This is a genomic window from Citrobacter sp. NCU1 (genome assembly GCF_010231475.1).
GTDB lineage: Bacteria > Pseudomonadota > Gammaproteobacteria > Enterobacterales > Enterobacteriaceae > Citrobacter_D.
Window position 1 is genome coordinate 1 of the sequence record NZ_NRDO01000067.1, and the last position, 57,267, is coordinate 57,267.

Here is a 57,267-nt window from a genome sequence, read left to right on the forward strand (position 1 = left end):
CCTGATGATGTTCATCAGGCGTTTTACAGACAAAAAACTGTCAACCTATATCAGGACTAGTCAGTGCGCGCCGCCGCCGCCACCGCCCGCCCCAAAGGGCGGTTTGGCGAACCAGACCAGTCCGAGCAACACCAGAAATATCCCCGCTGACATCCAGAAAATTTCATTGGCTGAAATGATCAGCCCCTGACTGGTTATCTGCTGGGCCAGCCAGCCGGAGGCCTGCTGTTGCGTCATCCCCAGGCCCTGGAGCTGATCGTACATTGCCTGTGCATTGGGGTTATACGGATTCACAGACTCGGTTAATTGTGCATGGTGCATGGACTCGCGGCTGGTCCACATAGTGGTCGTAATTGACGTGCCTATAGAACCTGCCAGCGTTCGCGTAAAGTTCGACAAACTCGACGCCGCCGCCAGACGCTCAGGCGGCAAGCCGGAGAGTGTGATGGTGGTCAGCGGCATAAAGAAGCAGGCCACGGCGAAGCCCTGGATAAACTGCGGCCAGGCCGATGCGCCGAAATCCATACCCGGCTCAAAGGTATATGCGCGCCAGTAAAAGCAGACGGCGTACATAATAAAGCTGAACGTGACCAGCCTGCGCATATCAAGCTTGTGCGCGAAGCGTCCGATAATGGGCGACAGGATCACCGGAATAATCCCCACTGGCGCAGAGGCCAGACCTGCCCACGTCGCGGTATAGCCATACACTTCCTGCAACAGCTGTGGCAGCAACACGATAGCGCCGAAGTAGAGCATATAGGCCAGACTGATACACAGACATCCTATCGTGAAGTTTCGCGACTTAAACAGCGAGAGATCGACAATGGGGTTATCGTCCGTCAGCTCCCAGACAATCAGGAAGCTGATGGCGACCACGGCGACCACGGTCAGAATGATAATCTCCTGCGAGGCAAACCAGTCCAGTTCTTTACCGCGGTCGAGCATAATTTGCAGACTGCCGATCCCGACCACCAGGAGCGCCAGGCCAATGGCGTCAATCCGCCGCTGCTCGGTACGGGTTTCCCGTCCACGCAGGGTTTGCAGCGTCATCAGGACCACCACCACGCCGATAGGCACGTTGATGAAGAAGATCCAGCCCCAGTGATAGTTATCGCTGATATAACCGCCGAGAATCGGGCCGCAAATCGGCGCGACAATGACCGTCATCGACCATAACGCCAGAGCGATGGATCGCTTGGCGGGCGGGTAGTTATTCAGCAACAGGCTCTGAGAAAGCGGAATTAAAGGCCCGGCAACAATCCCCTGTATCACACGAAAGAAGATCAGCATGTTGAGGCTGTTGGAGACGCCGCAGGCCCACGACGCAATGACAAAGGCGACGGTAGACCACATGAACAACTTCACTTCGCCGACGCGTTTCGCCAGCCATCCGGTTAGCGGAATCGAAATGGCGTTTGCCACCCCGAAGGAGGTGATCACCCATGTTCCCTGGCTCAATGACGAGCCAAGGTTCCCGGCGATAGTCGGGATTGCCACGTTAGCAATGGTGGAGTCCAGAACCTGCATAAATGTCGCCATCGACAACGCGATCGTCATAATGACGAGCTGTGCGCCTTCCAGCGGTTTTTGCTGTTGCATCACACGCACCTCAGGATTAACCCGCGTTGGCCTGGACTATCTCTTCGATCAGTTTATTGACCGGAGCGAGGCTGATTTCCCGTGCATCGCTTTCAGAAACTGGCGTTGTGCGCACCTGACTTGCCAACACCTGCCCATCGCGATTTGAGGTATCTACCGTCACTAATGTCGATAAACCAATGCGCAGAGGATGTTGCGCTAATTGCTGCGCATCCAGCTCAATACGGACTGGCAGACGTTGTACGACTTTGATCCAGTTGCCGGTCGCATTTTGTGCAGGGAGCAGCGAGAAGGCGCTGCCTGTTCCCATATCGAGACCGACGACTTTCCCGGTATATTTCACGTCATCGCCGTAAATATCGCTGATGACGGTGGCCGGTTGGCCAATGCGCATATGCGCCAGCTGAGTTTCTTTAAAGTTGGCATCGATCCACAGATTGTTCGCCGGAACGACCGCCATCAGCGGAGTGGTTGGGCTAATTTGTGCGCCAGGTTGAACGGAACGGCGAGAAACATATCCTGTCATCGGGCTGACGATTTTCGTACGTTCCAGCGCCAGCCAGGCATTACGAACTTCCGTCGCCGCTTGTTGCACGGCGGGCTGATCTTCCAGCCGACTACCGAGGATCATCGCCTGATTGGCATTATATTGTTGAATCGCCACGTCCAGTTGCGCCTGGGCGCTGGCGACGGCATCACGCGCGTGTTGCAGCTCTTCGCGGCCAATCAAGTTGGCCTGACCCAGCGGAACACGACGATTAAAGTCACTTTGCGCCTGGGCAAGCGCGGTTTTCTGCACCTCAATGCTCGCCTGCAACTGCTTGCTGTTGATCATTAACTGGTGTGTTTGACGCACGCTGGAGGCTAACGCGGTTTTGGCTTTTTCAAACGCCTGTTTGGCATCGGTCTGATCGAGAGTGACCAGCACATCACCTTTTTTGACAAAGTCAGTATTATCAGCCCAGACTTTCGTCACGCTGCCTGATACCTGCGCCATGATTTGTACCTGGTTCCCTGCCACGTACGCATCATCGGTCTCTTCGGCATAACGCAGTACTAAAAACCAATAAATCCCATATGCCACGGCAATAATAATAAAGAGCAAGGTGAGAAGGATGAGCATACTTTTACGTTTGCCATTCTTCTTAACCGGTTGCTGCGGGGTGTGAGTCTCCGCATTTGCGCTCATGTTGTTCTCCACGATCTTATTTTTTCGCATCGGCTGAGCCGACCTGTTTGTCAGAAAGGCCAGCAGTGTCACGTGCTGGCCTGTCAGTTTTTTCTTTTATAAATCTGGATTTTTGAGCGTGTCGACGCGTTAGCGTAGCGCCTCAAGAACGGCACCATCCTGATCCATCTGATCGAGACGGGTCAGGAGTTTACGCGTGATGTGCTCAAGCTGATCTTTTTCGGCGGTGCTGAGAGATGACCAAAGCTGATGCAGGCAGTTATGCTGAGGTGGGAGAACCTCACGCAAAAAATCGTGCCCTTTTTCAGTCAATTGCAGGTGCAGACAACGACGGTCGTTATCGCTTTCGCGACGTTCGATCCAGCCGCGTTTTTCTAACTCATCCGCGATTCGTGTTGCGTTAGTACGGGACGAACCGAGCGCACAACTCAGTTCCGAAGGCTGAATACTGTGGTTTTCCTGAGACTCCAGCGTAATCAACGCCATAAACAACGTCTCGTTAATCCCTTGAGCTTTCAGCATTTTATTGCGGTTTTCCAGCAACTTGCCTTGCATATGCATGCAAAGACGAGTCAGAAGAATTTCCTGATATGGAAAATCTTCGTAGCGGCTGGCGCGAAATTTTAGCATTTGTTCAATGGGCGTAAACGAACTATCCATTTGGGCATGACCTCATTAATTTCAGCCGATATAGTAACGACAGTGACAAATAAAGTAAATGTATTATTAACGTAAAATGATTTTTACGGGTTATAAAATCGTCAGTTTTTTCTGGGCTAATCCGTAGTCCGGAAAACGCAACGATGTGGGGAACGAGCAAACAATGAATAAACAGTACGGGAGGCAGAAAACCTGACGTAACCCCGGCGGGGAGAAACCCCTGACGGGTGTAATTCAGGCCAAACGCAAAAACGAGCGGGTTACCGCTGATAACTCTCGGCATGCTGTCTTCACATCCCTGAGCGAATGTAGCCGGACTGGGATCAGACAGGAGGGCAGGGCTTTCCATATAATTATGTGATTCGTCACCGATGTAAAATAATCAGGATAAATAATTTTAATAACCTTAACAGACTGGGGGGCACCTTAACACCCTAAGGTGCCCAAACAGCCATAAACGCTTAGTGTCTGCTTAATTTACGGCTTCTTGTCGATGAAAACCTCGCCACCAGACCAGCAGGTTAAGTACGGATACGGTCATACCCGCCAGACAAACGCCTGCCCACCCTGCATGCTGCCAGGCGGAGGCTGAAATCAGCGAACCGGCCGCGCCACCGATAAAATAGCTGGTCATGTAACCTGCCGTCAGGCGGTTACGCGCATCCGGGTGAATGCGATAGATCACCGTTTGATTGGTGATGTGTACGCCCTGAACCGTAAGATCCAGCACCAGAATACCGACAATCAGCGCCAGCACTGAGGTGTGTCCATACCAGATTGCCAGCCAGGAGAGCAGTAACAACAACAGGCTGATCGTGGTCGTGAGATGGGATTTCCCTTTATCGGCAAAACTGCCAGCAGGTCGTGCGCCCAACGCACCGGCGGCGCCTGCCAGACCAAACAGACCAATCATCCCTTCGGAATAGTTAAACGGCGGCGCGGCAAGCAAAAAGGCCATTGACGTCCAGAGGATGCTGAAATTGGCAAAGGTCAGGCATCCTAACAGCGCGCGGGTGCGCAGCAGTTTGTCGTGGAGAAACAGGCTGAAGACGGAGCCTAACAACTGCGGATAGTTGAGATGGGTTTCAGATTTCATCTTCGGCAGGCCACGCCACAGCGCGATAGCCATCAGCGCCATCAGGACAGAGGCGACCCAGAATACGGTTCGCCAGCCGCCGAGATTCGCGAGTAATCCGGCGACGGTCCGCGCCAGTAAAATCCCCAGCAGCAGACCGCTCATGATGGTGCCCACCACCTTCCCGCGCTGATCCGGTGTGGCGAGCGTGGCGGCCAGAGGAACCAAAATTTGGGCGACGACCGAGAATAATCCGGTGAGCGCTGTCCCCAGGATCATCATGGCAAGCGACTGGCTGCTGGCGGTGATCAGCATGCCACCTGCCGCCAGCAGTGTCATCGAGACGATCAACGTCCGGCGTTCAAACATGTCGCCCAGCGGAACCAGTAACAATAACCCAGCGGCATAGCCCAACTGTGCGGCTGTGACGATAAAACCGGCGGAACTGGCCGAAAGTGAGAATGTGCGGGCGATTGTGTCGAGTAGCGGCTGCGCGTAATAGTTGCTGGCGACCGCCAGACCGGTGGCGATAGACATTAAGACAATCAGCGCCGGACTAAGTTGATGAGTAGGGTTATTCATTGTTATCAGTGTGTTTGGATTAAGTGACAACAATCATAACGAATGAAAAAGAATTCAGGTGATGGATCGTGCGGTTCAGGGAAGAGGTGAATGATGCCTGATGGCGTCTTGCCATCAGGCACAACGCTTACATTACTTCTGTGTAGCCAGCGCTTCGTTCACCCAACTGTCAAATTGCTGCTGGTGGGCTTTGATCCAGCCGTCAACATGACCCTGAATGTCTCCTTCGGAAGCCTTACCTTCATGCATCATCGAGTTTTGGGCGTTGATATCCGCAACCGACAGTTTCATAACGGCAAACAGTTTCGCCGCCGCCGGGTTTTTCTCCGCCCAGGCTTTGTTGGCAACGATGTGCATCGTACTCACCGGGAAGCCATAGTTCGCGCCGTTCGGCAGTTTAGTATCGATATTTTTCTGCACGCCAGGCAGAGAGGAAAACGGCACCTGCAACCAGACCACATCTTTACCTGGCTTCAACACGTCGCTCACCCAGTACGGTGTCCAGGTGTAGTAAAGAACCGGCTTGCCTTCTTTATAACGGGCGATGGTATCGGCCATCATCGCCGCATAGTTCCCCTGGTTGTGATCAACGGTTTTCGTCAGTTCATAGGCGCCTAGCTGATGATTAATGGCAGCCTCACAGCCCCAGCCTGGGTTACAGCCGGTTAAATCTGCTTTTCCGTCGTTGTTGCTGTCGAACAGTTTGGCGATTTTCGGGTCTTTCAATTGCGCGATGTTGGTGATGTTGTACTGTTCGGCGGTTTTTTTGTCGATCAGGTAACCCTGTGCGGCACCGGTGACGAATACTCCCTCGCGATAGAACTTCTTGTCTCCGCCTGCAGCAGCGTACATATCATCATGCAGCGGCTGCCAGTTCACGGCAGTAAATGTGGCGTCGCCAGAGGCAATGGAGGTATAGCCTACGTTGTAGTCGACTTCACTCGGTTTGTTGACGGTGTAACCGAGTTTTTCCAGCGCGCGGCTCACCAGCAGAGTCTGGAAGGTCTCTTCGGATATGGTGCTTTGAATTGGCTGTACGGTGACGCCTTTGCCCGGCAGGTCGGCAGCGAAAGTGCTGGTAGAGACAAGGGTGGCAAACGCTGTGGCAAAAAGAAGATGATGTCGCATCGTTGTTCCTTAATGATTGGAGGGACACGGAGGCCCGGCAGGTATCGCGCTACCGGGCAACAGGTGAATTACTTGATGAAAGGGCGGGTAAAAAGCCCAACGGGACCGGTGTGATACCAGCGGCGGTTACCACGGCTGCGCGAGTCGCGTCCTACGGCTTGCGTCAGACGGTCCAGAATAATGGCGAGGATCACAATGCCAGCCCCACCGACAGTGGCCAGTCCCATATCGAGACGACCGATACCGCGCAGAACCATTTGGCCCAGTCCGCCAACGGCAATCATGGAGGCGATAACGACCATGGAGAGGGCAAGCATCAGCGTCTGGTTGACCCCGGCCATAATGGTGGGCATTGCCAGCGGTAGCTGAACTTTGAACAGCATCTGGCGCGGACTAGCGCCAAATGAGCGCGAAGCCTCAATCAGATCCGCCGGGACTTGGTTGATCCCAAGGATGGTCAGACGCACAATCGGCGGCAAGGCAAAGATAATCGTCACCACCACGCCTGGCACGTTCCCGATACCAAACAGCATGACAATCGGCACCAGATAGACGAACGCCGGTGTGGTCTGCATCGCATCCAGCAGCGGACGAACAATTTTCGCCGCCCGTGGACTGCGCGCCAGCCAAATTCCCAGCGGTAACCCGATAATGACGCAGAACAGCAGCGCAGTGAGCACCAGCGCGAGTGTGATCATTGCCTGCGACCAGGCGCCGATCGCGCCAATGGCGAGCAGCGAAATCAACGTCGCGACACCCATGCCGAGGCTCGACATTTGCCAGGCGATCAGAGCAAAAAGAATAATCGCTACCGGCGCAGGCATCCCCAGCAGCAGTTGCTGGAAACCGTTGAGAATGTAATCCACCGGGATACGAATGCCCTGGAAGACGGGACGGAAATGGGAGACAACCCAGTCGATCCCTTCTGTGACCCAGCTATCCAGCGGGATCAGCGTCTTATGGAACGGATCCATAATATTAAAATGTTCCGGCTGGGGCGCTGGCGCGCTGTTCAGCCAGTCTGCCCCGCCGCCGTTGGCGGGCGCGTTGCCCCAGGCGTCAGCGGTTTGCGTGGCGCTCTCTGTCGCCGGCGCGGTATCCCACGGATTGGTTTGATCAGCCATTGTTTGCCCCCTCGCGATCTAAAGCCTGTAGCAGCATGCGTTTAGAAATGATGCCAACATACTGTTGTTCCTCATCGACGACCGGTACTGCACAGGGCGCCTGACCAACATGAGAAAGCAATTCGCTGAGTGGGGTTTGCGCATCCACGGCTAACGGCTGTTCAATTAATGCCGCTTCAATGCTTTGCGCCTGACTTAATGCCAATTTTAAGGAGTCAATCGACACCACGCCGACATACTTATTTCCGCGTTCAATGACGTAGCCAAATTCGCGATCTTCATCTTCTAATAATTTCAGCGCAGAACGTGGACCGAAACCTGGTGTTCTGCGAATTAATCCTACCGGGCTACGGCGGGCAATATCTTTCGCACTGAATACCTGGCTAATATCAACGCCACGGAAGAAGGTACGGACATAATCATTCGCCGGATTATTCAGAATCTCATCCGGTGTCCCGACCTGTACGACTTCGCCATTTTGCATAATGGCAATACGATCGCCAATACGCATCGCTTCATCCAGATCGTGGGAAATAAAGACCACGGTACGCTGATGCTTCGCTTGCAGTTTTACCAGTTCATCCTGCATTTCGGTGCGAATTAACGGATCGAGAGCTGAGAAGGCTTCATCCATTAATAAGATATCAGGATTTATGGCTAATGCGCGGGCGAGGCCGACACGCTGACGCATGCCCCCGGAAAGTTCATCCGGGTAGCCGTGAGCATAATTCTCCAGTCCGACCTGGCGTAACGCATCGAGCGCTTTTTCCCGACGTTCATTCGCAGCAATACCGGCTAATTCCATGCCGAATGCGGTATTGTCCAGCACCGTCATGTGCGGCATTAACGCAAATGACTGGAAGACCATCGCAATCTTTTTTCTGCGCACCTCGCGAAGTTCTGCATCGGATATTTTGGCAATATCGACACCGTCAATCAGAACTTGCCCGCGGGTGGGTTCAATCAGGCGATTGAGAAGGCGTACCATTGTGGATTTACCCGAACCGGATAATCCCATGATGACAAATATCTCGCCTTCTTCAATGGCCAGACTGGCGTCTTTAACGCCAAGCGATAGCCCCGTTTTATCCAGAATCTGCTCTTTCGAAAGTCCTTTTTCAATATATTTGAAAGCTCGCTGTGGATGCTCACCAAATATCTTATAGAGATTTTTAACTTCTAATTTAATTGCCATGCAATAGAATGATTCCTGTTATTTATATATGTCGATATGTTACCTAATGGAAATAGTGACCTTTTTCTACCCTAACATACTGAGAATCTGAGACAACCCTGAATTTGTTAATGATGTTAATGCTATGGAAAGCCATTCTGCGAGATTTCCCATGATATAAGGGCTGAGCGGCAGTGATGGCAGGCTGATATTTTTTGTAAGGAGCATTGAAATGCGCCTGAATTGTCATAATTCAGGCGGGTAAGGTGCAAGATATTGACTGTAGATCACACAATAATAATGGAATGACAAAAATGTGATCTCATTAGAAATATGAGTGCAATTATCAGGGTGATATTTACCTCAATATCTCTTGTCAGAAATTCCAGTCTTCATCTTTGGTTTCTACCGTTTTACCCATGACATAGGATGATCCCGACCCGGAGAAGAAATCATGATTTTCATCACCATTCGGTGACAGCGCAGCAAGAATGGCCGGATTAACGTCGGCCATTTCTGCCGGAAACAAGGTGTCATATCCCAGGTTCATTAAGGCTTTATTGGCGTTGTAGCAAAGAAAGGCGTTGACCTCCTCAACCCAGCCGGTTTCCGCGTACAGTTCTTCCGTATAACGGACTTCGTTGTCATACAACGCCATCAGCAGTTCAAGGGCAAAATCCTTCAGCGATTCACGTTCCGATTCTGCGCATTTCTCCAGCCCTTTCTGGTACTTATAACCAATGTAATAGCCGTGGACCGCTTCATCACGAATAATCAGGCGGATCAGATCGGCGGTGTTGGTCAGCTTGCCGCGGCTGGAAAAGTACATCGGCAGCCAGAAACCGGAGTAAAACAGAAATGACTCCAGAAAGACGCTGGCAATTTTCTTCTTCAGCGGTTCCTCGCGTGTGTAGCAGGTCAGGATAATGTCTGCTTTGCGCTGTAGTGGTTCGTTGCACTCACTCCAGGCATAGGCGGCATCAACGTCTTTGCTCAGACACAGCGTAGAGAAGACGGAGCTGTACGAACGGGCATGTACGGCTTCCATAAAGCTGATATTCGACAGCACCGCTTCTTCATGCGGGGTCAATGAATCTGCCATCAATGAGGGCGCGCCCGCGATATTCTGAATGGTGTCGAGTAAGGTTAAGCCGGTGAAGACGCGAAGGGTCAGTTGCTGTTCAACGGCGCTCAGCGACTGCCAGGACGGCGTATCGTTAGACAACGGCACCTTCTCGGGTAGCCAAAAGTTGCTGGTCAGGCGATTCCACACCTCCAGGTCTTTATCGTCCTGGATCTGGTTCCAGTTGATGGCGCGGATAGGTGATAGTTTCACTTCGTTCTCCTTACAGCGCGCAGGACACGCAGCCTTCAATTTCAGTGCCTTCCAGCGCCCTCTGGCGTAGTCGGATGTAATAGAGCGTCTTGATACCTTTGCGCCAGGCGTAGATCTGCGCTTTGTTGATATCGCGGGTGGTGGCGGTATCGGGGAAAAACAGCGTCAGCGATAACCCTTGATCCACATGTTTTGTGGCTTCGGCATAGGTATCGATAATTTTTTGTGGACCAATCTCATAGGCGTCCTGATACATCTCCAGATTCTCGTTGGTCATAAACGGTGCCGGGTAATAAACGCGACCGGTTTTGCCTTCCTTGCGGATCTCCACTTTCGACACAATGGGATGAATACTGGATGTTGCATGGTTGATGTAGGAGATCGAACCGGTCGGCGGAACCGCCTGTAAATTCTGGTTATAAAGGCCGTAGCGCATCACCGCGTCCTGCAACTGTTGCCACATCTCGCGGGTCGGTAACGTGACACCGGCGCGGGCAAACAGCGCCCGGACTTTTGCGGTTTTTGGCTGCCAGTCGCCTTGCAGATACTGCGCAAAATAGTCGCCGCTGGCATAGCGGGATTGCGTAAACCCGGCGAAGGTTTTACCGCGCTCGCGCGCCAGCAGCATAGAGGTATGCAGCGCATGCCAGGTGACGGTGTAAAAATAGAGATTGGTGAAATCCAGGCCTTCCGGGGAACCATAAGCAATACCTTCCCGCGCCAGATAGCCGTGCAGGTTCATCTGTCCCAGCCCGATGGCGTGCGATGCGTCATTCCCGGCCTCGATCGACGGTACGCTGCGAATATGGCTCATCTCCGAGACCGCCGTCAGAGCGCGGACGGCGATTTCCACGGTGCGGCCAAAATCGGGCGAGTCCATGGTGTGGGCAATGTTCAGCGAACCGAGGTTACAGGAGATATCGTGACCGGTCTTCGCGTAATCCAGGTTTTCGTCATAGGTGGATGCGCTGTTGACCTGCAATATCTCCGAGCACAGATTGCTCATATTAATATGCCCGGCAATGGGACTGGCGCGATTGACCGTGTCTTCATACATGATGTACGGATAGCCGGACTCAAACTGGATTTCAGCAAGGCGCTGGAAAAAGTCGCGGGCGTTAATGGTTTTTTTGCGGATGCGTTCGTCGGCAACCAGCTCATGGTACAGCTCGCTGACCGCAATATCGCCAAACGGTTTACCGTAAATGCGTTCCACGTCATAGGGTGAGAACAGCGCCATTTCGGCGTTCTCTTTGGCTAACTGAAACGTGATATCCGGGATCACCACGCCAGGCGACAACGTTTTGATACGGATTTTTTCGTCGGCATTTTCACGTTTGGTATCGAGAAAACGCAGAATATCCGGGTGATGTGCATGCAACCAGACCGCGCCGGCTCCCTGGCGCGCCCCAAGCTGGTTGGCATAGGAGAACGCATCTTCCAGCATTTTCATTATGGGGATCACACCCGAAGACTGGTTTTCAATACGCTTAATTGGCGCGCCAGCTTCCCGCAAATTAGAGAGCAAAAACGCCACGCCGCCGCCGCGTTTAGACAGCTGAAGCGCCGAGTTTACCGCCCGCCCAATCGACTCCATGTTGTCTTCAATACGCAGCAGGAAACAGGAAACCAGTTCGCCGCGCTGGCGCTTCCCGCCGTTTAAAAAGGTTGGCGTAGCGGGCTGAAAGCGGCCAGAGAGCATTTCCTCTGCGATTTGGATCGCCTGCGTTTCGTTGCCCTGCGCCAGGGTCAACGCCACCATGACGATCCGGTCTTCAACGTCTTCCAGATAGCGTTTACCGTCAAAGGTTTTCAAGGTGTAGCTGGTGTAGAACTTCCATGCCCCGAGGAACGTCTGGAAACGAAAACCGCTGGCGTGCGCCCGTACGAACAGCGACACCACGAACGCGCGGTCATAGCGCTTGAGCACCTGGTCATCGTAATAGCCTTCACGTAACAGATAATCCAGCCGCGCATCCTGGCTGGCAAACGCCACGGAATTGGGCTTCACATGCGTGGTAATGAAGACCTCAATTGCCTGACGGTCTTTGTCGAACTGAATATGGCCCGCTTTGTCATACAGATTCAGCATGGCATTCAGGGCGTGATAATCCGTGGTTGTCGGCGTCACGCGTTCTGTGGTTGTCGTTGCCAAAATGCTTCCACTCCTTTTCGGACGTTGTCGATATCACCTGGCGTTCCCATGAGCTCAAAACGATACAGGCAGGGCACGCCGCATTTTTGTGAAATGACATCTCCGGCGCGGCCATAAGCTTCGCCGAAATTGCGATTACCGGCGGCAATAACACCGCGAATAAATGCCCGATTGTGTTCATCGTTTAAAAAACGGATCACCTGCCGGGGTACCGCACCCGCAGTGCCTCCACCGCCATAAGAGGGCACCACCAGAAGATAAGGTTCGTCTACGCGGATCCGTTTTCGCTCATCAAGCGGGATACGGATGGCGGGCAACCCCAAACGCAGCATAAAGCGGTGCGTGTTTTCGGAGCTGCTGGAAAAGTAAACGAGCGGGTTCATGCGTAGGGTTCAGCGTGCAGACGGTTGATCATGTCGGGGCGGAATCCAGACCAGCTGGTTTCCCCGGCAATGACGACCGGTAACTGGCGAAAACCCTGGGCACGCAGGGTTTCGGCCGCATCAGGAAGCTTGTCTACGTTGACCATCTCAAAATCAAATCCACGGCTTTCCATCGCCCGTTTCGTGGCGTGGCATTGAACACAATTATCTCGAGTGTAAATAGTAATGCGCATGATTCGTATTTCCGTTTAAAGTAAGAGAACGGCGCGAAGAGATGCGTCGGGTTGTGTGTGTTGCGATAAAAAGAATACTAGATGTAGTTTAAAAAAGATTCAACCACACAAGATATGGGAAATTCAGATTGAAAACTCCCCACTGAATCGCTCAGCGGGGAAGGGGCGTTATGGGCGTAAATTGCCGGAGGGTGACGCAAGCATCTTATCCTGCTTACGACAGGCACTCTGTTGTCGACCTGATAAGCGATAACGCCATCAGGCAACAAAAGTTACATCCGCATGCTCACTGCCAGACGGTTAAAGCAGTTCATCAGGCCGATAGCAAAGGTCAGATCGCTTATCTCTCTGGCGCTAAAATGGTCAAGCAGCGGCAGATAAACCTCATCTTCGGCGCGAGTGCCGACAATATCCGTGACAGATTCAGCCCAGGCCAGCGCCGCGCGCTCTTGTTCACTGAAACGGTGACTTACCCGCCAGCCCGCCAGCGCATCCAGTTTGGTTTGCTCAATACCGGATTGACGCAGCGCTTTGCTGTGCATCTCAAGGCAAAACGCACAACCATTGATTTGCGAAATGCGCAGATAAATCAGCTCCATCAGCGTGGTATCCAGCGCACTGTTTTCCAGTGCTTTTTTCGCCTGAACCAGCGCGTGATAGACCTCTGGGCTAAGTTCGTAGTAGGGCTGGCGTAATGTGGTCATGGTGTGTCTCCTCGTTTTAATGAGCGTACGGTAGCACTATAATGGACTGTAAAAGAGAGCCATATTTTTACGTAAAAAGCAGACCATAATGATGCCGCGCTATCAGCAAATCGCCCGTCAGTTAAAAAATGCCATTGAACAAGGCGAACTCAAACCGGGCGCACGGTTGCCTTCCAGTCGCACATGGGCGCAGGAGTTGGGCATATCCCGCGCAACGGTAGAAAATGCGTATGGTGAACTGGTGGCTCAGGGATGGCTGGAGCGACGTGGACAAACCGGAACGTTTGTCAGCGACCATTTGCGTCTGGAGAAACCGCATGTAGCGCCCGCTTTTTTTGCCGGAGAAAGCCAGACACCGCTGCCTTTTCAAATGGGATTACCTGCGCTGGATCTCTTCCCGCGTGAGATATGGGCGCGTGTGATGGGCCGCCGTCTGCGTACCCAAACACGTTTTGACCTGGCGCTGGGCGAGGTTTGTGGTGAAGCCGTGCTGCGCCAGGCAATTGTCGACTATCTGCGGGTTTCACGCAGTATCGAGTGTCAGCCGGAACAGGTGTTTGTGACGTCGGGTTATGCATCTTCAATGATGCTCATCTTGCGGGCGCTGGCACAACCGGGGGACGGCATGTGGGTGGAAGACCCCGGTTTTCCTCTGATTCGCCCGGTTATCGAGCAGGAGCGGGTTGAACGGTTGCCCGTGCCGGTCGATAACGAGGGTCTGGATGTATCGGCGGGGATCCGTTCTTACCCACAGGCGCGTTTTGTCTTGTTAACGCCTGCGCATCAAAGTCCGCTGGGCGTGTCGCTATCATTGACGCGTCGCCATCAACTGCTGGAGTGGGCCGCCAGTTCGCAGGCGTGGATTATCGAGGATGACTATGACAGTGAGTTTCGCTACCAGGGTAAGCCGCTGCCTCCGTTGAAAAGTCTGGATGCGCCGCAGCGTGTGGTGTATGCCGGGACGTTCAGCAAGTCACTCTTTCCTGCGCTGCGTACGGCATGGCTGGTGGTGCCGATGAATCAGGTCGCGCGATTTCGTGAGCAGGCGGCATTCATGGCCTGCAGTGTGCCAGTGTTATGGCAACAGACGCTGGCGGATTTCATTCGCGACGGCCATTTTTGGCGACATTTAAAAAAGATGCGTCAGCACTACGCCGAGCGCCGTCGCTGGATAGAAGAGGCGTTAACGGAACAAGGTTTTCACGTGGTGGCGCAGGAAGGGGGCATCCAGATGGTGATTTCCGTCGAGGGCGATGATGTTGCTCTGGTAGCGAAGGCGAATCACGCCGGGCTGGCGGCTCAGGCATTGAGTCGCTGGCGAATAACAGGGGAAGGGCAGGGGGGATTGCTGCTGTCGTTTACCAATATTACCTCTGCCGCGATGGCAAAACAGGTGGCTCAACAGCTCAGGGTGGCAATAGCGTAGTGAAAGAATGCCGGATAAGACGTTTTGGTGTCATCATCCGGCACACCGACCAGTTAGCGGCGCCGACTCAGTAGCGCGCCGAGAAAAATACCGACCGCTGCTGCGGTGCCTACGCTACACCAGGGTTTATCGCGTACAAAAGTATCCGCACAGCCAATAGCATCCCGGGCTGCCTGCTGGACACGAGTACGGCCATGCATACGTGCGCGGGTTTCTCTTAGCAAGGCTTGCGCTCTGCGTCGGGCATCCTCCGCTTCGTCTTTGGCGTCACTCCCCCAGGACTTAAGCACCTCTTCCAGACTGTCAGCTAATCGACTGGCATCATTATGAATATCCTGTACATCTTCATCGACGTCGTTTCGGTTGGGTCTGTTAAACATATGATCCTCCATTGATTTCGATGTGCTTTTCAGTGTAGACCATAATTTTATCTTCCGACGTTCATCACGCTGTATTCGTTTGTTTATGGACTTTTCTGAAAGCGCTGCTAATGCTGAATCAGGTAAGGTAAGGCCGCGGTAAAAGATGATGAGGAAAATATATGTATTTACGACCTGATGAGGTGGCGCGCGTACTTGAAAAAGTGGGCTTTACCGTCGATGTAGTGACACAAAAAGCGTACGGTTATCGACGTGGCGAAAATTATGTGTACGTGAATCGTGAAGCGCGTATGGGACGAACCGCATTGGTGATTCACCCAACATTAAAAGAAAGAAGTTCTTCACTGGCAGAGCCTGCAACGGATATTAAAACCTGCGATCACTACCAGCAATTTCCACTGTATTTAGCGGGCGAAACACACGAGCATTATGGTATTCCACACGGATTTAGCTCGCGTATTGCGCTGGAACGTTATTTGAATGGATTGTTTGGCGAAGTAAAACTAAGTTCAAACTAATAATGCGACTGGCGGGGCCAGTCGCAAGGGATAACTCAGGCCTTGGCCTGATGGTAACTGCTGACCTTAAACAGGCGACGGCAGTAGTCGAGAAAATAACCGTAGACCGCCCCCATCAACATTGATACCACGATATTTGAACTCACCGCTGCGGTGATCTGATGCCAGTCTGCGCCAACCGTCAGCAAAATAGCGACATAAACCGGCGACTGGAAAGTCACATAAGCCAGAATATCCGCCAGGTTTTTCACCCATCCTGCAGAGCTTGCCTTGCGCGAAACGCGCATGAACAGATCGCGGTACATTCCATAGGGCCATGCAATAAGGATGTTAACCGGAATAGCAACCAGTCTGGATGAAAGTGACTGTTCAAAGGTCATTCCGGAGAGGAATATCTCGATCAACATGTTCACGACAGAACAGTAAACAACCATCGCGAACGTGTCAGCTACAGCATGACGCAAGCGTGACTGCGGTGAGAACATGTTAATGCTCCTTGTCAAAGGGGATTCATCGTCGTCAAATACTGCCTTGTAGTGAGTTAGCGAAGTCATTTCGCTTTTGAATAGAGTATATTGCTATATAATAACAAGCAATTAGCGTAAAATTTTTATTTATTCGCTTTTTGTCGATAAAATGCTCTGTGGTGGTCTGTTTTTTGTACGTTTCGGTATTTTCGGTGTCTCATTGCTTTAAATTGATTTAAAATCAATCACTTATAAATGGTTGTCTTTTTGTTTTTTTTGCGGTCCATTGTGAAATGTGCCAGATTCGACAGAGAATTCGGTAGTGTTGACGGTTTTTGTTTTTCCAGCAGGTTTAATGCTGTGCAAGTTAATTTTGTAGCATAAAATTCCATCCCAATGATATGACTGATTATTCACTTTTTAGTGGTCTCTATTCATCAGGCTTCGGCGGGAGATGAGTGACATACTCCGCCAGTCGCTTATTTTGCGCGGATCGTTTGACACTCCACGGGAAAATATATTTTTTATTTATTCATAATTTACAATCTGGCGCCAATATATTCACTGAGGGTGCATGATAAATAATCATTATAAAGTGATTTTTCATAATATCCTTAAACGTATCAGAGTCTGGAAATATCATTTAATATCGAATACACTCCTCTCTGTAATACTGTTTTTGGCTTTCTGCGTTAAAAGGTTTTTATTATTATGAATGTGATGTTACAGAACTTAAATAATATTCGTACGTTGCGTGCAATGGCTCGCGAATTCTCCATTGACGTTCTTGAAGAAATGCTCGAAAAATTCAGGGTTGTCACTAAAGAAAGACGTGAAGAAGAAGAACAGCAGCAGCGTCAACGTGCAGAGCAGCAAGAGAAAATTAATACTTTTCTGGCGCTGATGAAAGCGGACGGCATTAACCCGGAAGAATTACTGGGAATGCAACCGGTGGCGCCTCGCGTGACGAAAAAACGTCAGCCGCGTCCGGCAAAATACCGTTTTGTTGATTTTAATGGTGAAACGAAAACCTGGACTGGACAGGGGCGTACGCCTAAGCCGATTGCCCAGGCGCTGGCAGCAGGTAAATCTCTGGATGATTTCCTGATTTAATTCTGAAGGTGATATGCCGGATGGCAGCGTTAAGCTGCCTCCGGTTTACCACGAAAACCGGGCTTCGCACTTACATCCTGCCAGATTATTAATGTGTGCGACGGTTCCAGGGCATTTTATCGAGCAGACGCGCCATCCCGCAAAAACCGGTGAATCCGGCCAGCATCAGTCCCGCGCCGACAAAACCGCTCAGCAGGAAGAAACCCTGACTCACCGCGTATCCCAGCACAACCCCGAGTAAAATCAGTCCACCTGCGGCAATCTGCACCTGACGCATCAGCGGCAGCGGCTGCGATGTGTCTCGCGCGACGGGCAACGACGCCGCTTTCCAGCCATCAATGCCCCCTTCCAGCAACCAGACTTTTGCCGGAGCCGCAACCGCCTGCAACCTTGCCACATTGTTTTGTGTGCGCCGCCCCGACTGGCAATGATAGATAACGCACTCGCTACGCAGGTGGTCAGGGAAAGCGCCCTGCTCAAGGGTGTGGAGCGGGACCAGATGGGCGTCAGGGATATGTTCATGCAGATACTCATCGGCATCGCGGATATCAATCAGCATCGCGCCCTGGGCTATCAGCACCTGCGCCTCGCGTGGGGAAATCGTCCCGGTTGTCATCCTGGCTCCTTATGGGCAGTAGAGGGTTTTCAATGTGGCGATCAGTGAACCTACCGCCTTATTTTTAATGAAGTAATGAATACGCTGAGCATCGCGCTGGCTGTCGATCAGTCCCTCTTCGCGCATGCGCGCCAGGTGCTGAGACGTCGCGGAGGGACTGAGTCCCGTCGCCCGCGCCAGTTCGCCCGCACTGGTGCCCGGCGAGCCGCAGAGCATGCACAAAATCAACAGTCGTTTTGGGTTGCTCATCGCTTTTAGCAAGGCGGCGGCCTGTTCGGCGCTGGCCTGGAGTTGTTCGAGTTCAGTCATCATTATTTAAGTGTTATCTAAATTAAGGTAATTCTAAAGTACTGAGCAACAGTATGCCAGCGTCAAGAGCGTAAAAGAGGGTAAAAGAAAAGGGGGACATTGGCAGAGTTGGGTAATCTGACTACGCTTAGAGAGAAAATCTCTTTTTTAAACAATGAGTAATTTTACTTTTTTGGAGTGTGTATGGGTTTCTGGCGAATCGTAATTACCATCCTTCTTCCCCCGCTTGGCGTGCTGCTGGGGAAAGGATTTGGCTGGGCATTTATCCTGAACATCATTTTGACGTTATTGGGCTATATCCCCGGCCTTGTCCATGCTTTCTGGATCCAAACTCGCGACTGATTTTTGCCGGGGGCGCTTCGCTTGCCCGGCCTGGAATTATTCTCAATTTCAAAAAATGACAGCTGTTTGTAGGATTGATAAGCAAAGCGCCATCAGTCAATTTTCCCAGGACGCACGTTGTCAATCACCTGGCAGACCTCAGCTCTGTTCTGGCTGAAGTTTGCCGGACATTGCCTGTTGAATAATCGGGATTGGCGTCAGTAAATGCTGGCGCATTAACTCGCTGGCGCGTTGTGCATCCCGTGCCAGAATCGCCTCGGTCAGCGTCTGGTGCTGGGTATGTTTATCTTCCAGCATTTCGACCGACAGAACCGTTTCACGCAGCCAGATAAACCGGTAGCGCGCGGCAAGATCAAAAAGGCGTTCACGCATTTGCAGCAGATAATGTGAACCGCATCCGGCGACGATGGAGGAATGAAACGCCTGATGACGTTGATCCCACTCATCCAGCATGCCTTCACTGGCATCGCTTGATTCCAGTTTATTCAGCATATGCGCTCTGGCGAGGATCTCGGCTTCCCATGCGTCGTCACCGCGCTCGATAGCCAGTCGCACCAGCATGGCTTCCATATTGGCGCGGGCATCAAAGATATCGAGCAGCTCCTGCCCGGACATGGGCGCCACACGGTAGCCTTTCTGATTGACCACGGTCACCAGCCGTTCCGCCACCAGTTGGGAAAGGGCTTCTCGTAGCGGTCCCACGCCAAGTTCATAACGTGAAGTCAGTAAACTCATGCGCAGTTTTTCATCGGGCTGATAAATACCGCGAATAATGTCATTTTTAAGCCAGTGGTATCCATCGATGGCCGTCGGCTGAGAAGTGGCGGTCATGGGGGCGACTCCTGAATAAAATCACGATCCCGGCTTGCGCCGGGAACAGGTCTAACGTGTATTTTGCAAGGGGGCTTTTTGCCACGATAGCAGCTTTTTCCAGCGTGACATAATCGGAACCGTACAAATGATCCCCAGACCCAAAAGTCCTGTTGATATCACCTCAAGCTGCTGCGCGGGCCTGAATAACATGGCGATCAAGACGAAGGCGATAAAGGCAATCACCAGCCAGGTTAACCACGGATAAAGCCACATTCTCAGTTTAATGTCGCTCCCCTGCGCCAGTAAAATTTTGCGCATCCGCAATTGAGAGACGGCAATGACCAGATACACCAACAGCGCGATGGCACCTGAACTGTCGATCAGGAATTTAAACACTTTTGCCGGAGCATAATAGTTAACCACCACCGTTAAAAACGCCGCGCCGGTTGAGAGCAGCACCGCCACATAAGGCGTCTTGCTACGGTTAGTTTTCCCCATAAACGCAGGCGCATCGCCGCGATGGCTCAGGGAGTAGAGCATCCTGGAAGCCGTATACAGCGCGGAGTTCAGACAACTGGTGACCGACAGTAAAATGACGCAGTCCATAATCAGTTTGGCATACGGAATATGCAGCAGTTCCAGCACCGAACGATACGAACCGACGCTCTTAAGGCCTGGCATGTTCCAGGGGATCAGCGCCACTACCACGAAAATCGAGCACAGATAGAAGATAGAAATACGCCAGATAACCGAGTTAGTCGCCCGCACGATGTGTTTGCCCGGCGTGTCGGACTCCGCAGCGGCGATGGTGACAATTTCCGCCCCCATAAACGAAAACATCGTAATCAGCATGGCGCTCAGTACCGCACCAAAGCCATTTGGCATAAAGCCGCCATGATCCCATAAGCGGGAAATACCGCTCACTTCGGCATACGGATAAAACCCACTGATCGCCACCGCGCCCAGCGCAATGAACGCCAGAATGGCAATAACTTTGCAAAGCGCCAGCCAGAACTCAAATTCGCCGTAGTTTTTGACGCTCAGCAAATTACTGCCCGTCAGAGCGAGTGTGATCACCAGTGAAAACAACCAGATAGGAATTCCCGGGACCCACGAATTCAGGATGATAGCCGCGATATTGGCTTCCAGCGGAATCACCAACACCCAGAACCACCAGTACAACCAGCCAATGGTATACCCCGCCCACGGACCGATAGCTTTATCTGCATAGGTGGAAAAGGACCCGGTATCTGGCGTGGCGACAGCCATTTCAGCCAGCATACGCATGATCATTACCACCAACAGACCCGCGAACAGATAGGCCAGCAGAACGGCTGGCCCGGCTTCAGCAATGGCGACGCTTGAGCCGACAAATAAACTTGCGCCGATAACACCGGCAATAGACAACATGGTGACGTGGCGTGATTTCAGCCCGCCCCCTAAAGCATGTGATTCTGACGATTGCCCCATCTTCTATCCTCTCGAAAGTGTGTCACTTGGGAGAGCACCCCGACATTCCCGCGCCGGGGCACGCGTATTATTGTTGTGTTTACTGCATCGTCATCATTCCGTTAGCAACGAGGTATAGCCTTAGCGTTGTTTAACCTCATCGAAACACTGGGCGATAATCTCCAGCCCCTGGCGGATCTGCGCCTCTTCAATGGTCAGCGGTACCAGAATACGCAGCACGTTGTAGTAAGGGCCGCAGGAGAGCAGGATCAAGCCTTTGTCACGCGCGCGGGCGACGATTTCCGCCGTCAGCTTCGCATCGGGTTTACTGTGATCGCCATTTTCAAACAGTTCGATGGCAATCATGGCGCCCAGTCCGCGAACATCACCGATTTCCGGGTGTGTTTCGGCAATTGACAGCAGTCCTTCACGCAGGGTTTTGCCCAACGTGTTGGCCTTTTGCAGCAGATTTTCCTGCTCGAAGATTTTCAGTACCGCCAGCGCGGCGGCGCAGGCAATCGGGTTACCGGCATACGTGCCGCCCAGACCCCCCGGCGCAACGGCGTCCATCACTTCGGCACGGCCGGTCACGCCAGCCAGCGGGAATCCTCCGGCAATGGATTTGGCAAAGGTTGTAATATCCGGGGCGACGCCCATCTGCTCCATGGCGAACAGCGTGCCGGTACGACCCGCGCCGCTCTGCACTTCATCGGCGATCAGCATGATGCCGTGCTCGTCGCAAATCGCGCGCAGACGTTTCATAAAGGCCGGGGAGGCGGCATAAAAACCCCCTTCGCCCTGGACCGGTTCGATGACGATAGCGGCAATGTCTTCCGGCGCGGCATCGTTTTTGAAGATACGCTGAATGCTGGCAATCGCATCGTCATCGCTAATGCCGTGCAGCGCGCACGGGTACAGCGCGCGATAAACGTGGCCTGGCATCAGTCCCATCCCTGCGGAGTACGGATTCACTTTCCCGGTCAGCGAGAGCGTGTAGTGGGTGCGACCGTGGTAAGCACCGCTAAACGCAATGGTGCCGCTGCGTTTGGTGGCGGCGCGGGCGATTTTCACCGCATTCTCAACCGCTTCTGAACCGGTGGTCACCAACAGGGTCTTCTTGGCAAAATCCCCCGGTACTTTCTGGTTCATGATTTCGCACAGTTCCAGGTACGGCTCATAGGCCAGTACCTGAAAACAGGTGTGCGACAATTTTTTCAGCTGTTCTTCTACCGCCGAGACGATCCCCGGGTGCAGGTGTCCGGTATTCAGCACCGCAATGCCGCCCGCAAAATCAAGAAACTCACGACCTTCAACATCCCAGACGCGGCAGTTTTCTGCACGATCGGCAAAGATGGGGTGAATCTGTCCAACGCCGCGAGGAACGGCGTTACTGCGGCGCTGCATTAACTCTTTATTGGTGCTCATTCATTTTCTCCAGTCTTCAATCAGGTAAGGTTTACTTAAAGGCCGATACACATGTATTTGATTTCTAAATAATCTTCGATACCGTACTTGGAGCCTTCGCGGCCAAGGCCGGAGGCTTTGATCCCCCCAAAGGGAGCGACTTCGTTAGAGATAATGCCGGTGTTGATCCCCACAATGCCGTACTCCAGCGCTTCGCCGACGCGGAATACGCGGCTCAGATCGCGGGCATAGAAATAGGCCGCCAGACCGAACTCGGTGTCGTTGGCTTGATGAATCACGTCCGCTTCATCTTTAAAACGGAACAGTGGGGCGAGCGGGCCGAATGTCTCTTCTTTGGCCACTTTCGCATCACGCGGGACATCCGCCAGAATGGTGGGCTGGAAGAAGTTGCCGCCCAGCGCGTGCGCCTGACCGCCGGTGATCACGCGTGCACCTTTCCCGACGGCATCCGCGATATGTTCTTTCACTTTGGCGACGGCTTTCTCATCAATAAGCGGCCCGGTGGTGACGCCAGCCTGCAAGCCATCGCCAATGTTCAGTTTGTTCACCGCTTGCTGCAGTTTTTCCGCAAAGCGCTCGTAAACGCCGTCCTGCACATACAGACGGTTGGCGCAGACGCAGGTCTGCCCGGCATTACGGAATTTTGAGGCCAGCGCGCCTTCCACCGCTTTATCCAGATCGGCATCGTCAAAGACGATAAACGGCGCGTTGCCGCCAAGCTCCAGAGAGACTTTTTTGATGTCTTTGGCGCACTGTTCCATTAACTGACGGCCAATTTCTGTGGAGCCAGTAAAGGAGAGCTTGCGCACCAGTGGGTTGCTGGTCAGCTCATTGCCGACGGCGCTTGCTGACCCGGTGACGACGTTAAAAACGCCAGCGGGAACTCCGGCGCGATGTGCCAGTTCCGCCAGTGCCAGCGCGGAAAACGGTGTCTGGCTGGCGGGTTTGAGCACCATAGTGCAGCCTGCGGCTAACGCCGGACCGGCCTTGCGGGTGATCATTGCCGAAGGGAAGTTCCACGGCGTAATGGCGGCAGTGACGCCAATCGGTTGTTTGATGACGATCAGACGCTTGTCAGCCTGATGACCGGGAATGGTGTCGCCATAAATACGTTTGCCCTCTTCGGCAAACCATTCAATAAAGGAGGCGGCATAACTGATTTCACCTTTCGCTTCCGCCAGCGGCTTGCCCTGTTCCAGCGTCATCAGGCGCGCCAGGTCGTCCTGGTGTTCCATCATCAGGTTGAACCAGCGACGCAGAATGTTGGCCCGCTCTTTGGCGGTCAGCGCACGCCAGGCGGGGAGGGCGCGGTTGGCGGCTTCAATGGCCTCACGGGTTTCACTGGCCCCCATTTTGGGGACGCTGCCCAGTTGCTGGCCGTTTGCAGGGTTGTTCACTGCGATCACGTCGCCGCGTTGGGCATCGCGCCACTGGCCGTCAATAAAGGCCTGTTGGCGGAACAAGGTTGGATCGTTAAGTTGCATGATGGCTTCCTGTCTCAAGGTGTTAACGGGTAAATGCGGCGTGTAAGGTGTCCACGCTACGTGCCGCACGCAGCGTGCGTCCGGAATGAGGTTGGCTCTCCAGTAGCGTCTGCACTTTGCTGACGATATGGGCGCCAATCGGAATCGCCGACGTCGCCGCAGGAGAAGGGGCGTTACAGGTATGGATAGAACGCGGCGTGGTCACAAACAGAAAGTCGTCGATAAGCTTACCGTCGGGTGAAACCGCCTGCGCCCGTACGCCCGCAGGCCAGGGCTGGAGATCCTGTAATGTCAGGCTCGGGCAGTATTTTTGTACTAGCCGCAGGTAGCCGCTTTTGCACAGCGAGTTTTTCATTTCACTGAGGCCTGAACGCAGATTGTTTTGCAGCACACGACGGATCCCGGATGAGCCGAGGATCTCCAGCGTGTCGCTGAAGGAGAAGTCGCGTTTGCGATAGCCTTCGCGCTTGAAAGCGAGCACGGCATTGGGACCGACCGTGACGCTACCGTCGATCATGCGGGTGAGATGCACGCCCAGAAACGGCATTGCCGGATCGGGGATCGGGTAGATCAAATGATTGACGATGTGATTATGCTCAGGCGCCAGACGGAAATACTCGCCACGGAACGGGCAGATGATAAAACCGGGATCGACCCCCAGCATTTTGACAAGCCGGTCGGCCATCAGCCCGGAGCAGCTAATCAGCGTCGAGGCTTCAAACTCCTGTCCCTGCCGGGTGTGGACAACCACGCCAGCGGCGTGCTCTTTCAGGGCGCTCACCTCGGCGTGATAAACAATGTCGCCGCCTTTCGCCTGGAAGATTTTCGCCATTGCCTCGGTGACTTCCCGGTAGCTGACAATTCCGCTGGAAGGCACAAAAATGCCACCCAGTCCGGTAATGTTCGGCTCGCGTTCGCGTAGCGCCTCGGCGCTGAGCCACTCGCGCTCCAGCCCGTTGGCGGCCGTACGATCCCACAGCGCCCGCATCCGTTCCATTTCCAGTTCGGAGGTGGCGACCAGCATTTTTCCGCATTCGTCGTAGCGAATGCCGTTTTGATCGCAGAAGGCTTTCGTCGCCTTGTTTCCCGCCAGGCAAAACTGCGCTTTCAGGCTGCCAGGGGTGTAGTAAACCCCCGCATGAATCACGCCGCTGTTGTGGCCCGTCTGATGACAGGCCGGTGCGGACTCTTTTTCCAGCACAACAATTCTGGCGTCCGGGTAGACATCAATCAGCTGCATGGCGGTCGACATGCCGATAATGCCGCCGCCAATAATCACAAAATCATACATCCGCTCTGTTCCTCGGGTGGCGCTTATTGGTGCGTCTGGTAGCCGTGAGCGGCGTAGGCGAAATAACCACGCTGGCGCATCAGTTCACGACGTAAATCAGGGTGCGCAGTAAAGCGATCGCGTCCATGCAGCCAGAACAGGTTGTTAATCAGCAAGAATTTGCCAACCGGAACAGGAATGGAAAGGATGTTTTTACTGGTTTCCAGGGCGTCGGAAAGATCGCTAAGCCAGGTGCCTTCTTCAAAATCTTTCGGCTGGACAAACTGGTCGATGTAGCGCATGACCGGGCGGCCCTGCTGGTCAACATCGAACACCGGGTGAAAAACATCCTGACTGACGTTTTTGCTCGGCGGCGCTGCCCAGCGCATCGCACGGCGTGCCAGAGGGTGCGAGAAGTACTCTTCCAGGTGCTCCCAGTCATCAAGATGCAGCAGCAGCGAATTACCGCCTTCCATGTTCTGCTCATCAATTTTCATCATCAGCACGTAATCGGTGATTTCTTCAACGTAGGTTCCGTCATTGTGCAATTCCAGTACGCGGTGAGGCTGGCGCAGGTAGCTGTCTGAGCTGTCGACATTTTTCACCACAAACCGCGCGTAGTATTGACCGCTCATTGCGTCAAAATTGGAGCGTCCGATCAGATGCGCTACGGCGGTAGCCAGCTTGACCATGTCGTCTGCCTGCGCCACGTTGTCGACCCCTTCAGCGCCGATCAGCAGAGCGCCTTCGCCTCGCTCCAGCAACGTTTTGATCAGCAGCGGTTGCAGTTGGTTATCGCAAAGATCGTCGAGGATCTTGCCCACCTTAAAGCGTAAAAATGATTTGTATTCCAGCGCCTGCACTGGCCACTGCGCAACCTGCTGTAAGAAGTGTTGAGTTGTGTCGGAGGTGAACGTCAGTTCCAGCAGTCGCGGGGATTGTGCAGACGGGGCGACAGTGAAACCGGTGTAGCTCCGGTCTAAATCTCCAGCGTTGGGTTTTACGGCAGTCAGTGCATTCATCGGAATCGATCCTCTCGGTAGATTGTCGTGGGAGACATGGCGATGCTCATTTCGTAGCCATAAATTAAAAATATCTACATTTTCAATAAACGCATATAAAACGGCCAAATTGTTTAATTTTTGTGATCGGTGGCAACAAATATTTAACAATATAGATTGTGTGGATAAAGGCGGGAGAGGGACGGTTTTTAGCTAAATTTAATTGAAAACAGTGTGTTAATGAGAGGTGCCGCTGGAGGGCCGCTCCAGCGGTGTACTCGTAGATAAGTCACAGGAGAGGGGATGCCTCAGCCAAAACGATACCCCATGATGGCGAAGAGCGTTTCACCACCTTGCGCGCCAGTGGCCAGAAAACCGTCGGCTGTGAGCGCTAACGGACGTCGTGTCACCGAGTTCCCGACATTGCCGCCGATAATTTCAATTTCATCAGCACTAACGGAAACCACTAAATCCGTATGACTGCTGTAATTGCCCAGATGCTGGTGATCGTAGTCGACGACTTTATCGGGGTCCCGATCCCAGCACACCAGATCGCCCACCTGGGGTTTACGCTCATTGAGCCTGTAGCCCCAATACAACGCATTGGCGTTACCCTGATTTCTGTCCCGGATCGATTTACTGATGTAAGTGGCATGTGAGGCTGAGTAGGCAAATCGATTCCCGGCTCCTGCCTGGCGCATCACCCATGAGATAAACGCCGCTGACCACGGCCAGTCATGATCCCGCCCATCCAAATCATCCCGTCCAATCTTCTCCCAATACAGGCCGACGCGTTGCCACCAGCCATCTTCACCCTCTTTACGCCCGCTATGGATGATGCCGCCGCTGCGGTTGTAACGTTGATCGCCGAAAAATCGCCATTCTTCGGTCGCGATTGACGCCGCACTGGCGGTAAAACCGCTAGCGGAAGGCACCGCCGGTTGTGTCTCTGATACGGGGGAGGCGACACCGTTTCCACTTGTCGCTTCGCCAAGAAACGGCACCGTGTCTTGATCCATTAGCGGAATCACGACCGGATCTGCCGGTATGTCGGGCGCTGGCCCTACGGGGATACCGTTGGCATTAATAGGCACCTTTGAAAGATCCCAGTTATTACGTTCAATTTCGCGGCGCAAACATTGGGTGCGGTAAACCGTCGGATGAAGAACCGGATTGCTATGGTTGGCAAGCCATGAATGGCGTACCCCGACATACTCGGAAATCCATGTGCGCTCATTGCCTCCGCTGGCCGGAGGAACCTCACGAAAACGGGAGCGCAGGAACGGTAAGATGCTGCCGCTATGGATAAACGAGTCATAGATGACCAGCATGGAAAGCGCTTCTTTAAAGCCAAATGTTTGTGCCCATTTCAGGGCGGGAGCGAAGTAGCGCTCATCAAAAAACTGGTCCTGAACCCGCTTCATTATCGGGTCGTCGCTGCCTGCACGCCGCAACAGGCTTTTGAACTGCTCATGATCAACCAGCGGAGTATTTCCGATCATGGGCACGAAAGGGGCAAGTTCGGCGCTGAATCGCCCGTTTGCATTGACGTATCGGGCGATCAGATCCTTCAGTTTGCCGTATTCGGTGGTTTGTGAACGGCCAAAAGTCACTTGTCGAATCTGATGTGGGCCATCAGGGAATATGGCGATGACGGAATAATTCCCTTCGGCTGAACCGGTTTCAAACGCATTCAGGACGCGTTCACAAAGACTTTTTTGCACGGGTGTGAGTAGCATAAAAACCCTCCTGTTATCGAGAGTGAGTGAATGCACATCGCTTACTTTTTCTTACGCGCGGGCGGGTCTGGTTCAGGGGGTTTTGGACCTGTAGAGCGTATCTGCATGACGCGCTGAAGCGTGTCGAACCAGAATTGTCCTCCGAGAGAGACGGCGAAAATCGTCACCAGCAATCCCACTGCTTTTGCCAGGTATTCCCACACGTTTTGTGGCAAATCTTTCCATCCGAATGAGAGACCGGTAGCCTCAAAGGTTGCCACTGCACGCTTATATTCTGCAGTGGCATCTGTGCCCTTTTCTGTCGCTTGTTCAACGTCGGTTTTCGGCGTGTTACTCGTCTTTTCCTCGGCCCGCTTTTTCGCCTCAGTCAGTGTCTGCTGTGCGATGTTCACTATTTTTTCGCGGGCCGCAGGATTGGTGGCCAGTACTGTCGCGATATGGATGGAGTCGACATTTCCGCTGAGAACCAAAACTGCGGCGACGATAAGCGTAATGGTCTGCGTTTTGCGTTTGTACCAACCGGAGGCGCGATCCATCACCGCATCAAACTGTTTTGCGACCGCTTTGCGAAACTGCCTTGCGTCGTTTTCGGTCTGCATCACGACGGTTTCAAGGATCCCTTTGATACGGTTATTTTCCGCCGTTCCCGGCAGCGAACTCACCCCTGCGGACAACGTCGCCATGACGCTTTTTCCCACCACCAGCGATTCCACGACCTGTCCGACAATCTCAGGGGGAATATAAGAGGGGAGACCGTTTTTGCCTTTGCTGAGGGACTGAATTAAAGGATGTGCAAAAAATTGGCTGATAAATTGTTCATTCGGCGCCAGTTCTCCTGAAAATAATTCTTTTAGCGCCATTTCAAGATTTTTGCTGCGGATATTGCTCCAGGCAGAAATGGCCTCAACGATAGCGGTACAGGCAATGCCAAACGTAAAGTACACGGTCATCAGCCCAATCAGTGCATCGAGCGTCTCGAGTCCAAACATGTTGTTTTCCTCACCACCTGGTGTGTTCGGTCAACCACTGCCGGAAATCGTGTAGATTTCTCCCTGAAATATGAATCAGATACCCTAAACAATCGTTAATATTTTTGTCGTAATTTGCCGCGCGGGATCAATCCTTCGTTGCATCCCGCTGGGTTTCCCATTGAGAAATCAGTGATGATGGTGATGCGGCAGTGAAGCTGAATAATAAAATGATAAGGTGATGATGTCGTTCATCTGCTCCATCAGGTCAGGGCGTTTAATTATTCCCTGTGCTGAATCCTCATAAAGTACCGTATCGCAGCGTAGGTATCATCAAAATTCGGGTCGTGCGGATTGTGCTGGACATAGTTGGATAGAGCAAATAAATAAGTGGCATCATATTGTTTGTCATTATTATTAGGACAAATTCTTATTTTTTAAACTATGAGATCTAAGTCCTGTTTATTTTTTTGTGGAGTGATTATTACTCTTTTTTATTTTTAATTGAGGGTGTTCACAGTTATATTATACAAGAACGCATAACGTGTAATCTCACTTACTTAATGAAGGAATACACAACATGGCTGTTATTGTATATATACCAGATGATCATTTTCGCCGTTGCTTGAATGCCTATCTGGAGCAACCAGAGGGTGCCGACATCACCGATGAGCAATTAGCCACTTTGGAGGGGGGAATTATGGCATCTGAGCAAGGAATAGCTGATATTACTGGTGCAGAGTATCTGATAAACATTGATGGTTTTGATGCTTCATATAATCAATTAACAGATATAACGCCTGTTTCAGAACTCACTAAATTAACAGATCTTAGATTTACCGGTAATCATATTACATCTCTTGAGCCGTTAAAGAAATTGATTAATGTTACATATTTTGAAGCGGCTAATAATAGTATAAGTCAAGGTGTGGATGCCCTTTCTGGTTTGCAGTATTTGACTTCTCTCGACATCGGTCAAAACTATATTAAAGACATATCACCATTATCAACATTAATTAATCTTGATTATCTTTCTATAAATAATAATCAACTGAAGGATGTTTCCGTTTGTAGTAATTTTTCTAAACTAACCCAGTTGCATATGGATGTTAATCAGCTTTGGGATTTTTCGCCGTTAGCATCATTGGTTAACCTTTCAGCATTAACTCTGACAGGGCAAAAAATTCATCCGACTGCTGTACCAAATAATGGAAGTGCCATTGCTGAGGATCCCGTCATTAACGTAGATGGTTCGATTATTCCTCCATCTTACATTAGTGATGGCGGGATTTATGATAGTGGGGTAATCACTTGGGCACAATTGCCACCAGACCTTACGCAAGTCACTTATTCAATCTCACAGGTAGTTTATGCAGGCAAGGCGAGTGCAACCCTCGATGCAACTGTCTATCAGGATTTAACAATATCCTTATGATGTAAAAATCCCATAAAATTGAGAAAGTAAGGAGTATCTGCCGAGGAGGTCTTTGCCTCCTTGGCAGCAAATGACTGAGCGCAATTTCTCTGTGTTGGTATAGGAACCAATAGTGATATCCACGAGAATGTTCCCCTGCGAATCGAGTTCACGCAGCGGTAATTTCCCTTCTGCGGAACCATCTCAGACGTGGTAATCAACATCGCTAAATCCAGGATCGCAAGTAAATGTTAATCCCGTGCCGTCAAACGTAGCCCCTCCATAACAAACAACGATGTTATCATTCGGCATAATTTGCTTGGCACCACAGAGGCTACTGTAGCCCTCTGGACCTGAACCTAATTCAGACAAGAGCTGAACCGTCATCTTATTGAGATCAATTCGATAGTTACCAATTCGGCTTTCATTATTCCATGGCTCAACACTGGTATCGTCATCACGGGAACGGTAATTCCCGTTATTCAGGATTGAGATATCAATAATATTTTGATGACTATTGGGTATCTCTAAATAGCTGTGCTTAATACCGCTACACTTGTGCTTGCCCATGTTTTCCTCCTGGAAATGATCTGACGGTTTCCAGAAAATGGCTAACCTTTTTCAGTAATTGCCACATCGAGCGGCACTGATGATTGTGGGGGCTTTGTTGAATAAATCAGACGTAGGGTGAGCGTTTCTGTAACGGGTCGGATTTTTAGGTAATACGCACGCTTTCTGGCATCCCTGCCTTCGTCATTTTCTTCAGTGCACGCAAAGGTGCGCTGGATGATGGTGAGGTAGGGCGTTGCCTGAACGATTAACGTGTACTTTGCGTTTAATGCTTTTCTATTAATAATAGATAAATTTTTCTGTAAAAAGAGTTAATGACTCTTGTCACATACCTAATCTTATCGCAATGCCAACATCAGAATAACGACGTGTTGGTTTGTTAATGTAAATATTATTACAGTGGTTGCAGTTTTTAACAGAAAAATAAGACGTTAACTGGGGGGCATCATCCCGGGAATCACCGGAAATTATCGGGACTGCCCGATGTTCTGTCATTTCCGGTGGCTCTTTTTCCTCAACGTTATCAGTCAGGCTGATGAAGAATACGCATGACTCATCAACTCCTCCATGAACAGGCGAAGGATTGCCGGTTGCGTGGCTCCCCGTTTTGTTATCGAAGCAAACGGCCATTTAGAACCAAATTGCTCAGGCTCCAGCTGGCGCATTTGGCCAGCGTTGACCCACTGGCGGGCATAATGTCGGGGCAGAAAACCGAGGTACGCGCCGGTCAGAATGAGAATAGCCTGGGCTTCGACATTGTCGACGGTGGCCGCGGCATAGCTTGATTTGAGCAATTGCAGATCGTGTTGTTGTAAAAAGCCGCGCGCGACAATTTGACTCTCACGAATCGCCTCGATGAGGGCATCGCCGCCTGGCGGATTATCGAAAAGCGGGTGATAGCGGCTGCAATACAGACCATCGGGTTCATCGTATAACTGCGTATAACAGAGTCCTGCCACCTCAAACGGGAAATGACCAATGGCGACGTGCAGTCGCCCGTCAAGGACGCGTCCTTCCAGCTCTGCGGGCGTACCAATGTAGATATCCAGTTGCACATCGTGACCGTGGGAGACGAACTTGCGCAACGCGCGCGACAAGACGCTGTCGCTGTCGGTGGCGGTATTGTCAATGATGCCCAGATAGAGCTTGCCGGAGATGTGCCGCTTGAGCGCTGAGGTATCCATACAAAACGTATCCACCGCCAGAAATAGCCGCTGTGCCGCCTCGTAGGTGGCAGTGCCGTATTCGGTCAGTCGAAACCCACAGCGCCCGCGTTCGCACAATTTGACGCCGAGGCGTGTTTCAAGGCTGGTCATATGTTCGCTAATCGTGGACTGGCTCACATTCAACGCCGCCTGAGCTGCAGAAAAACCGTTACATTTCACTATGGTCATGAAAATTCTGAGTAGCTTTAGGTCAATATTCTGCAGTTGATTCACGTCTCTATCCCCTCATGTGTTACTTCGGAAAAGCCGATATGAATATCTGATGTTTTCTATTTTTATCATGCAAATTGTTGTCCATAGTCATTGTTATGGCAAGTCAACCTGTGCCTGGCCATTTCAGAAAATTCACTGACTGGGGGAGAAAGTATGGGGAACAATAACTACGAGTCCGGACGATTAAATTTACCGTTTGTCGGCCATTGTACTTTTGCTAAAGCGCCGGTATGCCTCAACTGGGAAGAGATTGATGCCGATGTCGCGATCCTTGGCGCGCCCAACGATATGGGGACGCAATGGCGTTCAGGCGCCCGCTTTGGACCCCGCGGTATTCGTGAGGCGTCTACGTTGTTCTCGTTTGGTCATGCCGGTGCCTATGATCATGAAGACGATGTGCTGTATCTGACGCAGGATCAGGTACGGATGGTTGATGTGGGTGATGCGGACATCGTGCATACCGATATGACCAGCAGTAACGCGAACATTGAACTGGCGGTGCGTAAAATCCTGGCTTCCGGCGCGATGCCAGTGGTGCTGGGCGGCGACCATTCCATTCATGCTCCGGTCATTAAGGCCTATGAAGGGCGCGGGCCAATTCACATCGTCCATTTCGATGCTCACCTCGATTTCGTCGATGAGCGCCACGGTGTGCGCTACGGTCATGGCAGCCCGCTGCGCCGCGCGTCAGAAATGAATCACATCGCGGGCATGACGCAACTCGGTATCCGCAACGTCTCTTCATCCAACCGCAGCGACTACGACGCGGCGCGTGCGGCGGGTTCCAATATCCTGTCGGTACGTGATGTGCGCCGTTTAGGCGTCGAAGGCGTGCTGGAGCAGATCCCGCAGGGCTGCAACTACTACCTCACCATTGATATCGACGGGTTTGACCCTTCGATTGCCCCTGGCACCGGTACGCCGAGTCACGGGGGTTTCCAGTACTACGAGGTGCTGGAGATTATTCAGGCGCTGGCGAAACGCAGCGGCGGCAACATTATCGGTATGGATTTGGTCGAAGTGGCCCCCGCCTACGATCCCACCGGCGTGACCTCCATTCTGGCCGCCCAACTGCTGATGAACAGTATTGGTTTTATTTTCTACGAGCGTAAGCAATCCCAGAATCGTTAAGCAACAAGTGGGTGGTATCGCCACCCTCTGAACCCTACCTGCAAAACCCGTGAGTCAAAAATCGGGTGTAAAAAAAGAGGATCATTAAATGGATGCAGCAGTAACACACTATCTCAATCATTACGGTATTTTAGACGCGACACGACGCTTTCTGAGCAAACCGCAGAAGATGTTTATTGGCGGAGAGTGGGTTGACGGTAGCGAAGGGGAGGTTAGCGCCGTTATCGAGCCTTCCACGCAGGGCGTGTTGACCACGATTCCTCTGGCGACCGCGTCTGACCTTGACCGCGCCGTGGCGGCGGCTCGCCAACAGTTCGACCACGGTGAGTGGCGTCGTCTGAAACCGCTGGAACGCGAGCGTATGCTGCATCGCCTGGCAGATCTGATTGAAGCCAATGCCGAAGAACTGGCCGAGATCGAATCCATTGATATGGGGAAATCGGTGACACAGGCGCGCGATGTTGATATCCAGGGCACCATCGACACGTTTCGTTATTTCGCGGGCTGGGCCTCAAAGCTGCATGGCCGTACGGTAGAACCCTCGCTGCCGGGCAATTATCTGGCGTATACCCGTAAAGAGCCGATCGGCGTGGTGGCCGCGATTGTGCCGTGGAACTTCCCCCTGCAAACCATGGCGTGGAAACTGGCGGCGGCGCTGGCAGTGGGGTGTACTGCGGTGATTAAACCCGCCGAACTGACCTCATTATCGACCCTGCGTTTTGCTGAACTGGTGCAGGAAGCGGGGATTCCGGATGGCGTGGTGAATATCGTCACCGGATACGGCAGTGTGATTGGCGCGGCGATGACCGCCCATCCGGGGATCGACAAAGTGACCTTTACCGGTTCGACGCCGGTTGGTCGTGCCGTCGGGCAGACCGCTGTCGAAAACATCAAACGTGTGACCCTGGAGTTGGGCGGGAAATCCCCGGTACTGGTACTCGACGATGCCGATATCCCCGCCGCCGCCCAGGCGGTTGCCAACGGGGTGTTTTTTAACTCCGGGCAGGTCTGCGACGCGGGGACCCGCGCCTATATTCACCGCAGTATTTACGACCGCTTCCTGGCAGCGCTTGCCGACTATACCGCCACGCTGAAGATGGCTCCGGGTCTCGATCCGGAATGTTTCATTAGTCCGTTAGTTTCCGCCAAACAGAAGGACACGGTGCTGTCCTACATTGACGCTGGCGTGCGCGAAGGGGCGACCGTTTACTATGGCGGACGTTCCCAGGAGCGTGAGGGATTCTTCGTCGAACCGACCATTTTTGCGCACTGTCGCAATGATATGCGCATCGTGCGCGAAGAGATCTTTGGCCCGGTACTGGTCACCGCGCCGTTCGATACCGTCGAAGAAGCGATTGAACTTGCCAACGACTCGCCGTTTGGCCTGGCGGCCGCCATCTATTCAAACGATCTGGCCCGTGTGCATACCCTCATTCCTCAGCTCCATGCCGGTTCGGTATATGTGAACGCGCACAGCACCATCGACCCGGCGCTGCCGTTCGGTGGTTTCAAGGAGTCTGGCTTTGGTAAAGATCTGGGGCCAGAGCAGCTTGACTACCTGATGGAAACCAAAACGGTGTGGATAACCTTGCCATCATAGTCCAACTTATCGGCCCTTCCGGCGCAGCGTCATGCTGACCGGAAGCGGCCCGATACGGCACAACGCACTGAGCTAACGAGCCGGCAGATGCCTGGCTTAATGAATTCTTATTGCTTCACCCTTCTCTCCTCAGGGGGACCTTATGCAACCAGAATCAACCGCAGTGAAAGGGACAAGCAGTGAACAAAGTCCAATAGAAGGACGCTCGATCGACTTTGTGCCAGAACAGGAACGCACCGATAAACTCTCCAGTCAGGGACCCTTCTGGTTTGTCGGCAATTTTACTTTTTTTACCATGACCATCGGTTTTGTTGGGCCAAGCGTCGGACTTGATGCGCTATGGACCACGATTGCGGGCACCCTGGGCATCATGTTCGGGACCTTGTTCATGGCTTTCCACGGATCACAAGGGCCGCACCTGGGGCTGCCGCAGATGATCCAGTCGCGCGCGCAGTTTGGCTATCGCGGCGTGGTACTGGTGTTGTTAGCCACGTTGTTTGTGTTTGCCGGTTTCAATATTGTCAACCTGGTGCTGATGATGCAGGGGTTGAAAACGCTGTTTAGCTGGAACCCGTTTCAGGTCGCGCTGGCGGTGACGGTACCGGCGACCATTCTGGCTATCCTCGGCCACGACTGGATGCACAAAACCTTCAAATGGTCGTTGTTTTTATCGTTGCCGTTGTACGGTCTGGTGACGCTGGCGGTGCTGATGGGCTGGGTTCATGACGCTCCGGTTGTTGAAGGGGCGGCAAAGGCGCCGCCTTTGGGCTTTAACTGGACGGGCTTCATTGCGCAGTTTGCGGCGGCGGCCAGTTACAACATCGCTTACGCACCGTATGTGTCCGACTATTCGCGCTATCTGCCGAAAAATACCTCCAGCGGTAAGTTGATCACCGCCGTGTTTTTAGGGGCATCGCTGTCGGGGGCCTGGATGATCTCGGTGGGCGGCTGGCTGGCCTCTCATCTGCGCGCGACCGATGTGCTGGTGGCGCTCAATATGGTTGGCGCCAACTTTTCTCCCTATCTGGGAACTGCCGTCGTGGCCATCACTATCCTGGCGTTCCTGCCGGTGATCGCGATGAATATCTACAGCGCCAAACTGACCGCCATTACCAGCGTGGACTCCTTCAGAAAGATTGAACCGACGGCCAAAGCGCGCATCGTGGCCATCATTTTTGTGGTGTTCCTGCAATTGGGCGTGGCGATGAGTATTTACAACTCCAGCTCGGGGTTGTCCGTGCTGAACATCTATCTGGTGGTGATGTTGTACTTCCTGGTGCCCTGGACGGCGGTCAATCTGACGGACTATTTCTTTGTCCGCAGAGGGCGTTACGCCATTCCGCACTTCTTCCAGCCGCACGGCAACATTTATGGTCGCTGGGGCGCGCGCGGGCTGTTGTCCTACCTTGCAGGCTTTCTTGCGATGGTGCCGTTCTTTTGCATCTTCGACGGCGGTCGTGAGGTATTTGTCGGGCCGATAGCCCGCGCGATGGGCAGTGTTGACCTGGCCTGGCTGGTAGGGCTTATCGCCTCCAGTATCGTCTACTACGTCTCCTGCCGTTCGCTGAACCTGCATCATGAAGAAGCCGTGATTTCGCATATCGAATTACACATGCCGGAGTACACCACCGGTAATAAAGGTGTACCCGTCGCCGTTGTCCAGAACCAAAATGGAGCAAGATAATGATGTCTACTAAACAGTTCGACTACATCATCGTAGGGGCAGGCTCGGCCGGTTGTGTGCTGGCAAATCGCCTGACCGAAGACTCGCGGGTGAACGTACTGGTTCTCGAGTACGGCGGAAGCGATCGCAACATCATTATCCAGATGCCCAGCGCGTTCTCGATGCCGATGAACACCAAAAAATTTAACTGGCACTACGAAACCGAACCGGAACCGTATCTGGATGGGCGTCGTCTGCACTGCCCGCGCGGGAAAGTGCTGGGCGGATCGTCATCGATCAACGGTCTGGTCTACATCCGGGGCCATGCTTACGACTTCGACGAATGGGAGTCGTTAGGAGCCAAAAACTGGGGTTACCGCCACTGTCTGCCCTATTTTCGCAAAGCGGAGAACTACAAGTTTGGCGGCGATGATTATCGCGGTTCGGAAGGGCCGCTCAGCACCAACAACGGCAACAATATGCAAAACCCGCTGTATGGCGCCTGGGTGGAAGCCGGCGCGCAGGCGGGCTACATCAAAACGGATGATACCAACGGCTATATGCAGGAAGGCTTTGGCGCGATGCACATGACGGTAAAGAATGGCGTACGCTGGTCTACCGCAAATGCCTATCTGCGACCCGCCATGACACGACCGAACCTGACCGTCGTCACCCATGCGATGACGCGTAAGCTGGTGCTGGCAGGTAAACGCGTTGTTGGCGTCGAATATGAACAAGGGGGAGAAATCCACACCGTGCGCTGTACGCGAGAGGTGTTGATCTCTTCTGGTCCGATCGGCTCTCCTCACTTGTTGCAACGCTCCGGCATTGGCCCTGCCGAGGTTTTGCGTAAGGCCGGTATCGAGGTGAAACACGATCTCCCCGGCGTCGGGGAAAACTTGCAGGATCACGCCGAGATTTATATCCAGTTCCAGTGCAAAGAACCAGTTTCGCTGAACAGCAAAATGGGCCTGTTTTCTAAAGCGCTCATTGGCCTGCGCTGGTTGCTGTTTAAAGATGGTCTGGGGGCGAGCAACCATTTCGAAGCGGGTGGATTCATCCGCTCTGAGAAGGGGTTGCGCTGGCCGGATATTCAGTTTCATTTTTTACCTGCGGCAATGCGTTACGATGGCGATAAACCGTTTAAGGGACACGGCTTTATGGTGCTGACCGGTCCTAACAAACCGAAGAGTCGTGGCTATGTGCGGGTACGCTCTGCCGATCCGTATGAGCATCCGGAAATTCGGTTTAACTACCTGGAGCGCGAAGAAGATCGTGAAGGTTTTCGCCGCTGCGTGCGCCTGACGCGTGAGATCATCGGTCAGCCCGCGATGGACAGTTTTCGTGGTGAGGAACTGGCTCCCGGCCCGAACGTGAACACGGACGAGGAGATCGATGCGTTTGTCCGCGCTAACATGGAAAGCACGATGCATCCGTGTGGCTCTTGTCGGATGGGAGAAGATTCGCTGGCGGTCGTGGATTCCGAACTGCGCGTACAGGGTCTGCAAGGCGTTCGGGTCATTGACTCTTCCGTGTTTCCCACAGAACCGAACGGCAACCTGAATGCGCCGACAATCATGCTGGCGGAACGTGCGGCGGATCTGGTTCGCGGTCGTATGATGCTCGCGCCGTCAGAAGTTGAAGTCGGCCTGGCAGACAAGTGGGAAACGCAGCAACGTACCCACGAACCTCGCCGTAAAGTGGCCGTCTGAATACGGTTTTGCTCAGTGTTCGGCGATGTTCCTGGCATGACGGGAACATCGCCATTGCCACGGAAGGCATACGGCGCCGCGCGCGATAACTGCTGGCTTGCGGTTATTTGTTACCGTTTCCCTGTCGGTAAGCCAGGGCGACAACCAATGACTGGACCAGGCAAAGCGTGGCGGATTGCGATCGAAAGGCATCCACCTGCGCCTCTTTCACCACAAAACAGAGATCGCTAAAGGTCGCCAGCGGGCTTATCTGGCTGTCGGTGATCACTATCTGTTTTGCCCCTGCTTTGGCCGCGATTTCACTGACCATCAGCGTCTCTTCTGCATAAGGGGAAAAGCTAATGGAGATAACGATATCGCGCGTTTTAATGCGGTTGATCTGTTCACGAAGCATTCCCCCCATCCCATCAAGCAGTATGGGTCGGCATTCGACGTGGCTCAGTGCATAGGTCAGATACGCGGCAACACTAAACGAGCGGCGCAATCCGGCAATATAAATCGTGTCGGCCTCTGCCAGTAATTGAACGGCGCGTTGCAGCATCTCCGGATCAGTTCGTGACGCTAACTGCTGTAGTGACTGCGCATTCGAGCGGGCAAATTCCTGTAGAATTTCCAGCGGTGTTTCCGGCACCGATTCGCTTTCCATCTCCCTGAACAGTCTCGCACGATCGCTGTAGTTGGCCGTCTCTTCCACCAGATTCATACGAAACAGTTGTTTCATTTCATTGAATCCGGTGAAGTCGAACGCGTTCGCAAAGCGGATAAGCGTCGAAGGCGGGACATCTGCCTGCTCGGCGATGACAGCGACGGTATCGAAAGCCACACTGTTCGTATTATCCAGCACGTAGCGGGACACCTGCTGCAACCGCTTACTTAACGTATCGTAACGGTCGCGAATTTGCTGCTGCAACTCGCTCAGACTGGATGCTGTCGTCATTTTTTTCTCTCTATGCTTAGTTTTCTGATTCTAAACGCAAAATTACACATTTCAAATGCCAGTGTCATACCTGCCATGGTGCGGCAGATCGTTAACATAAAAATCCATCCCTGATCACAATAATCAATATTTGTTTTATTTCAACTTAAAATAGAATGTTTATTTCATATACAGTGGTTGGGAATTAGTCATGTACTCACAGCGAGAGGTTCAGGATGGAGACGGTAGCGAATTTTATTCACGGCGAATGTGTCACTGGTGCAGGCCAGCGCCTTCAGGCGATCTTTAACCCCGCCACGGGCGAGCAAATTCGTCAGGTGGTGATGAGCACGGCGCAGGAAACGGAAAGCGCCATTGCGGTAGCGCAGCAGGCATTTGGCACATGGTCAAAGCAATCGCCGCTGAAACGCGCGCGTGTCATGTTCCGGTTTAAAGCGCTGCTGGAGCAGAACATGGAAATGCTGGCCCGAGTTATCAGCGAAGAACATGGCAAGGTCTATTCCGATGCGGTAGGGGAAGTGACGCGCGGGCTGGAAGTGGTGGAGTTTGCCTGCGGCATTCCGCATTTGCAAAAAGGGGAGCACTCGGCGAATGTCGGCACCGGCGTTGACAGCCACTCACTGATGCAGCCGCTGGGCGTTTGCGTTGGGATCACGCCGTTTAACTTCCCGGCGATGGTGCCGATGTGGATGTTCCCGATAGCCCTGGCGACGGGGAACACGTTCGTGCTGAAGCCGTCGGAAAAAGATCCCTCGCTGGCGGTGGCGCTGGCGAAATTGCTGAAAGAGGCGGGGTTGCCGGATGGCGTGTTTAACGTTGTACAAGGCGATAAAGAAGCCGTGGACGTGCTGTTGACCGACTCGCGCGTACAGGCCGTGAGTTTTGTTGGGTCAACGCCGATTGCTGAGTACATCTATCAGACGGCCTCGGCACACGGTAAACGCTGTCAGGCGCTGGGCGGCGCGAAAAACCACTGCATTCTGATGCCGGATGCCGATATGGAGATGGCGACAAACGCCATTATGGGGGCAGCCTACGGTGCGGCGGGCGAGCGCTGCATGGCGCTCTCTGTGGTGCTGGCGGTCGGAGACCACACGGCGGATGATCTTTGCGCCCGCCTTGAGAAACAAATTGCCGCGCTGCGTGTCGGTCCGGGGCTGGATCAGACGCCGGAAAATGAAATGGGGCCGTTAATCTCTGCTGCGCACCGCAGCAAAGTGCTGAGCTATATTGACAGCGGCGAAGCGCAGGGCGCGACGCTGCGGGTGGATGGTCGCGGCTTTAGCGTCAAAGACCACCCGCAGGGCTATTTTGTCGGGCCGACTCTTTTCGATAACGTCACGCCTGAGATGACTATCTATAAAGAGGAAATCTTCGGTCCGGTGCTGGCTATCGTGCGAGTGGCGGATTACGCCCACGCAATTGACCTGATCAATCGCCATGAATACGGTAACGGAACGGCCATCTTTACCCGCGACGGCGGTTGCGCACGGCGCTTTAGCGAAGAGGTTCAGGCGGGGATGGTGGGGATTAATGTGCCGATTCCGGTTCCGATGGCGTTTCATAGCTTCGGCGGCTGGAAGCGTTCCATTTTTGGTCCGCTCAACGTGCATGGCAACGACGGCGTGCGTTTCTATACTCGCATGAAAACGGTCACCGCGCGCTGGCCTGAAATGCAGCAAGACAGCGCCGCCGCCTTCTCCATGCCGACACTGGGCTGACAGGGGGATTTATGAAAACCGAACGTATGACCATGGCGCAGGCCCTGATCAGGTTCCTCAACCAACAGTATGTCTGCGTCGATGGCCAGGAGATGGCCTTCGTCGAAGGCGTCGCCACCATCTTCGGCCACGGCAACGTGCTCGGGATTGGCCAGGCGCTGGAGGAGGATGCCGGGCATCTGCAAGTGCATCAGGGGTGCAATGAGCAGGGGATCGCGCACATGGCGACGGGATTCGCCAAACAGCATCGGCGTCAGCGTATCTACGCGGTGACGTCATCGGTGGGACCGGGGGCGGCAAACATGGTCACCGCCGCCGCGACGGCCACCGCGAACCGTATCCCGCTGTTGCTGCTGCCGGGCGACATTTATGCCAGCCGCCAGCCGGACCCGGTGTTACAACAAATTGAGCAATATCATGATCTCAGCATCAGCACCAACGACTGTTTTCGTCCCGTTTCGCGCTACTGGGACCGTATCAATCGCCCGGAACAGTTGATGAGCGCTATGCTGAGCGCCATGAGGGTCCTGACCGATCCGGCGAATACCGGTGCCGTCACGATCTGTCTGCCGCAGGACGTGCAGGGCGAAGCCTGGGATTATCCGCTGAGTTTCTTTGCGCGTCGTGTTCACCACATTGAAAGACGACCGCCCGATCCGCAACGGCTTGAGCAGGCGCGTGCGCTGATTGCCCGTAAACAGCGTCCTCTGGTGGTGTGTGGCGGAGGGGTGCGTTACTCCGCCGCTCACGAGGCGTTTCGCCAGTTTGTCGAAACGCTGCAATTGCCGTTTGCGGAAACCCAGGCCGGAAAAGGGGCGCTGACGAGCGATCACCCGCTGAATCTTGGCGGCGTTGGGGTGACGGGCGGGCTGGCGGCGAATCAACTGGCGCCTCAGGCCGATCTGGTGATTGGTATTGGCACCCGCCTGACCGATTTCACTACCGGATCCAAAGCGCTGTTTTCACATCCGGAAGTGGAGTTCCTCCTGCTGAACGTCGCGGAGTTCGATGCGTTGAAACTGGATGCGACGGCGCTGGTGGCCGATGCCCGTGCCGGGATGACGGCGCTGACGGAGCGTCTTCAGGATTATCGTAGCGACTGGGGGAGCGAGGTGGCGCAGGCGAAAGCAGCCTGGCATGAGGAGTGTTCTCGCCTGTGGTCACGCGAGTGGCAAGCGGACGAGGCGCCTGAAATTGCCGGACATCTCGATGCGCAACTGGCGGAGTACAGCAAGGCGCTTAACACGCGCATGACACAGACACGGGTTCTCGGGCTTATCAACCAGCATATTGAGGACGATGCCATTGTCGTGGGGGCGGCAGGATCGCTACCGGGAGATTTACAGCGTATCTGGCAGGTGAAAACCCCCGACAGTTATCACCTCGAATACGGTTACTCCTGTATGGGGTATGAGATTGCCGCCGCGCTGGGGGCAAAGCTGGCGAAACCCCAGCAGCCGGTCTATGCGATGGTGGGCGACGGCTCGTACATGATGCTACATTCCGAGCTGCAAACGGCGGTACAGGAAGGGGTGAAAATCACCATTCTGCTCTTTGATAATGCCGGGTTCGGCTGTATCAATAATTTGCAGATGGGGCATGGTATGGGCAGTTTTGGCACCGAGAATCGTCAGCGTAACCCGCAAACCGGGCTGCTGGATGGCCCGCTGGTGCAGGTCGATTTTGCGCAAAACGCCGAAAGTTACGGTTGCAGGGCGTGGCGGGTAAACGACGAACAGAGCCTGCTGGCGGCGCTGGAAGCCTCGCGTGCGCACCCCGGACCCACACTGCTGGACATCAAAGTGCTGCCGAAAACCATGACCCATGATTACGGGTCATGGTGGCGAACCGGCGACGCACAGGTGGCGGAGTCGCCACAGGTGCGCCATGCCGCAGAACAAACGCAGTCACAGTTGAAGAACGCCCGCCAATATTAAGCTATCAATAGCGCCCCTGGCACATCGTCAGAGGCGCTATCTCTCATCCGATTTTTACTTCAATGAAATTTCTATTCCATTCTTTCTTTCGCCAATTCTGATGAAAATGTTGTGAGACTGATAACAAAACCAGCCTCAAATATCAGCAAAGTGTTAACTTGTGCGCAAAAAACATAATTTTCACTATTCTTGAAAATGAAATAAATGTTTTATTCATGAGGTCGTTAGTTCACAGCATTCACCAACACCGGGAGCCGTTATGTTTAACATTGCTTTACTGGGAGCTGGCCGAATCGGCCAGGTACATGCCGCTAACATCGCAACCCACAAAGAGACCACCCTCTGGTCAGTCGTTGATCCGAATGACGCCTTTGCTTCTCGCCTGGCCACACAATACCAGGCACGGGTGCAAAGCATCGACGAGGCGATGGCCGATCCCAATGTCCACGCTGTCCTGATCGCTTCTGCCACCGACACTCACGCCGATCTAATCGAATTGGCCGCGCGTCACGACAAAGCCATCTTCTGTGAAAAACCCGTACACCTTGACCTTGCCCGTGTGCGCGACTGTCTGAAAGTGGTGAGAGAGTACAACGTACCGTTGTTCATCGGTTTCAACCGCCGCTTCGACCCGCAGTTTCGCCGGGTGAAAACCGACGCGCAGGATGGGCGCATCGGCAAGCCGGAATCCCTGCTGATCATCTCCCGCGACCCTTCGCCACCACCGGCGGAATACGTCCGTGTTTCCGGTGGGATGTTCCGCGATATGACCATTCATGATTTTGATATGGCGCGCTTCGTGATGGGCGAAGAGCCGGTTTCGGTCTACGCCCAGGGCAGTAATCTGGTCGATCCGGCCATTGGCGAGGCGGGCGATATCGACACCGCGTTCATCGTCCTCAAGTATGCCTCCGGCGCGATGGCTACCATCGTCAACAGCCGTCGCTCATCCTACGGCTACGACCAGCGTCTGGAACTGCACGGTTCCGAAGGGTTGCTGACCGCTGGCAACATCCTTGAAAACCAGGTGCAGCATTTTGGACCGAACGGTTGCGTCAGTGCGCTGCCGGAGCATTTCTTTCTGCAGCGTTACACCGCCGCGTATGCCGCCGAGTGGGAACATTTTGTTGCCGTTCTGCGTGGCGAAGCGGTGCCGGAGTGCAGTGGCGATGACGGCGAACGCGCACTGTACCTGGCCGATAAAGCGCTGGAATCGTTGCACAGCCAACGTGAAGTCTTCCTCTGATTTACCTGATAACAACACACCCTACACAGAGAGACATAACAATGAAAAAGCTGATTCTAGCCGCCCTCATCGCAGTAGCATCCGGGGCGGCGATGGCCGAAAACGAACAGATTGTCTTTAGTACCCCAAACCTGGCGATGCCGTTTGAAGTTCACATGCAGCGTACCGCGGTAAAAGCGGCGAAAGAGATGGGCGTCAATCTACAGGTGCTGGACGGCCAGGGAAGTTCGCCGAAACAGGTCGCTGACCTCGAAAACGCCATTACCCGTGGTGCGCAAGGGTTCATCGTCTCCCCGAATGACGTCAACGCCGTTTCCAGCGCCGTGGATGAAATTCAGGACGCAAAACTGCCGATCGTCACCCTTGATCGCTCGGTAGATAGCCAGAAAAAAGTCCCTCACTTTGGTGCCAACAACTACAAAGGCGGCGAGGCGTTGGGTGATTTTGTGAAGAGCAAATTCCCCAATGGGGCGGACATCATTCTGCTAACGGGCCAGCCAGGCTCCTCCTCCAATATCGAACGTACGAAAGGCATTCGCGACAGTCTGAAGGCGGGCGGTGAGAAGTACCGCATCGTGGCTGACCAGACGGGTAACTGGATGCGTTCTGAAGGGATGCGCATTGTCGAAAGCGTGCTGCCTTCGCTGCCGAAGCGTCCGCAAGTGATCCTCTCGGCCAACGACGACATGGCGCTGGGGGCGATTGAAGCATTGCAGTCGCAGGGTGTGAAACCTGGCGAGATTCTGGTCACCGGCTTTGACGCGGTGCCGGAAGCGCTGGAAAGGGTACGTGACGGCTGGATGGCGGTGACGGCGGATCAGCGTCCTGGATTTGCGGTACAGACGGCGATGAGTCAGCTGGTGGCGAGCGTGCGTGAGAAAAAAGCCATCACCGGCGCGGATTATCCGCCGACGTTGATCACCAAAGAGAACCTGCAACAGGCTGAGCGTATCGGCGAAGCCGGTGGTAACTGATTTACTCCGGGCCGTCGCTGATGCGTCGGCCCGCAATAAAGAAGGAGCAGACTGATGTCGCAACCTTTACTGAATGTTACCGAGCTGACGAAGAGTTTTTCTGGCGTCTGGGCGTTGAGTAACGCGCAACTCACGGTGGGGCGGGGTGAAATCCATGCGCTGCTCGGTGAGAACGGCGCGGGAAAATCCACGCTGCTCAAAGCCCTGGCAGGGGCACAACCACAGACGAGTGGTGAGATCTGGTTTAACGGTGAAACACTGCCGGTGGAGGACTCCCCGGTAGAGCGGCAAAACAAGGGCATTATCACGATTTATCAGGAGTTTAACCTGCTGCCCAACATGACCGTTGCCGAAAATATGTTCCTCGGGCGCGAACCGCGCAAACACAATTTGATCGTCAATGAGAAAGCGGTGAACCAGGAAGCGCAGGTCATTCTGGACTACCTGCAGCTCAATATCGCCCCCACGACAGCGGTCGCTCGCCTGAGCGTGGCGCAACAACAGATGGTGGAGATCGCCCGCGCGCTGACGCTGAATGCAAAGCTTATCATTATGGACGAACCCTCTGCGGCGTTAAGCGACAGCGAAGTGGAAAGCCTGCACCGCGTGGTGCGGGAACTCAAAGGACGGGGAGTGAGCATTATTTATGTGACTCATCGTCTGCACGAAGTGTTTCAGCTCTGCGATCGCTTCACGGTATTCCAGGATGGTCGTTTTACCGGTACAGGCGCGGTAGCGGAAACCAACGTTGAGCAACTGATCCGCCTGATGGTGGGGCGTGATGTGGCGTTTAATCGACGCCCGGCCAGTGAAACCCATCATCAGGACAAACCGATTCGGCTGGCTATAAAGGGATTGTGCCGTGAAAAGCCGCCGCTGGACCCGCATGGTATTGCGCTGCATGACATCAGTTTTCACGTGCATTCTGGTGAAGTGTTAGGGATTGCCGGGCTGGTTGGCGCCGGGCGCACCGAAGTGGCGCGTTGTCTGTTTGGCGCAGACGCATTCACCTCGGGGTCGTTCGAGCTGGACGGTGAAGTGTACCAGCCCCGTGATCCGATGTACGCCCTGGACAAGGGCATTGCGCTGGTGCCGGAAGATCGCAAAAAAGAGGGCGCGGTTCTCGGGCTGTCTATCCGCGACAACCTGTCGCTTTCCAGTCTCTCTTCGCTGCTGAGCTGGCGCTTTTTCGTCAACACCCGCAAAGAGGATGCGTTGATCGAATCCTACCGTCTGGCATTACAGATCAAGATGGTGAACAGCGAGCAAGAGGTCCGCAAGCTTTCCGGCGGCAATCAGCAAAAAGTGATCCTGGCGCGCTGCATGGCGCTCAATCCCCGCGTGTTGATCGTTGATGAACCGACGCGCGGTATCGATGTCGGCACCAAATCAGAAGTCCATCAGGTGCTGTTTGATATGGCTAAACAAGGTGTGGCGGTGATTGTGATCTCTTCCGATCTGCCCGAGGTAATGGCGGTTTCTGACCGGATCATCACCCTGAGCGAAGGCCGGGTAACCGGTGAAATCCACGGCGACGACGCGACCGAAGAGCGGCTCATGATGATGATGGCCATCAACCACAACGCCCTGAACGCGGCATAACGGAGTTTCTCATGACGCAGATGATTACCAAACCGCAAACCCCAACCAAAAGTGCCGGGCGCATCGATGCGATCGCGTTTTTCGAGCGTTTCGGGGTGCTGATTTTCATGTTTTTGCTGCTGATATTCTTCCAGACGCAAAACAGTAACTTTCTCTCCGAACGCAATATTTTCAACATCCTGACTGAAGTCTCCATCTACGGAATTATGGCCGTCGGTATGACGTTCGTGATCCTGACGGCTGGAATCGATCTCTCCGTGGGGTCGATTCTGGCGGTCTGCGCCATGACGGCCGCCTGGGTGATTAAAGGCGACAACTTCACGACGGTCGACCCCAATGCCTGGGGCGGCATGAGCTGGCTGATCGGCCTCGGCATCTGTCTGGCGATGGGCACCGTGATTGGCTTTCTGCATGGTCTCGGCGTCACCCGTCTGCGCCTGCCGCCGTTTATCGTCACGCTCGGCGGGATGACTATCTGGCGTGGTCTGACGCTGGTGATTAACGACGGTGCGCCCATCGCCGGGTTTGACGCAGGCTATCGCTGGTGGGGCCGTGGCGAACTGCTGGGCATCTCAATACCGATCTGGATATTTGCGCTGGTGGCGGTTGGCGGTTACCTGGCGCTGCATAAAACACGCTGGGGACGCTTCGTCTACGCCATCGGCGGCAATCCGGAAGCGGCGCGCCTGGCTGGGGTAAACGTTAAGCGGGTACTGGTCAGCGTGTACGTGCTGATTGGCTGCCTGGCGGGACTGGCGGGCTTTGTGCTCAGCGCCCGTTTAGGCAGTGCGGAAGCCGTGGCGGGGATCACTTTTGAGCTGCGCGTCATCGCGTCGGTGGTGATCGGCGGCACCTCGCTGATGGGCGGTTACGGACGTATCGGCGGCACGATTATCGGTTCGATCATTATGGGGATTCTGATTAATGGTCTGGTGCTGATGAACGTCTCCGCGTACTACCAACAAATTATTACCGGGCTGATTATCGTGCTGGCGGTTGCCTTTGACACTTATGCCAAGAGTCGTCGCGGCGCACTGTGAGGGATTAACAATGAAACAAGTACGGATTGGATTAATTGGTACAGGGTATATCGGCAAAGCGCATGCCATTGCCTATGCCCAGGCGTCGACCGTGTTCAACCTGCGTGGCCAACTGGTGCGCGAAATGGTGGCGGAAGTGACGCCGGAACTGGCGGCAGAGCGGGCGCAGGCGTTTGGTTTCCGGCGCTCAACCGGGGACTGGCGTGCGCTGGTGGCCGATCCAGACATTGATGTTGTGGATATCTGCTCACCCAACCATTTGCATAAAGAGATGGCGCTGGAAGCCATCCGCCACGGCAAGCACGTCTATTCGGAAAAACCGCTGGCGCTGAACGCCCGCGACGCCCACGACATGGTGGAGGCCGCAAAACGGGCCGGTGTGAAAACGCTGGTGGGGTTCAACTATATGAAGAACCCGACGGCGGCGCTGGCAAAGGAGATCATCGCGCGCGGAGAAATCGGCGAGGTTATCCATTTTTACGGTACCCACAACGAAGACTACATGGCGGACCCGCTGGCGCCCATTCACTGGCACTGCTTTAAGGAAACGGCGGGGCTGGGGGCGCTTGGCGATCTGGCGGCGCATATCGTCAATATGGCGCACTACATGGTGGGGGATATCCGCGAGGTGTGCGGCGACCTGAAGATCGTGGTGCCGGAGCGCCCGGCGCAGACCGGTTCATCGCAAATGGTCGCGGTGGAAAACGAAGATCAGGCGCATGCGATGGTGCGTTTTGCCAGCGGCGCGCAGGGCGTGATTGAAACCTCCCGCGTCGCCTGTGGGCGCAAGATGGGGCTGTCGTATGTCATCACCGGCACCAAAGGGGCGATCAGTTTTACCCAGGAGCGAATGGCGGAGCTGAAACTGTATCTGCACGACGATCCGGTCAATCGCCAGGGATTCCGTACGCTGCTGGTGGGGCCTTCGCATCCGGACTACGCCGCGTTTTGTATGGGGGCGGGTCATGGCATCGGCTTTAACGATCAAAAAACGGTGGAAGTTCGCGATCTGGTCGACGGGATCGCCGCCGATGTGCCGATGTGGCCGGACTTTGAAGAGGGCTGGAAAGTGTCGCGCGTGTTGGATGCCATTGCGCTTTCGCATCAGGAAGGCCGCTGGCTGAATGTGAACGATATTGTCTGACGAGGTATCAACGTGGAAAAGCAGTTTGATGTGATATGCATGGGCCGGGTTGCGGTTGATCTCTACAGTCAGCAAATCGGTGCCCGACTTGAGGATGTGTCAAGTTTTGCCAAATACCTCGGCGGTTCCTCCGGGAACGTGGCTTATGGCACTGCACGCCAGGGGCTGCGCTCTTCGATGCTGGCGCGGGTGGGCGACGAGCACATGGGGCGCTTCCTGCGCGAAGAACTCAACGGGGTCGGCTGCGATACCCGCCATATGATCACCGATAAAGAACGTCTGACCGCACTGGTGTTACTCGGCATTAAAGACCGGGACACTTTTCCTCTTATTTTTTATCGCGATAATTGCGCGGACATGGCGATTACCGCCAGCGATGTTGATGAGCAGTACATTGCTTCATCCCGCTGTCTTGCCATCACCGGGACGCATCTTTCTCATCCGCATACCCGTGAAGCGGTACTGACGGCACTGACCTACGCGCGCTGCCACGGGGTGCGTACGGTGCTGGATATCGACTATCGCCCGGTCCTGTGGGGGCTGACCGCCCTGGGCGACGGCGAAACGCGCTTTATTGCCGCAGAACAGGTGACCCGCGAACTGCAGGCGGTGCTCCATTTGTTCGACGTGATTGTCGGTACTGAAGAGGAGTTCCATATTGCGGGCGGCAGCATCGACACGTTGCAGGCATTAGCGCAGGTGCGCAAGGTGAGCGCGGCAACGCTGGTCTGTAAGCGCGGGGCGCTGGGCTGTTCGGTTTATACCGATGCCATTCCGCCTTCGCTGGACGACGGCCTGACGGTGACCGGCGTGCGTGTGGAGGTGCTGAACGTACTGGGCGCGGGCGATGCGTTTATGTCCGGGTTGCTGCGTGGGTATCTCAATGACGAGGGGTGGGAGCAGGCTTGCCGTTACGCTAACGCCTGCGGTGCGCTGGTGGTCTCTCGCCACGGCTGTGCGCCGGCAATGCCGAGCAAAATCGAACTGGATGATTATCTTTCACGCGCGGAACAAGTGCCGCGTCCAGACCTTGATCCGCGCCTTAACCATCTACATCGCGTCACCACCCGCCGCCGTGAGTGGCCGGAACTGTGTGTGATGGCCTTCGATCACCGTAGCCAGCTCGAAGAGATGGCGATGCAGTGCGGCGCTTCCCTGAAGCGTATTCCAACCCTGAAGACCCTGATTCTGCAAGCCAGCCGAGAGGCGGCGAACAGCGCGGGGCTGGAAGGAAAAGCGGGGCTGCTGTGTGACGGCACGTTTGGTCAGGACGCACTGAACGCGATTACCGGCGAAGGCTGGTGGATTGGCCGCCCCATTGAATTACCGGGGTCGAGACCGCTGGAGATGGAACACGGCAACATTGGCACTCAGCTCATCAGTTGGCCGCAGGAACATGTGGTGAAGTGCCTGGTCTTTTTCCATCCGGAAGATGCGCACGGGCTGCGTCTGGAGCAGGAACAGAAAATTGCTGAGGTGTATCACGCCTGCTGTCAGTCCGGGCATGAATTGCTACTGGAAGTGATCCTGCCTGTGGGGATGCCGCGCAGTGACGATTTGTATCTGCGCGCCATTTCCCGCTTCTACAATCTCGGCATTTATCCCGACTGGTGGAAGCTGCCACCGCTCTCCAGTGAAGGCTGGACAGCGCTCGGCGACATTATTGAACGACGCGATCCGCACTGTCGCGGCGTGGTGATCCTCGGGCTGGACGCCCCTGCAGAACAACTGCGGGCGGACTTCAAGGCCGCCGTTGGACAACCGCTGGTAAAAGGGTTCGCCGTCGGGCGGACGCTGTTTGGCGAAGCCTCCCGCGCGTGGCTGAAACATGACATTGATGATGCGCAACTGGTGGCGCGCATTCGGGATAACTACCTGCAGCTGATCGCCTGGTGGCGTGAGCGCGGGCAGGCATAACCTAAGGAGAATACGATGGCTGTGCAATTAGGTATTAACCCACTGACATGGACCAATGATGATTTACCTTCACTGGGGGCGGAAACGCCGCTCGAGACGTGCCTGAGCGAAGGGAAAGAGGCGGGGTTCGAAGGTTTTGAACTGGGCAACAAATTCCCGCGTGAAGCGGGGGTGTTGGGGCCGATTCTCAACCAACACGATGTGAAACTGGTGTCAGGCTGGTATTCCGGTCGCCTGCTGGAGCGGAGCGTTGAAGAGGAGATCGCCGCCGTTCAGCCGCACCTGACGTTACTGCGCGAACTGGGCGCAAACGTGATGGTTTTCGCCGAGGTGAGTGGCTGTATTCATGGCGAACAGCAGACGCCGGTGCATCTGCGTCCGCGCTTCCCACAGGAGCGTTGGGCGGAGTATGGCGAGAAGCTGACCGAGTTCGCCCGTTATACCCAACAGCAGGGGGTGCAGATTGCCTATCATCACCATATGGGGACGGTGATTGAGTCGGCGGAAGATGTGGACAATCTGATGACTCACACTGGCAATGAAGTCGGCCTGTTACTGGATACGGGGCACCTGACATTTGCGGGCGAAAACCCGCTGGCGGTCGCGCAGCGCTGGGCGGCGCGTATCAACCATGTCCACTGCAAAGACGTGCGCGCCGACGTACTGGCGGATGTGAAAAACCGCAAAACCAGCTTCCTGGATGCGGTGCTGAGCGGCGTCTTTACGGTGCCGGGCGACGGCAGTGTCGACTATGCGCCGATTATGCAACTGCTAAAACAACACAACTACCAGGGATGGCTGGTGGTAGAGGCAGAACAGGATCCGGCGGTTGCGCATCCGCTGACTTACGCACGGCTGGGATATAACAATCTGAGTCGTCTGGCGCGGGATGCCGGGCTGCTCTGAGGAGGCGAGATGTCACGTTTACTATCGCGCTGGCAAACACCGGACGCGCAGGGGCGAACGCAGTCAGTGACCCCTGCGCGGGCGGGCTGGGGATACGTCGGTTTCGAGGCCTTTGAACTGGAGGCAGGGCAGCAACTGAATCTGCCTGCCGTTGCAGAGGAGCGCTGTCTGGTACTGGTGGCTGGACGCGCCAGCATCAGTACGCCGACCGCGGAGTTTTCCGATATTGGCGAGCGGATGAGTCCCTTTGAGCGCATCAAGCCCTGGGCGGTGTATGTGACGCCAGGGGAGACCGTGTGCGTACACGCGCTGACGAAACTGGAACTGGCAGTCTGCGCCGCACCGGGTCAGGGCAACTGGCCGACGCGACTGATTGCTCCACAGGATATTGATGCAGAGGCGCGCGGCAAAGGGAATAACCAGCGTTACGTTCACAATATTCTGCCGGAAGATAAGTCTGCCGACAGTCTGTTGGTGGTAGAGGTGTGGACCAACGAAGGGTGTACCAGCTCATACCCGAGCCATAAGCACGATACTGATAATCCGCCGCAGGAAACGTACCTGGAGGAGACGTATTACCACCGCCTCAATCCGGAACAGGGATTTTGCATGCAGCGGGTTTATACCGACGATCGGTCACTCGATGAATGTATGGCAGTCTACAACCGCGATGTGGTGATGGTGCCAAAAGGCTATCATCCGGTAGCCACCATGGCGGGGTACGACAGCTATTACCTGAACGTGATGGCCGGGCCGGTGCGCAAATGGTGCTTCACGTGGGAGGATGACCACGCGTGGATTAACAAAACGTACCCCGCTGATTAAGAGGGTTGTGGCGGCAGTGGTTAGGGGTACTGCCGCCCGTTTTGGGGATGATCTTTGAATTGACGCGAAACAACAGGCGGTGATTTTTGATAAAACAAAAACAGACTCTATTTGGTTAATCCTGAACTAATCGCTGTGTGGTTTGATACAATATTATCTGACATCGTCATGGTCGTCTTTCTCATCATCATTTCCCTCTTGAAATTCCTTTTCCTTCTATGATGCGTTTTTTGGGGCTATTTTCCCAGGATGCTAACGTATAAAGAAATAATTTATATTCGGTAAAGTGTCGGGCTTAGTAAAATGATTTAACTCTGACCCAAAAACAGGTTTTATCCCCTTAAAGATGGCAGCAAAGATGTATTCGTCCATTTTTCTGCAATTCAACGTGACGATTTCCGAACGCTTAATGAAAATCAGGACGTTGAATTTTCGGTAGAACAGGGCCCTAAAGGTCCTGCGGCAGTCAATGTCGTGGCGCTCTGAGGTAACTGATATTTCTAGCCATATTCACTTCTGGTGTCCATGTTGTCATGGTTCACAATACAGAACATCGACTTTCGATGTCACTGAACGCAATCCCTTCGGCGCCAAATGTATTTTTTGCAAGTCGACAATGATGACATTCGATCATGTCGCGTTGTACATTCGTTCCGGTCAGGCTCCATGAGATTTCAGAAAATAATGCGTATTGGTTCCCACTGCGGAGCCATATTTGATTTCAGTATGATGACAGATGCCTGTCGCCGATCCCTAAACTTTTTTGCCTAAAAAATGAGCGCATTCAGTTTTCGGGATTATTGAATGTTTAAGTAAGATAGCTTATAAATATCTGTGCCTTACAGGCAAACTGAAATCATTAACCTTGCTGGCGCGTTGCTGCCTTTACAAACCAGAAGAGGTCAACAGTGAACATTGAAGACGTAAAAAGAAAAACAGAAGCGGATATATCGGAATTTATCACCAAAAAAATAGTGGAGCTGAAAAAGAAGACCGGAAAAGAAGTCTCTGATATTCAGTTTACCGCTCGTGAGAAGATGACCGGTCTTGAAAGCTATGACGTTAAGATTAAACTAATTTAATCCTGTATTGTATTCCGAAACGTTATTTATATAAAACATCACTTTTCTCTGAAGTGATGTTTTTTTTGTTTTGCGTTGCAAGCGATTTAACCACCTCGTGATACGATAAAGCTCAATCATTGAAAGGTTAATCATCGTCTCATTTTTCGCTTGTGCAATGAAATTCATTGGTGGCGCTACTGCAACGACCGTTACTTGCCCGGCGTGTTGCCTCAAGTCTTCCCAGCCCGCAGGCTGGGTTAATCTATTAGCTGGCGTTTTCGCAACCAGGTAAACTGCGGTCAATAATCAGATTACCCTCGACGCGTAAGCCGATTTTGCCGAACAGAAAGGCGTGATTTAATTGAGTGACCACCACATCGGTCAAACCAACAGCGCACTTGTCTTTCTCAATAGCGCGATCTGCTGCTGTTTTAACGTTTGGGATCCCCGTAGGGAATATGATTACCGGGTAGCTATCTTCCGCTATTACCCGATTTCCTTTGTAGAAATGCCCACCGTTCAGGTTGTAATTCTTGGTACTTGCGACAGTGAGATCCGCAACGCGCACAGTACAGCCTGACAATAAAAGCGCGCCCAGCGCTACCGCAATGATTTTTTTCATGTTTTGCTTCCATTGGTTGTATCCGGCGGCATTTTATCATGGGGATAACCCTCATCAACCGGTTGATTTCTGTTGCCAGAGTGATTAGGCGTATTCTGATGCGTGGAGATTAACGGGTGAAATGAGGTGCATTGCTGGATTATGCTTTGTAGCGGATTTATGGATAAGAAAGACCGACAATATGAGAATTAATCAACTTTGCTATAGCTTACTGGTACTCTCGTTGATCGCCAGCTATTACATATTTCATTCGTTCTGGGTGTGGTTGTTGCTGGCCAATACATTAACTGTTTTGCTCTATGGCGCTGATAAATATGCTGCACGTAGCGGCTGGCAGCGCGTGCCAGAAAAGACGCTGCTGCTCTTTGGCCTTGTCGGTGGATGGCCTGGTGGGGTTATCGCACAGCAGTTGTTCCGCCATAAAACCCAGAAACAGCCGTTCAAAACCTGGTTTGCGCTGAGTGTGATTGTGAATGTGGTCGTGCTGGTAGGTCTGCTGTATCAAAGTGAATGGCTTGAACAAATAACAACTCTGTGAGAGTGGTATCCATTTCATGCTCAGAAATAGACGCGGTCAGAACGGGCTGGCATGACGAGCGGTGATCTTCTCCAGGCTAATGGGATGAACAAAATGCAACTCACTGGCGTGCAACATCAGCCGTGGTGTCCGCTCGGTGCCTGGCAGCAGGCGCCCGCCATACAGGTCGCAGCCCAAAATGGGGTGGCCCAATTGCTGGCAGTGGATGCGGAGTTGATGAGTACGCCCGGTCTCCGGGGTTAGCTGTACCCGCGTCACTGGCAGTTGTTTGTGATAAAAGCGTTCAATGACCCGATAGCGGGAGCGCGCGGGCTTGCCGTGGAGTGCGCAAATCGACATCAGCGGGAACAGCGCCGGGTCTTTGGCAATCGCCGCGTCGATGACGCCTTCATTGTCGCTCAGATGTCCGCATAGCAGTGCGCTGTACTCTTTGGTCACTGTGCGCTGACTAAACTGCTGGCAGAGTGCGGCATTGGTAGCCTTATTACGGGCAATCACCATCAGTCCGGACGTCCCGAAATCAAGGCGGTGGACGAGGGTGCAACCGGGGAATATCTGTACCAGCCGATGATGTACCGAATCGATATTTTGTGGATTTTTCCCCGAGAGACTGAGCAACCCTGAGGGTTTATTGATAAGGAGCAGGTGCTCGTCCTGATAGAGTATTTCTATCTTGTCATGGCACTGCGGGGCAATAAAGGTATCGGAGATCGTAGACATCAGGCTGCCCGGATGGTGAGTGAGGGCGGATAGTAACGAATTTTCAGCCGACAGGCGAATCTTCAGTTTAGAGGGGGGCGACGGAATATCGGTTTTATTATGTGCGTTTATCCAGCTCAGCAGTGAGTTTTAGAATTTCATCCTGAATGTATTTTCGCCGCTGTTTACATAAAAAACGCGAAGGGATAACCCTCTCAATCAGGGTCGGTTTTCTGCTGACATAATGCGAGACGAGTGTTTTGACATCTTCCTCTGACCAGCAATCGATAACAGGAGTGGGGTTATACAGGAGATTTGTCTGCAAGGCGGGAGCGACTTCCTCATCGAGAATAGTAAAGATCTCTTCCCGACTTAGCCCGGACTCCTTCAGCACCTGTGCCATCCACTGGTAGTCATAGTCCTGGAGTTCGCGCCAGGTAAAAAGTTCAGATAACGCATACCAGACCGGGACGCGCTTAATCAGTTCGGCTTCGCTAAGGCGCATCGATATTTTCCCTAACATGTTCCAGACCTGTTGCATGCGACTCTCTGTCGTACGTTGTGAACCATTTACGTCAGTGAGTCGGCCAATACTGCGATACAAGACAGTCTATTGTATCACTGCCATGTGATGTCTGTTTTAAACCGAGGGAGATAAGATATACATGAATTAAAAAACCGCCTCAGGTGAGCAGGCGGGTTTTTGTTGCAATAACTCAGGAGTGCGCAGCCGTATATCGATAGCTCAGGGAGAATAACCAGAGCTCGACTTACAGTTCGATTTTGCAGGCCTTAATGAATTTATTGACAGATTTTTTGGCAAACGAGACAGAACCAGAGCCTGATGAGAGCTGATTTCCCTGGCTATCCATATCGCCAATTAAAAAATCTTTTGTGGAGGTTTGAGTCTGTAACTGCCGTAGAAGCGTCATAATTTTATCTTTCTCAGTGCTGGTAAGCGCGATAGATTCCGGGCTTCTTCTTATCAATGTCGTATTCAAGGCGACTGGCTGGTTATCATCAATTTTGATGAGCGTCTGATAACGCCCTTTTCCTGTGATAACCGTGTTTCTATCTGCTTCAACCTGACTGATAGCTAACTTCCCTTCCGAACAATCAAATACAACCGACTGATTTTCATTCGATATTTCTCCGATGAGCTCCGCTTTTTTGCCAGAGGAGAATATATCGTTCTCGACAACCGTTTTCCATGATGCCTGTGCAACGGGTAAGTATGTAAATGAAAATAAACTTATAAGCACTATTTTTCTTAACATTTAAGACGCCTTTTTTTGGTTGTCTGGCGGTTCGCGTAACCTGTTTCCGCAGTAGAGTAGAGAGTATTTAGGGTATTGAGGCCTGCATACCGGGGGCATTTTAATCAATGTATTGGACATTATTTTGCTTTTAAGTGGCTTACCGAAGCGGTTGCTAACCCAACACATCAGACCCGCGATAAACAGCGGGGATATAACGGTGCTGGCTGTGACAACACCTGAGGTCTGTGGGGTCAGTTTGAGGTGGTGGGAGGGGCGCAAGGAACGGTTTATTATTAAACCCACAGTCGTAAACCAACTCCATGCTGTGAGGGCGTTATCGCCGCTTTTTAAATATTAAGAATTAAAAACTGTGATTATGTGTATTGTTGGGTCTGGATATGTAAATTAATGTCGTGATAAATAGATTTAATATTAAAAGTGTACCAGTTAATCTATTTTGATATTTTTATTAGTGTGGCTTAACGTAATTGTTAATTACAGGTGTAGAGATTGATCGCACGCATCGCTAATAAATGCACTTGCATTGTGATTATTATCTGTCCTGCCTGAATAGCCTCTCTTTTAGGTAACAGGTAAGAAAATTGTGGGATAGCATCATTATTCCGGTTTTTGCGGATTTTTTAT

General features: G+C 53.3%; 54 protein-coding genes and 2 pseudogenes. 24 read left to right on the top strand and 32 right to left on the bottom strand.

Features of this window, described 5'->3' with window-relative positions; translation table 11 throughout:
- Positions 1–60: 60 nt before the first annotated feature.
- The 12 genes from emrB to CJP72_RS18785 form a co-directional block, all read right to left on the bottom strand.
- Positions 61–1,599 (bottom strand): multidrug efflux MFS transporter permease subunit EmrB, encoded by a 1,539-nt coding sequence (gene emrB, locus CJP72_RS18725; RefSeq protein WP_162382840.1) that lies wholly within the window; start codon positions 1,597–1,599, stop codon positions 61–63.
- 16 nt (positions 1,600–1,615) lie between these two features.
- The gene (gene emrA, locus CJP72_RS18730) at positions 1,616–2,788 is read right to left on the bottom strand and encodes a multidrug efflux MFS transporter periplasmic adaptor subunit EmrA (protein ID WP_162382841.1); all 1,173 of its coding nucleotides are present in this window, start codon (positions 2,786–2,788) and stop codon (positions 1,616–1,618) included.
- Positions 2,789–2,917: 129 nt separating this feature from the next.
- On the bottom strand, positions 2,918–3,448 hold the full coding sequence (gene emrR / locus CJP72_RS18735; RefSeq protein ID WP_162382842.1) for a multidrug efflux transporter EmrAB transcriptional repressor EmrR: 531 nt from the start codon (positions 3,446–3,448) through the stop codon (positions 2,918–2,920).
- 472 nt (positions 3,449–3,920) lie between these two features.
- Positions 3,921–5,105 (bottom strand): MFS transporter, encoded by a 1,185-nt coding sequence (locus CJP72_RS18745; RefSeq protein WP_162382844.1) that lies wholly within the window; start codon positions 5,103–5,105, stop codon positions 3,921–3,923.
- Positions 5,106–5,237: 132 nt separating this feature from the next.
- Positions 5,238–6,233: a glycine betaine/L-proline ABC transporter substrate-binding protein ProX gene (gene proX, locus CJP72_RS18750; protein ID WP_162382845.1), complete on the bottom strand. Its 996-nt coding sequence runs from the start codon at positions 6,231–6,233 to the stop codon at positions 5,238–5,240.
- 68 nt (positions 6,234–6,301) lie between these two features.
- The gene (gene proW, locus CJP72_RS18755; RefSeq protein ID WP_162382846.1) at positions 6,302–7,357 is read right to left on the bottom strand and encodes a glycine betaine/L-proline ABC transporter permease ProW; all 1,056 of its coding nucleotides are present in this window, start codon (positions 7,355–7,357) and stop codon (positions 6,302–6,304) included.
- Entirely contained in the window at positions 7,350–8,552 is a 1,203-nt protein-coding gene (gene proV, locus CJP72_RS18760) for a glycine betaine/L-proline ABC transporter ATP-binding protein ProV (protein ID WP_162382847.1), read from the bottom strand. Before proV ends, proW begins: the two co-directional genes overlap by 8 nt.
- A 355-nt stretch (positions 8,553–8,907) precedes the next feature.
- Positions 8,908–9,867, bottom strand: coding sequence for a class 1b ribonucleoside-diphosphate reductase subunit beta (nrdF, locus tag CJP72_RS18765; RefSeq protein ID WP_162382848.1), 960 nt, complete (start codon positions 9,865–9,867; stop codon positions 8,908–8,910).
- A gap of 10 nt (positions 9,868–9,877) precedes the next feature.
- The gene (gene nrdE, locus CJP72_RS18770; protein ID WP_162382849.1) at positions 9,878–12,022 is read right to left on the bottom strand and encodes a class 1b ribonucleoside-diphosphate reductase subunit alpha; all 2,145 of its coding nucleotides are present in this window, start codon (positions 12,020–12,022) and stop codon (positions 9,878–9,880) included.
- Entirely contained in the window at positions 11,995–12,405 is a 411-nt protein-coding gene (nrdI, locus tag CJP72_RS18775; RefSeq protein ID WP_162382850.1) for a class Ib ribonucleoside-diphosphate reductase assembly flavoprotein NrdI, read from the bottom strand. The genes nrdE and nrdI overlap by 28 nt, the downstream gene beginning before the upstream one ends.
- Positions 12,402–12,638 carry a glutaredoxin-like protein NrdH gene (gene nrdH, locus CJP72_RS18780; protein ID WP_162382851.1) on the bottom strand — a complete coding sequence of 79 codons (237 nt, stop codon included), beginning with the start codon at positions 12,636–12,638 and terminating at the stop codon, positions 12,402–12,404. The genes nrdI and nrdH overlap by 4 nt, the downstream gene beginning before the upstream one ends.
- 272 nt (positions 12,639–12,910) lie before the next feature.
- Positions 12,911–13,342: a carboxymuconolactone decarboxylase family protein gene (locus tag CJP72_RS18785; protein WP_162382852.1), complete on the bottom strand. Its 432-nt coding sequence runs from the start codon at positions 13,340–13,342 to the stop codon at positions 12,911–12,913.
- 91 nt (positions 13,343–13,433) lie between these two features.
- On the opposite strand from CJP72_RS18785, the gene pdxR reads away from it, so the two are divergent.
- Positions 13,434–14,768: a MocR-like pyridoxine biosynthesis transcription factor PdxR gene (gene pdxR / locus CJP72_RS18790; RefSeq protein ID WP_162382898.1), complete on the top strand. Its 1,335-nt coding sequence runs from the start codon at positions 13,434–13,436 to the stop codon at positions 14,766–14,768.
- 53 nt (positions 14,769–14,821) lie between these two features.
- Here the strand turns inward: pdxR and CJP72_RS18795 are convergent, their stop codons facing one another.
- The gene (locus CJP72_RS18795) at positions 14,822–15,148 is read right to left on the bottom strand and encodes a DUF883 domain-containing protein (RefSeq protein ID WP_162382853.1); all 327 of its coding nucleotides are present in this window, start codon (positions 15,146–15,148) and stop codon (positions 14,822–14,824) included.
- A gap of 161 nt (positions 15,149–15,309) precedes the next feature.
- On the opposite strand from CJP72_RS18795, the gene CJP72_RS18800 reads away from it, so the two are divergent.
- Positions 15,310–15,666 (top strand): DUF2002 family protein, encoded by a 357-nt coding sequence (locus CJP72_RS18800; RefSeq protein WP_162382854.1) that lies wholly within the window; start codon positions 15,310–15,312, stop codon positions 15,664–15,666.
- A gap of 35 nt (positions 15,667–15,701) precedes the next feature.
- Here CJP72_RS18800 and alaE read toward each other — a convergent pair whose 3' ends face one another.
- Positions 15,702–16,151 carry an L-alanine exporter AlaE gene (alaE, locus tag CJP72_RS18805; protein ID WP_162382855.1) on the bottom strand — a complete coding sequence of 150 codons (450 nt, stop codon included), beginning with the start codon at positions 16,149–16,151 and terminating at the stop codon, positions 15,702–15,704.
- A gap of 693 nt (positions 16,152–16,844) precedes the next feature.
- On the opposite strand from alaE, the gene stpA reads away from it, so the two are divergent.
- Positions 16,845–17,246 (top strand): DNA-binding protein StpA, encoded by a 402-nt coding sequence (stpA, locus tag CJP72_RS18810; RefSeq protein WP_162382856.1) that lies wholly within the window; start codon positions 16,845–16,847, stop codon positions 17,244–17,246.
- Positions 17,247–17,334: 88 nt separating this feature from the next.
- Here the strand turns inward: stpA and CJP72_RS18815 are convergent, their stop codons facing one another.
- Both CJP72_RS18815 and CJP72_RS18820 read right to left on the bottom strand, forming a co-directional pair.
- Positions 17,335–17,862 (bottom strand): rhodanese family protein, encoded by a 528-nt coding sequence (locus CJP72_RS18815; protein ID WP_162382857.1) that lies wholly within the window; start codon positions 17,860–17,862, stop codon positions 17,335–17,337.
- A gap of 9 nt (positions 17,863–17,871) precedes the next feature.
- Positions 17,872–18,171: an ArsR/SmtB family transcription factor gene (locus CJP72_RS18820; RefSeq protein WP_162382899.1), complete on the bottom strand. Its 300-nt coding sequence runs from the start codon at positions 18,169–18,171 to the stop codon at positions 17,872–17,874.
- A gap of 183 nt (positions 18,172–18,354) precedes the next feature.
- Between CJP72_RS18820 and CJP72_RS18825 the strand changes: the two genes are divergently transcribed.
- On the top strand, positions 18,355–18,513 hold the full coding sequence (locus tag CJP72_RS18825; RefSeq protein WP_162382858.1) for a YqaE/Pmp3 family membrane protein: 159 nt from the start codon (positions 18,355–18,357) through the stop codon (positions 18,511–18,513).
- A 138-nt stretch (positions 18,514–18,651) separates the two neighbouring features.
- Here the strand turns inward: CJP72_RS18825 and csiR are convergent, their stop codons facing one another.
- From csiR to CJP72_RS18865, 8 genes are all read right to left on the bottom strand, one after another.
- Positions 18,652–19,344 carry a DNA-binding transcriptional regulator CsiR gene (gene csiR, locus CJP72_RS18830; RefSeq protein ID WP_162382859.1) on the bottom strand — a complete coding sequence of 231 codons (693 nt, stop codon included), beginning with the start codon at positions 19,342–19,344 and terminating at the stop codon, positions 18,652–18,654.
- A 51-nt stretch (positions 19,345–19,395) separates the two neighbouring features.
- Positions 19,396–20,796, bottom strand: coding sequence for a GABA permease (gabP, locus tag CJP72_RS18835; RefSeq protein ID WP_162382860.1), 1,401 nt, complete (start codon positions 20,794–20,796; stop codon positions 19,396–19,398).
- Between the two features lie 120 nt (positions 20,797–20,916).
- Entirely contained in the window at positions 20,917–22,200 is a 1,284-nt protein-coding gene (gabT, locus tag CJP72_RS18840) for a 4-aminobutyrate--2-oxoglutarate transaminase (RefSeq protein ID WP_162382861.1), read from the bottom strand.
- Between the two features lie 35 nt (positions 22,201–22,235).
- Positions 22,236–23,684, bottom strand: coding sequence for an NADP-dependent succinate-semialdehyde dehydrogenase (gabD, locus tag CJP72_RS18845; RefSeq protein ID WP_162382862.1), 1,449 nt, complete (start codon positions 23,682–23,684; stop codon positions 22,236–22,238).
- A gap of 22 nt (positions 23,685–23,706) precedes the next feature.
- Entirely contained in the window at positions 23,707–24,975 is a 1,269-nt protein-coding gene (gene lhgO, locus CJP72_RS18850; RefSeq protein WP_162382863.1) for an L-2-hydroxyglutarate oxidase, read from the bottom strand.
- 23 nt (positions 24,976–24,998) lie between these two features.
- Complete coding sequence (gene glaH / locus CJP72_RS18855) at positions 24,999–25,976, bottom strand: glutarate dioxygenase GlaH (RefSeq protein ID WP_162382864.1); 978 nt, start codon at positions 25,974–25,976, stop codon at positions 24,999–25,001.
- A 287-nt stretch (positions 25,977–26,263) separates the two neighbouring features.
- On the bottom strand, positions 26,264–27,694 hold the full coding sequence (locus CJP72_RS18860) for a DUF2272 domain-containing protein (protein WP_162382865.1): 1,431 nt from the start codon (positions 27,692–27,694) through the stop codon (positions 26,264–26,266).
- Between the two features lie 41 nt (positions 27,695–27,735).
- The gene (locus CJP72_RS18865) at positions 27,736–28,683 is read right to left on the bottom strand and encodes a hypothetical protein (protein ID WP_162382866.1); all 948 of its coding nucleotides are present in this window, start codon (positions 28,681–28,683) and stop codon (positions 27,736–27,738) included.
- Between the two features lie 559 nt (positions 28,684–29,242).
- On the opposite strand from CJP72_RS18865, the gene CJP72_RS18870 reads away from it, so the two are divergent.
- The gene (locus CJP72_RS18870; protein ID WP_162382867.1) at positions 29,243–30,097 is read left to right on the top strand and encodes a leucine-rich repeat domain-containing protein; all 855 of its coding nucleotides are present in this window, start codon (positions 29,243–29,245) and stop codon (positions 30,095–30,097) included.
- A 183-nt stretch (positions 30,098–30,280) separates the two neighbouring features.
- Here the strand turns inward: CJP72_RS18870 and CJP72_RS18875 are convergent, their stop codons facing one another.
- The 3 genes and pseudogenes from CJP72_RS18875 to CJP72_RS18885 form a co-directional block, all read right to left on the bottom strand.
- On the bottom strand, positions 30,281–30,646 hold the full coding sequence (locus CJP72_RS18875) for an aryl-sulfate sulfotransferase (RefSeq protein ID WP_238340112.1): 366 nt from the start codon (positions 30,644–30,646) through the stop codon (positions 30,281–30,283).
- Positions 30,627–30,731 (bottom strand): annotated as a pseudogene (locus CJP72_RS25620) (hypothetical protein); the annotation flags it as partial. The gene CJP72_RS18875 and the pseudogene CJP72_RS25620, both read right to left, overlap by 20 nt.
- 442 nt (positions 30,732–31,173) lie before the next feature.
- Positions 31,174–32,085 (bottom strand): LysR substrate-binding domain-containing protein, encoded by a 912-nt coding sequence (locus CJP72_RS18885; protein ID WP_162382868.1) that lies wholly within the window; start codon positions 32,083–32,085, stop codon positions 31,174–31,176.
- 153 nt (positions 32,086–32,238) lie between these two features.
- On the opposite strand from CJP72_RS18885, the gene speB reads away from it, so the two are divergent.
- The 4 genes from speB to betA all read left to right on the top strand — a co-directional run bounded on the left by speB (position 32,239) and on the right by betA (position 38,191).
- The gene (gene speB / locus CJP72_RS18890; RefSeq protein ID WP_162382869.1) at positions 32,239–33,216 is read left to right on the top strand and encodes an agmatinase; all 978 of its coding nucleotides are present in this window, start codon (positions 32,239–32,241) and stop codon (positions 33,214–33,216) included.
- An 88-nt stretch (positions 33,217–33,304) separates the two neighbouring features.
- Positions 33,305–34,816 (top strand): aldehyde dehydrogenase family protein, encoded by a 1,512-nt coding sequence (locus tag CJP72_RS18895; protein WP_162382870.1) that lies wholly within the window; start codon positions 33,305–33,307, stop codon positions 34,814–34,816.
- 142 nt (positions 34,817–34,958) lie between these two features.
- A complete protein-coding gene (locus tag CJP72_RS18900; protein WP_162382871.1) occupies positions 34,959–36,500 on the top strand; it encodes a purine-cytosine permease family protein in 1,542 nt (513 codons plus the stop codon).
- The gene (betA, locus tag CJP72_RS18905) at positions 36,500–38,191 is read left to right on the top strand and encodes a choline dehydrogenase (protein ID WP_238340113.1); all 1,692 of its coding nucleotides are present in this window, start codon (positions 36,500–36,502) and stop codon (positions 38,189–38,191) included. Before CJP72_RS18900 ends, betA begins: the two co-directional genes overlap by 1 nt.
- Positions 38,192–38,294: 103 nt before the next feature.
- Here the strand turns inward: betA and CJP72_RS18910 are convergent, their stop codons facing one another.
- Entirely contained in the window at positions 38,295–39,128 is an 834-nt protein-coding gene (locus CJP72_RS18910) for a MurR/RpiR family transcriptional regulator (RefSeq protein WP_162382872.1), read from the bottom strand.
- A gap of 215 nt (positions 39,129–39,343) precedes the next feature.
- Here CJP72_RS18910 and CJP72_RS18915 point away from each other — a divergent pair, with 215 nt between their 5' ends.
- From CJP72_RS18915 to CJP72_RS18980, 14 genes and pseudogenes are all read left to right on the top strand, one after another.
- A complete protein-coding gene (locus CJP72_RS18915) occupies positions 39,344–40,849 on the top strand; it encodes a CoA-acylating methylmalonate-semialdehyde dehydrogenase (RefSeq protein ID WP_162382873.1) in 1,506 nt (501 codons plus the stop codon).
- Between the two features lie 11 nt (positions 40,850–40,860).
- On the top strand, positions 40,861–42,786 hold the full coding sequence (gene iolD, locus CJP72_RS18920; RefSeq protein ID WP_162382874.1) for a 3D-(3,5/4)-trihydroxycyclohexane-1,2-dione acylhydrolase (decyclizing): 1,926 nt from the start codon (positions 40,861–40,863) through the stop codon (positions 42,784–42,786).
- A gap of 259 nt (positions 42,787–43,045) precedes the next feature.
- Positions 43,046–44,032, top strand: coding sequence for an inositol 2-dehydrogenase (gene iolG / locus CJP72_RS18925; protein ID WP_162382875.1), 987 nt, complete (start codon positions 43,046–43,048; stop codon positions 44,030–44,032).
- A gap of 41 nt (positions 44,033–44,073) precedes the next feature.
- Positions 44,074–45,006, top strand: coding sequence for a substrate-binding domain-containing protein (locus CJP72_RS18930; protein ID WP_162382876.1), 933 nt, complete (start codon positions 44,074–44,076; stop codon positions 45,004–45,006).
- Positions 45,007–45,060: 54 nt separating this feature from the next.
- On the top strand, positions 45,061–46,608 hold the full coding sequence (locus CJP72_RS18935) for a sugar ABC transporter ATP-binding protein (RefSeq protein WP_162382877.1): 1,548 nt from the start codon (positions 45,061–45,063) through the stop codon (positions 46,606–46,608).
- An 11-nt stretch (positions 46,609–46,619) separates the two neighbouring features.
- Positions 46,620–47,648 carry an ABC transporter permease gene (locus CJP72_RS18940; RefSeq protein WP_162382878.1) on the top strand — a complete coding sequence of 343 codons (1,029 nt, stop codon included), beginning with the start codon at positions 46,620–46,622 and terminating at the stop codon, positions 47,646–47,648.
- A gap of 10 nt (positions 47,649–47,658) precedes the next feature.
- Positions 47,659–48,792 (top strand): Gfo/Idh/MocA family protein, encoded by a 1,134-nt coding sequence (locus CJP72_RS18945; RefSeq protein WP_162382879.1) that lies wholly within the window; start codon positions 47,659–47,661, stop codon positions 48,790–48,792.
- A gap of 12 nt (positions 48,793–48,804) precedes the next feature.
- Positions 48,805–50,709 (top strand): bifunctional 5-dehydro-2-deoxygluconokinase/5-dehydro-2-deoxyphosphogluconate aldolase, encoded by a 1,905-nt coding sequence (locus tag CJP72_RS18950; RefSeq protein ID WP_162382880.1) that lies wholly within the window; start codon positions 48,805–48,807, stop codon positions 50,707–50,709.
- 15 nt (positions 50,710–50,724) lie between these two features.
- Positions 50,725–51,615, top strand: a complete 891-nt coding sequence (gene iolE, locus CJP72_RS18955; RefSeq protein WP_162382881.1) for a myo-inosose-2 dehydratase — start codon at positions 50,725–50,727, stop codon at positions 51,613–51,615.
- Between the two features lie 9 nt (positions 51,616–51,624).
- Complete coding sequence (gene iolB / locus CJP72_RS18960; RefSeq protein ID WP_162382882.1) at positions 51,625–52,440, top strand: 5-deoxy-glucuronate isomerase; 816 nt, start codon at positions 51,625–51,627, stop codon at positions 52,438–52,440.
- 274 nt (positions 52,441–52,714) lie between these two features.
- Positions 52,715–52,926 (top strand): annotated as a pseudogene (locus CJP72_RS18965) (cold shock domain-containing protein).
- A 10-nt stretch (positions 52,927–52,936) separates the two neighbouring features.
- Positions 52,937–53,110, top strand: coding sequence for a cold shock small protein YmcF (gene ymcF / locus CJP72_RS18970; protein WP_162382901.1), 174 nt, complete (start codon positions 52,937–52,939; stop codon positions 53,108–53,110).
- A 180-nt stretch (positions 53,111–53,290) separates the two neighbouring features.
- Positions 53,291–53,359: a hypothetical protein gene (locus tag CJP72_RS26370; protein WP_446714979.1), complete on the top strand. Its 69-nt coding sequence runs from the start codon at positions 53,291–53,293 to the stop codon at positions 53,357–53,359.
- Positions 53,349–53,522 (top strand): GnsA/GnsB family addiction module toxin, encoded by a 174-nt coding sequence (locus CJP72_RS18980; RefSeq protein WP_162382883.1) that lies wholly within the window; start codon positions 53,349–53,351, stop codon positions 53,520–53,522. The genes CJP72_RS26370 and CJP72_RS18980 overlap by 11 nt, the downstream gene beginning before the upstream one ends.
- Before the next feature lie 247 nt (positions 53,523–53,769).
- Here the strand turns inward: CJP72_RS18980 and CJP72_RS18985 are convergent, their stop codons facing one another.
- The gene (locus tag CJP72_RS18985; protein ID WP_162382884.1) at positions 53,770–54,126 is read right to left on the bottom strand and encodes a lipoprotein; all 357 of its coding nucleotides are present in this window, start codon (positions 54,124–54,126) and stop codon (positions 53,770–53,772) included.
- Between the two features lie 181 nt (positions 54,127–54,307).
- On the opposite strand from CJP72_RS18985, the gene CJP72_RS18990 reads away from it, so the two are divergent.
- The gene (locus CJP72_RS18990) at positions 54,308–54,664 is read left to right on the top strand and encodes a DUF1294 domain-containing protein (protein WP_162382885.1); all 357 of its coding nucleotides are present in this window, start codon (positions 54,308–54,310) and stop codon (positions 54,662–54,664) included.
- Positions 54,665–54,700: 36 nt separating this feature from the next.
- On the opposite strand, the gene CJP72_RS18995 is transcribed toward CJP72_RS18990, so the two are convergent.
- The 3 genes from CJP72_RS18995 to CJP72_RS19005 all read right to left on the bottom strand — a co-directional run bounded on the left by CJP72_RS18995 (position 54,701) and on the right by CJP72_RS19005 (position 56,640).
- Positions 54,701–55,384, bottom strand: coding sequence for an RluA family pseudouridine synthase (locus CJP72_RS18995; protein WP_162382886.1), 684 nt, complete (start codon positions 55,382–55,384; stop codon positions 54,701–54,703).
- 97 nt (positions 55,385–55,481) lie between these two features.
- A complete protein-coding gene (locus CJP72_RS19000) occupies positions 55,482–55,868 on the bottom strand; it encodes a DUF7079 family protein (protein WP_162382903.1) in 387 nt (128 codons plus the stop codon).
- 265 nt (positions 55,869–56,133) lie between these two features.
- Positions 56,134–56,640, bottom strand: coding sequence for a hypothetical protein (locus CJP72_RS19005; protein ID WP_162382887.1), 507 nt, complete (start codon positions 56,638–56,640; stop codon positions 56,134–56,136).
- Positions 56,641–57,267: the final 627 nt, after the last annotated feature.

What these genes read in the sequence shown, in the direction of transcription:
- CJP72_RS18860 (WP_162382865.1), bottom strand. Translation starts at nt 27,694, where the DNA reads ATGCTACTCACACCCGTGCAAAAAAGTCTTTGTGAACGCGTCCTGAAT.
- alaE (WP_162382855.1), bottom strand. Translation starts at nt 16,151, where the DNA reads ATGTTCTCACCGCAGTCACGCTTGCGTCATGCTGTAGCTGACACGTTC.
- CJP72_RS18945 (WP_162382879.1), top strand. Translation starts at nt 47,659, where the DNA reads ATGAAACAAGTACGGATTGGATTAATTGGTACAGGGTATATCGGCAAA.
- CJP72_RS18930 (WP_162382876.1), top strand. Translation starts at nt 44,074, where the DNA reads ATGAAAAAGCTGATTCTAGCCGCCCTCATCGCAGTAGCATCCGGGGCG.
- emrR (WP_162382842.1), bottom strand. Translation starts at nt 3,448, where the DNA reads ATGGATAGTTCGTTTACGCCCATTGAACAAATGCTAAAATTTCGCGCC.
- CJP72_RS18820 (WP_162382899.1), bottom strand. Translation starts at nt 18,171, where the DNA reads ATGACTGAACTCGAACAACTCCAGGCCAGCGCCGAACAGGCCGCCGCC.
- CJP72_RS18900 (WP_162382871.1), top strand. Translation starts at nt 34,959, where the DNA reads ATGCAACCAGAATCAACCGCAGTGAAAGGGACAAGCAGTGAACAAAGT.
- gabD (WP_162382862.1), bottom strand. Translation starts at nt 23,684, where the DNA reads ATGCAACTTAACGATCCAACCTTGTTCCGCCAACAGGCCTTTATTGAC.
- CJP72_RS18795 (WP_162382853.1), bottom strand. Translation starts at nt 15,148, where the DNA reads ATGTTTAACAGACCCAACCGAAACGACGTCGATGAAGATGTACAGGAT.
- CJP72_RS18935 (WP_162382877.1), top strand. Translation starts at nt 45,061, where the DNA reads ATGTCGCAACCTTTACTGAATGTTACCGAGCTGACGAAGAGTTTTTCT.
- CJP72_RS18895 (WP_162382870.1), top strand. Translation starts at nt 33,305, where the DNA reads ATGGATGCAGCAGTAACACACTATCTCAATCATTACGGTATTTTAGAC.
- CJP72_RS18915 (WP_162382873.1), top strand. Translation starts at nt 39,344, where the DNA reads ATGGAGACGGTAGCGAATTTTATTCACGGCGAATGTGTCACTGGTGCA.
- speB (WP_162382869.1), top strand. Translation starts at nt 32,239, where the DNA reads ATGGGGAACAATAACTACGAGTCCGGACGATTAAATTTACCGTTTGTC.
- betA (WP_238340113.1), top strand. Translation starts at nt 36,500, where the DNA reads ATGATGTCTACTAAACAGTTCGACTACATCATCGTAGGGGCAGGCTCG.
- CJP72_RS18875 (WP_238340112.1), bottom strand. Translation starts at nt 30,646, where the DNA reads ATGGGCAAGCACAAGTGTAGCGGTATTAAGCACAGCTATTTAGAGATA.
- nrdH (WP_162382851.1), bottom strand. Translation starts at nt 12,638, where the DNA reads ATGCGCATTACTATTTACACTCGAGATAATTGTGTTCAATGCCACGCC.
- gabT (WP_162382861.1), bottom strand. Translation starts at nt 22,200, where the DNA reads ATGAGCACCAATAAAGAGTTAATGCAGCGCCGCAGTAACGCCGTTCCT.
- CJP72_RS18745 (WP_162382844.1), bottom strand. Translation starts at nt 5,105, where the DNA reads ATGAATAACCCTACTCATCAACTTAGTCCGGCGCTGATTGTCTTAATG.
- gabP (WP_162382860.1), bottom strand. Translation starts at nt 20,796, where the DNA reads ATGGGGCAATCGTCAGAATCACATGCTTTAGGGGGCGGGCTGAAATCA.
- emrA (WP_162382841.1), bottom strand. Translation starts at nt 2,788, where the DNA reads ATGAGCGCAAATGCGGAGACTCACACCCCGCAGCAACCGGTTAAGAAG.
- nrdI (WP_162382850.1), bottom strand. Translation starts at nt 12,405, where the DNA reads ATGAACCCGCTCGTTTACTTTTCCAGCAGCTCCGAAAACACGCACCGC.
- CJP72_RS18995 (WP_162382886.1), bottom strand. Translation starts at nt 55,384, where the DNA reads ATGTCTACGATCTCCGATACCTTTATTGCCCCGCAGTGCCATGACAAG.
- iolE (WP_162382881.1), top strand. Translation starts at nt 50,725, where the DNA reads ATGGCTGTGCAATTAGGTATTAACCCACTGACATGGACCAATGATGAT.
- stpA (WP_162382856.1), top strand. Translation starts at nt 16,845, where the DNA reads ATGAATGTGATGTTACAGAACTTAAATAATATTCGTACGTTGCGTGCA.
- proV (WP_162382847.1), bottom strand. Translation starts at nt 8,552, where the DNA reads ATGGCAATTAAATTAGAAGTTAAAAATCTCTATAAGATATTTGGTGAG.
- csiR (WP_162382859.1), bottom strand. Translation starts at nt 19,344, where the DNA reads ATGACCGCCACTTCTCAGCCGACGGCCATCGATGGATACCACTGGCTT.
- pdxR (WP_162382898.1), top strand. Translation starts at nt 13,434, where the DNA reads ATGCCGCGCTATCAGCAAATCGCCCGTCAGTTAAAAAATGCCATTGAA.
- CJP72_RS18865 (WP_162382866.1), bottom strand. Translation starts at nt 28,683, where the DNA reads ATGTTTGGACTCGAGACGCTCGATGCACTGATTGGGCTGATGACCGTG.
- proX (WP_162382845.1), bottom strand. Translation starts at nt 6,233, where the DNA reads ATGCGACATCATCTTCTTTTTGCCACAGCGTTTGCCACCCTTGTCTCT.
- CJP72_RS19000 (WP_162382903.1), bottom strand. Translation starts at nt 55,868, where the DNA reads ATGCGCCTTAGCGAAGCCGAACTGATTAAGCGCGTCCCGGTCTGGTAT.
- CJP72_RS18800 (WP_162382854.1), top strand. Translation starts at nt 15,310, where the DNA reads ATGTATTTACGACCTGATGAGGTGGCGCGCGTACTTGAAAAAGTGGGC.
- CJP72_RS18785 (WP_162382852.1), bottom strand. Translation starts at nt 13,342, where the DNA reads ATGACCACATTACGCCAGCCCTACTACGAACTTAGCCCAGAGGTCTAT.
- emrB (WP_162382840.1), bottom strand. Translation starts at nt 1,599, where the DNA reads ATGCAACAGCAAAAACCGCTGGAAGGCGCACAGCTCGTCATTATGACG.
- CJP72_RS18990 (WP_162382885.1), top strand. Translation starts at nt 54,308, where the DNA reads ATGAGAATTAATCAACTTTGCTATAGCTTACTGGTACTCTCGTTGATC.
- iolB (WP_162382882.1), top strand. Translation starts at nt 51,625, where the DNA reads ATGTCACGTTTACTATCGCGCTGGCAAACACCGGACGCGCAGGGGCGA.
- CJP72_RS18870 (WP_162382867.1), top strand. Translation starts at nt 29,243, where the DNA reads ATGGCTGTTATTGTATATATACCAGATGATCATTTTCGCCGTTGCTTG.
- iolD (WP_162382874.1), top strand. Translation starts at nt 40,861, where the DNA reads ATGAAAACCGAACGTATGACCATGGCGCAGGCCCTGATCAGGTTCCTC.
- iolG (WP_162382875.1), top strand. Translation starts at nt 43,046, where the DNA reads ATGTTTAACATTGCTTTACTGGGAGCTGGCCGAATCGGCCAGGTACAT.
- CJP72_RS18985 (WP_162382884.1), bottom strand. Translation starts at nt 54,126, where the DNA reads ATGAAAAAAATCATTGCGGTAGCGCTGGGCGCGCTTTTATTGTCAGGC.
- proW (WP_162382846.1), bottom strand. Translation starts at nt 7,357, where the DNA reads ATGGCTGATCAAACCAATCCGTGGGATACCGCGCCGGCGACAGAGAGC.
- CJP72_RS18815 (WP_162382857.1), bottom strand. Translation starts at nt 17,862, where the DNA reads ATGACAACCGGGACGATTTCCCCACGCGAGGCGCAGGTGCTGATAGCC.
- lhgO (WP_162382863.1), bottom strand. Translation starts at nt 24,975, where the DNA reads ATGTATGATTTTGTGATTATTGGCGGCGGCATTATCGGCATGTCGACC.
- CJP72_RS18910 (WP_162382872.1), bottom strand. Translation starts at nt 39,128, where the DNA reads ATGACGACAGCATCCAGTCTGAGCGAGTTGCAGCAGCAAATTCGCGAC.
- CJP72_RS19005 (WP_162382887.1), bottom strand. Translation starts at nt 56,640, where the DNA reads ATGTTAAGAAAAATAGTGCTTATAAGTTTATTTTCATTTACATACTTA.
- glaH (WP_162382864.1), bottom strand. Translation starts at nt 25,976, where the DNA reads ATGAATGCACTGACTGCCGTAAAACCCAACGCTGGAGATTTAGACCGG.
- CJP72_RS18940 (WP_162382878.1), top strand. Translation starts at nt 46,620, where the DNA reads ATGACGCAGATGATTACCAAACCGCAAACCCCAACCAAAAGTGCCGGG.
- CJP72_RS18825 (WP_162382858.1), top strand. Translation starts at nt 18,355, where the DNA reads ATGGGTTTCTGGCGAATCGTAATTACCATCCTTCTTCCCCCGCTTGGC.